The organism is Coprococcus sp. AM100_B19A (assembly GCF_027662015.1).
GTDB classification, from domain to species: Bacteria; Bacillota; Clostridia; order Lachnospirales; family Lachnospiraceae; genus Allocoprococcus; species Allocoprococcus comes.
Genome location: NZ_JAQDKN010000016.1, coordinates 1 through 57,671 on the forward strand (window position 1 = coordinate 1; position 57,671 = coordinate 57,671).

Genomic DNA, 57,671 nt, shown 5'->3' on the forward strand with positions numbered 1-57,671 from the left:
CCGAACGGTACGCACGGTGGTGTGAGAGGACGGCGGTTAGTCACCGCCTCCTACTTGATCTTGGAATCATGCTTTCCACGCACATACCCAAGACTGTAAAAAGTCGCACACAGTGAAATAGCACCTTGAACTTATGGTAACAAACATAAAGAAGAAAATCAATATAAAATAAAATGACAGAATTGTCTAATCCATCAACTGCAATTCATACAATTTTTTATACAACCCATCCTTCGCCAGCAGCTCCTGATGGGTTCCGGATTCTTTTATTTCTCCGTGATGCATCACAATAATTTTATCTGCATGCTGGATCGTAGAAAGCCGGTGTGCGACCATGATCGTAGTTCTTCCATCCATCAGCCGTGCAAGTGCCTGTGTGATCAGTGTTTCGGTTTCTGTATCGATGTTGGCAGTTGCTTCATCGAGAACAAGGATCTTCGGATCATAAGCAAGTGTCCGTGCGAAGGACAAAAGCTGGCGCTGCCCGGCAGATAGAGTACTTCCGCGTTCTGTAACCGGTTCATCATATCCGTGCGGCAGTTTCTGAATAAATGGATCTGCATTTACAATTTCGGCAGCCCGTCTGACATCGTCCGGTGAGATTGCTTCATTATTCAGCGAGATATTACTTTTGATGTCTCCGGTGAAGATGAAGACATCCTGCTGAACCTGACCAATCGCACCGCGGAGTACATCCAGATCAATTTCATGAATATCAATACCATCAATCAGGATCTGTCCCTTCTGAATATCAAAATATCTTCCGATCAGATTTAAAATTGTAGATTTTCCTGCTCCGGTAGCGCCGACAAAAGCAGCCTTTTCACCCGGATGGATTACAAAACTTACATCTTTTAAAATATAATTTTCCTCTTCGTAGGCAAACCAGACATGGCGGAATTCAATTTCACCAAGAATATTGACCGGAGCCGGATCGGCCGGAGATACGATCTCTGGTTTTACATCAAGAACACTGAAAATCTTTTCTGCGGAAGCAATGGAAGACTGCAGGGTTCCAAGCTGTTCGGAAAGCTCCTGGATTGGCTCAAAAAAGGAGCTGATGTAGGTGATAAATACGAACAGGGTTCCGAGAGAAAGACTTCCATTTAACACAGAAAGGCTTCCGGTACGAATAACAAGGATCATGGCAATGACCGAAACCAGATAGATTGAAGGCCGGAAGATCGCGAAAGTCATGATTTCGCGGAAATTGGCACGGTACAGTTCCATAGATTTGCCTTCAAATTCACTGTATTTCTCTTTTTCGCGTGCAAAGATCTGGATCAGCTTCATACCGGAAATATGTTCGGACAGGAAGGTGTTCAGCTCTGTGATTTTATTTCTTGTGATCTGGTAAGCTTTTCTGGAGAGATGCCGGAAAACAAAAGTCAGGATTGCAACCAGAGGTAAAAGCAGGAAGGATATACCTGCCATTTTCACATTAATTGAGAGCATGACAACAGCGTAACCAATAATCTTAACAACGTTTTTAAAAAGTTTCACAAGAATGGTGGAAAACAGTTCGTTGACTGCTTCAGTATCGTTAGATACACGTGTTACGAGCTTGCCAACCGGTGTTATATTGAAAAAAGAAAGTGACAGGCTGTGTATATGTGTAAATGTTTCTTCACGCAGTTTGTACACGATCTGCTGCCCCATCTTCTGTAAAAGCCAGGTGTCGGCAAGGTTCAGGAAAAATCCGCTAAAAAGCAACAGAAGAAACAGGATTCCGGCTTTTAAGATCCCCTTAAAATCATTTTGTCTTAAAACCTTCAGATCATTGGAAGTAAGCTTCTGTGCACCTTCTCTGACATAATTTTTTAAAACAGATGTATCGGCATTTTGTAGTGCAGTACATTCAGCGCGGGTGAGATTTTCTGCCATGTAATAGTGATCCTTCCAGAGAAAAATCTGATAAAAGGAAGCAGAATCCGCCTTAGATACTGCCTGGTCGCGCGATAGTACAAGACCGTTCCAGTTTACAGCGTCCGAAGCGGAAACGTCGGCTTCTACATACGGATGATAATAACCGTTGATATACTGGTCGATTGCATTTCCGATGATGATCGGGCGGTAAAGTTCCACAGCAATGATAAAGAGAACCAGGACAGTTGCCAGGGTCATTACCCATTTATGCGGTTTTAGATAACTTAAAAGTCGTTTCATCTTATGACTACCTCCTGTTCTCCAATGGAAGCTTCCAACTGTTGCTTTTCAAACATATCTTTATAAATACCATTTTTCTGAATCAGTTCGGTGTGTGTTCCAAGCTCTTTCATTTCCCCGTTTTCAAGTACCATGATCAGATCGGCATGCTGTACTGTGGAAATGCGGTGTGCGATCAGGATCGTTGTTTTCCCTTTACGATCGTCCCTGAGATTATGCAGGATATGTTCTTCCGTATCGGTGTCGACAGCGGAAAGGGAGTCATCAAGAATCAGGATCGGCGCATTTTTCATCAGGGCGCGGGCGATGGAGCTGCGCTGTTTCTGACCGCCGGAAAGCGTAACGCCACGTTCGCCGACGATCGTATCATAGTTGTCAGGAAAATTTGCAATATTATCGTGAATGCAGGCTGATTTTGCTGCGGCGATAATACGGCTCATATCCTGTGACTTTGTGCCGAATGCAATATTTGCTTTCAGAGTATCGGAAAAAAGAAAATTATCCTGTGGTACATAAGCAATATTTTCACGCAGAGTTTTCAGCGGAATTGTGTTGATATCATGGTTATCCAGATAAATCATGCCTGGCTCGGTGTTGTAAAGCCGGAGCAGAAGATTGACCAGAGTGGATTTTCCGTTGCCGGTGCGCCCGATGATGGCAAGGGTTGTCCCGGATGGGATGTCCAGATTGATATCATGCAGTACCGGAGAAGTATTTCCAAGGTGTGCAAATGTCAGGTGGTTAAAACGGATATCCCCGTGCAGGGTGTCTAAAGTCGTGACAGAAGCAGTATCTTTTACATTTGTCTGTGCTTCCAGGATTTCCTGTACACGGCGGATAGATGCAGTTCCCTGGGAAAACATGACGGCAGCTTCCGAACAGGCGAGCATCGGCCATACCAGCATATTGACATACTGATTGAAAGCTACGAAGCGTCCGAGTGTAATCTGTCCGATCAGGGCGAGGTATCCCCCATAAAGGAGTGAGGCAAGACTGGAAAATCCGATGATCACATCCAGAAGCGGGATCAGGATGGCTTCCAGCTTTGCGATGCGCATACTTTTATCCATGGTGTCCTGGTTCTTTTTGGAAAAAGAAAGGATTTCTGCCTGCTTGCGAACAAAGGCCTTGATCACACGGATCCCGGAGAAGCTTTCCTGTACAAAGTCGGCAAGATTGGAAACACTGTCCTGACGTTCGGTGTAGAGGTTATCCAGTACCTTTCCGTAATGCATATAGCCGAGGCAGATGATGACCATCGGGATCAGTGCCAGAAGGGTTAGTTTTATATTGACATAATACATCATCTGGCAGACGACCAGGAGCGTCATGACTACGGAATCAAAGATGCAGATGACAGCAGGGCCAAGTGCCATGCGGACCGCATTTAAGTCACTGGTAAACCGGGTCATCAGATCACCTGTTTTGTGGCTGTTGTAGTATTCCACATCCATAGTTTCTAGATGGGAAAACATTTCATTACGCAGTTCACGCTCGATAATACGTGCGGTTCCAAAAAGAAAATAACGCCACAAAAAACGGCCGACTGCAAGCAGAAGACCAATCAGAAAGATCCCAAGAAGACAGGTACGAATGGAACTCCAGGTAATGCTGCGCGCGGTAAGACCATCGGTAATGATACCGGTAAGTTTGGGAATAAATACACTTGCCGCATCTACAGCAAAAAGAGTAAGGATTCCGGCAATATAGCGATATTTGTATCGTCTGACATATTGCATGATAAAGGGCAGTGGTTTCATATCAATGCCTCCTGAAAATGATAATTTTTTTCTATATAAAATATTATAGAGGATAGAATCTGGGGTGTCAAAGATTCCGTCAAATAAACGGGAAATACTTTGTGAAACAGGGGGAATTTCGTGAAAACGACAATTGCAATTTAAGATACATTTTTCTATAATGACGAGAGGTAAAATGTTAATAAGATAAACAGAGGGAATATATGAAAACATTACAGAAAGATTTGACGACCGGGAATCCGGGAAAAATTATTTTTAATTTCACACTGCCGATCTTCATTGGAAATGTATTTCAGCAGTTCTACAGTATGGCAGATACGATTATCGTAGGAAAGTTCGTGGGAACCAAAGCACTTGCGGCTGTTGGAAGTACGGGAACGATCATGTTTCTGATCAATGGATTTATTCTGGGAATGACGGCAGGATTTACCGTACTTACGGCACAGAAATTTGGCGCGGGTGATATGAAAGCAATGCGCAAGACTGTAGGAAATGCCGCGATTCTGGCGATTATTATGTCTCTTATTATGACTGTGCTCGGAATGATGGCAATGAAACCGCTTCTTGGGATTATGAAGACACCGGATGATATTTTCAAGGATGCCTATGCGTATATTATGGTAATCTGTGGTGGAATTGCGGCGCAGATGTTATATAACTTTTTATCCAGTGTCTTGCGGGCACTTGGTAACAGCAAGGTTCCGCTATATTTCCTGATTCTTGCGGCGTTGCTCAACATTGTGCTGGATATGGTATTTATCATTGCATTTCACATGGGCGCAGCCGGTGCGGCATGGGCGACTGTGATTTCACAGGGGATTTCGGGAATCCTGTGTCTGGTATATATTGTGAAGGCGGTTCCAATCCTGCATTTACATAAAGAGGACTGGCGTCCGAGCGGACATCTGCTAAAGATCCAGCTTGCAGTCGGAATCCCGATGGCTCTTCAATATTCGATCACAGCGATCGGAACCATGATGGTACAGACTGCCCTGAATTTGCTTGGCTCCACACAGGTAGCGGCATTTACCGCAGCGAATAAGATCGAGCAGATCGTGACGCAGGCATATGTTGCGATGGGAACCACGATGGCAACCTATTGCGCACAGAATATTGGAGCGGGTAAGATCAAAAGGATCCGTCAGGGATTTAAGTCAATTACGATCATGGGAAGTATCTATTCAGTCGTAGTTGCGGCGATCATTATGACGGTTGGGAAATATATGACGTATCTGTTCCTGTCTGGGGATTTGACAGAAATTATGCATTCCGTGGATATTTACCTGAAATGCGTCGGTACTTTCTTTATTCCGCTTACCGTTGTAAATGTTTACCGGAATGGAATCCAGGGAATGGGATATGGACTGCTCCCGATGATGGCTGGTGTGGCTGAGTTGGTTGGCAGGGGCGTTGTTGCCATGATCGCGGCAGGGCAGAAGAGTTACTTTGGAGTATGCATGGCAAGTCCGGCGGCATGGATCCTGGCAAGTGCGTTGCTGATCGTGATGTATTATTATGTGATCCATCAGAATGAGAAGCGGTTTGCGAAGTATGCGGATGAGGAATAGAAAAGTTTTCTTTATAAAGCAAACGGAATGAATATCAGCTCCGGCGAATATACTTTTTAGTAAAGTGGTTCGCCAGGAGCTGTTTTTATGCGCCTTTTTTTATACATATCTGACTTTATAGTCCCTTTTATGATTTTGTCCATTCTTATATATGGAATTTTTGCAGGAGTGAATGTATATGATACTTTTATTCAGGGAGCAAAGCGGGGATTTTGGACGGTCGTGCGGCTGATGCCGACGTTGATCGGATTGATGGCGGCAGTGGGGATTTTGCGTGCATCGGGTTTTCTGGAATTTATATCGGAAATAATTGGAAATGTGACGGAGCAGATTGGATTTCCAGGGGCATTGGTTCCACTTACGATTGTGAAAATGTTTTCGTCCTCTGCCGCAACGGGATTATTGCTTGATATCTATAAGGAATTTGGAACGGATTCGAGAAACGGAATGATCGCTTCAATTTCGATGGCGTGTACGGAAACGATTTTCTATACGATGTCTGTGTATTTTATGTCAGCAAAGGTGAAAAAAACCAGGTATACTCTTGCCGGAGCACTTATTGCAACATTTGCAGGGCTTGCAGCGAGTGTGTGGCTGGCAGCACTTGTATAAATAAAGTGCTAAATAGTTAATGGAAAATATGCACATGTTGTACGCTTAAAAAAGTAAAGTTATGTGATAAAATCACAAGAAGTTGTACGGTTAACAAACGATAAGTTGTACATAACACACAATAAATTTAACCATATTTCACAATAGATGTGCAAATTTCTTGACAAAGCATGTCGAAATATGTAGAATATAGTCTATAGATGGTTCGTACATGTACCTGATATACAAATTACAGAGTTGTATACATTGTAATTTGGAAGTCACCTTATGGAACAGCTAGAGTAGAGGAATGAAAGCGGGAGGAAAAGATGGTCAGGACTGCACAGAACAAGATTTTCATTTTCCGAGAAGGAGAAAAGGTTCAGATTGAAGCATATGGAGAGCATATTATTCGGGTAAGAGCTTCAAAAGGAGAAATCGAAAATCTTAATTGGACTTTATTACCGCCAAAAGAAGATCGGGCAAGTGTAAGTGAAGAAGGGGACAATGTTGTACTGGAGAATGGGGGAATCCGTGCTGTTGTCAGTAGCGATGGAAAGATTTCTTTTAAGAATCAGGCGGGTGAAGTATTATTTGAAGAACTCTGGAGAAATGAGAGGGATATAGATGCCAGAGTTTTAAGAGGACATGTTGGAGGATCCAGTCATATCGAACTGCATTTACGACAGTATGCAGGGGAACATTTTTACGGACTGGGACAGGAAGCACATGATTTATTTGATCTGAAAGGTGCCACGTTGGATTTGTGTCAGCAGAATACGAAAAGCACAATTCCATTTGTGATGTCTTCGAGAGGATATGGATTTATTTGGAATAATCCGGCAATTGGACGAGTTGAGTTTGGAACATCGGGGACCAGATGGGTGGCCGAGTCAGCAAGACAGATGGATTATCTTGTAATTGCAGGAGATACACCGGGAGAGATTGAACATCGTTACTGTGAAGTGACGGGGTATGCACCAGAATTTCCGGAGTGGGCGACAGGACTTTGGCAGTCAAAGCTTCGCTATGAGACACAGAATGAGTTGATGGAAGTTGCCCGTGAATACAAGAAAAGAGGAATTACTCCTTCTATTATTGTATGTGACTATTTTCATTGGCCACAACAGGGAGAATGGAAATTTGATAAAAAATACTGGCCAGAACCAGAAAAGATGGTGAAAGAACTGAATGAGATGGGAATTCGTCTATTGGTTTCTATCTGGCCGACAGTTGATCCAAGAAGTGAGAATTTTATTGAGATGAGAGATCAGAACATGCTGATTCGCTCAGAAAGAGGACCTGGAACTTTAATGTATTGCAGGGGACCGGAGACCTACTACGATCCGACAAATCCAGAAGCAAGAAAGTTTGTTTGGAACAAGGCAAAAGAGAATTATTACAATCTTGGAATCCGAAATTTTTGGCTGGATGAGGCAGAACCGGAAATCACACCGTATGATTATGATAATCTCCGTTATTGGATTGGCAACGGAATGGAAGTCAGTAGTTTATATCCTTTTTATTATGCAAAGACGTTCTATGATGGACAGAAGGAAGAAGGACAGGATGAAATCGTGAATCTGATTCGGTGTGCATTCCTTGGAAGCCAGAGATTCGGAACGGTATTATGGTCTGGTGATATTTGTTCTGATTTTGACAGTTTGAGAAGACAGATCAAGACAGGACTTCATGTGGCGATTAGTGGAATCCCATGGTGGACAACCGATATCGGTGGATTTCATGGAGGAGATCCAAATTCAGAAGAGTATAGAGAGTGCCTGATCCGTTGGTTTCAGTTTGGGGCATTTTGCCCGGTATTCAGAATGCATGGATTCCGGTTTAAACCAGACAGACCAGTTGTATCCCCAATGAGTATGGACAGTTTCTGTTACTCAGGAGGACCAAATGAGATATGGAGCTATGGAGAAGAAGCATATGAGATACTTAAGAAGTATGTAGATATCCGTGAAAGCTTGAGACCATATATTTACCAGAATCTGAAGAAGGCATCAGAAGACGGAACACCGATCATGAGACCGTTGTTTTATGATTATCCAGATGAAGCGAATTATGAAATTTTCGATCAATATATGTTTGGACCGGATCTGATGGTCTGCCCGGTATATGAATTAAACCGGAGAGAGAGGAAAGTATATCTTCCAAAAGGAACTGAATGGATAGATTCACAAAATGGACAGATTTATGAAGGCGGACAATGGATCCAAGTTTTAGCACCACTTGAGTCTATTCCGATTTTCATACGAAAAGGAGCCAAAATCGACCAGACATTTTTTAGGAATGAGAAGGGTTATTAGTGTCGCGAAATCAGGCAGGTACCAGCCTGGATAATAGACACATAATAATGATAAAGCCGGTAAGTACCGGTGACAACAAGAAAGGAGACAGACTTATGAAAAAGAAATTAAGAGGTACTGTTGTGCTGCTTACTACAGCGGCATTGGCTGCATCAACACTTGCAGGATGTGGAGGATCTGGCAAGAGTGATGACACAAAGAGTGCAGACAAGAAACCTACAGCTTCTGCTGAGGATACCAACTGGGAGGGAGCTAAAAAAGCAGCTGACTTAAGTGGTAAAGTTACTTACATGCATTCAGGTGATGATTATGAGCGTGAAATGTATGCCAACGTATTCAAAAACTATCAGGCATATGCACCGAATGTAGAAGTTGAACAGATGTATGTTCCTTCTGACTATTCAACAAAACTTCAGACACTGGCAGCAGCAGGAAATCTTCCGGATCTGTTCTGGACAAGTGAAGCTGGAGTTAAAAGCTACTATGAAGCTGGAATGTTAGCAGATATGAATGACGTTCTTGATGAATATCCACAGCTGACAGAAGATATTATTGATGGAGTTTTGGAATTTGGTAATATCGATGGCAAACAGGTTGCATTCCCGAAAGACTGGACATCCTATGTTATGTATCTGAATCTGGATCTTTTCAAAGAAGCAGGTGTTGATGTTCCGACAAATGACTGGACAGTGGAAGATTATGAAGATATTGCGGCAAAACTGACACAGAAAAACGGAGATCGTGTTGATGTGTATGGTACAGCCATTAACAATTATCGTGCAGACTGGATCAACTGGATGGGTAACTACGATGCAGAGTGGTTTAAAGATGGAAAATCAAACCTTTCTGATGCAAAATCTCTTGAAGGTTTAAGTGTAATGTATGACCTTGTACAGGATGGATCAGCTCCTTCACCAGGAACTGTATCTTCAACAGGTGACAGCGAAGACCGTCTCTTCGTTATCGGAAAAGTTGCCATGTATCCGTCAGGACGCTGGGTAGTTCCGTCATTCCGTACAGAATGTGATTTTGAATGGACAGCAGTAGAGATGCCGAAGGGAACAACTCGTACATGCCCATTTATCTGTAGTATGGTTTGTATTGCTGATTCAAGCAAAAACAAAGATATTGCAGCGAACCTTCTGTCTTATCAGATGAGTGATGAAGGACTTGCTACTGTTATGGAACAGGGACTTTCACTGCCGGTTTATAAAGATCTTATGAGTGATGATACTTATGTAAGTACTCCACCGGATGCTGATGCTTTCATCAATTCAGCAGCATACCTTGGAAATAAATCTCAGATCGAAGCTTGTCTTACAGGACAGTGGTCTGAGTACAGCAGTATCATCAGTGCAGGTCTGTCAGATGCATTCGAAGGTAAAACAACAATCGAAGAAGCAGTTAAGACTATTGACGAGCAAGCTAATACAACTGTATTCAAGTAAGATAACTAAAAAGGCCGGAGTACAAAAGCAAGGGGGGCTGCTTCAGTAGAGAGCAGAATGCGGCTGTACTACCGGCTTTAAAAAAGTAATCAGGAATGGAGAAGATTATGAAGAATACGAAATCATCCCGCAAAGGGCTTACTTTGAAACAAAAAGAAGCGGTGACTGGTTTAATTTTTATTTCGCTTCCGCTTTTGAGTCTGATAATTATGATGTATTATCCGATCATTCGTTCATTTTTTATCAGTTTCTTTGAGTGGAACCTGCTTCAGAAACCGAAGTTTATCGGAATAGAAAACTATAAGACGCTGATTCATGATGAAGTATTTAAACAGGCGCTTACAAATACTTTCAAATGGGTTATTATTTATGTGCCGATGTCAACGATTACTTCTTTCCTTTTAGCACTTCTTCTTGACAGAAAGTTAAAGGGAGCAGGATTTTTCAGAACATTATATTACCTCCCGGTAGTATGCCCGATCGTAGTAGTATCGCTTTTGTTTGTATGGATTTACAATACAGACTACGGTATTTTAAACTTTATTTTAAAAAATTTGTTCCACATGGATCCAATCGGCTGGCTGACAGATTCAAAATATTCATTGTTTGCAATTGCAATTATGTCAGTATGGAAATGGGCCGGTTATAATATGTTAATTTTTCTTTCAGCATTGCAGGGAATTGATGAATCTTTATATGAAGCCGCAGCAATCGACGGAATCACACCTTGGAGAAAGTTAATTGATATTAAAATTCCACTTGTTATGCCGTCTATTTATTTCGTAATGCTTACAGCAGTTATTGATGCATTCCAGATCTTTACTGAAATTTTCATCATGACAAAAGGTGGGCCAGGATATTCAACCTACACAGTATCATATTATCTCTGGTCTAACGCATTTGAATATTCTAAGATGGGATATGCCTGTGCTATGGCTGCCGTAATGTTTGTAATTATTTTGGCTATTACTTTAATTCAGAATAAAGTTATGAGTAAAAAAGTAGATTATGAGGCTTAAAGGAGGGCAAAAGACATGGTAAAGAAAAAAGGACATAAATTTTTTGCCTATTTAGGCGTTATATTAGTTGCCATCCTGGTTATTCTTCCATTTTTATGGATGGTAGTATCTGCTTTCAAAAGTCAGAGAGAATTGTTTGCGTATCCGCCAACATTTTTCCCAAAAGTATGGAAAGTAGAAAACTTTATTGAAGCTGCATCCCGAGGAAGTATCAGTTTCTGGCAGATGTTCCTCAATACAATGAAGATTGCAGTTCCATCAACAATATTTAATATTATTTTTTCATCACTTGCAGGATATGCTTTTGCAAGATTGAAATTTCCATTCAGAGATACAATTTTTATGTGTTTTATCGCAGCAATGATGGTTCCGTTTGCAATTACATTGATTCCAAGATTCTTAATGTTTAAAGACTTTGGCTTCTATGATACATATGTACCATTGATTGTTCCGGTTATGTTCGGTACACCGTTCTCCATTTTCCTGACCAGGCAGTTCTTTATGACTTTGCCGAAAGAACTTGAAGAGGCGGCAATCATGGATGGATGCAGTCATTTCAGAATCTGGGCACAGATTTTCATGCCACTTTGCAAACCAATTATTGCGACATTGTCAGTATTCCAGTTCCAGAGCTCATACAATGACTTCATGGGACCAGTTATTTATATTGCTTCAGATGCGAAATTTACGGTACAGATGGGATTATCTTCATTCAGAAATTCATTTACATCAAGATATGACTTAATCATGGCGGGATCTATTCTTGCACTTATTCCGGTAATGATCCTTTTTGTTTGTTGCCAGAAGTACATTGTACGTGGTATTGCCATGAGTGGAATGAAGGGATAAACTAAGAATGATAGAAGTAAGAGAACTGGTAAAAAAATATGGAAATAAAACCGTCCTGGATCACGTCAGTTTTGATGTGAAGGACGGGGAAATTCTTGGACTTCTCGGACCGAATGGTGCCGGGAAGTCCACAACAATGAATATTATAACGGGAAATTTGGCGGCTACAGATGGGACAGCAGCAATCGATGGACATGAGATACTGGAAGAACCGCTCAGGGCAAAAAAAGAGCTCGGATACTTGCCGGAGATACCGCCGCTTTATGTGGACATGACGGTAAAGGCGTATCTGAGCTTTATTTATCGTTTGAAAAAATGTAAACTTCCGAAAAAAGAACATTTAGAAGAAGTATGCAGGGCAGTTCAGATTATAGATGTGTACGACAGAGTAATTAAAAATCTGTCAAAAGGATATCGTCAGAGAATTGGAATTGCGCAGGCTATGATTGGAAATCCTAAAGTTCTGATTCTGGATGAACCTACAGTAGGCCTGGATCCGAAACAGATGATTGAAATTCGTAATCTGATTCGTGGCCTCGGAAAAACACATACCGTTATTTTATCTTCACATATTCTGTCGGAAGTACAGGCTGTGTGTGACAGAGTTGTTGTGATCAATAAAGGAAAAGTAATTGCGGATGACACTGCAGAAAACTTATCCGGACATTTGAATGGAAGAAGGCTTCGAATAAAAGTCGAGGGACCACAGAAAATGGTAGAGGAAGGGCTTAAGGCTATTCTAGGTGTAAAGGCAGTATATCCAATTGTTTGTACGGAACCAGGATGCTGTGCTTTTGAATTACAGTCAGATGAGCATACGGATATTCGCAGACAGACTTCTGCATATTTCAAGGCAAGCCCATGGTTGCTTCTGGAATTTACAGAAGCAGAGATGTCGCTTGAAAATATATTCCTCAAATTAACAGATAGTAAAGGGGGAAAAAAATAATGACAGCGATTTTTTTAAGAGAGTTGAACTCATATTTTATTTCCCCAATAGGATATGTATATCTTGCCGCAGTCTACGTGCTTGCAGGGTATGAATATGCAATTCTGATTCTAGGAGGAAGTGCAGATTTGAGTAATGAGTTTGCGTTTTTATATACGGTTACCTTACTTCTGACGCCAATTCTTACAATGCGTCTGATGAGTGAGGATAAAAAGCAGAAGACAGAGCAGGCTCTTTTTTCAGCACCGGTAACATCAGGTGCTATTGTTGCAGGAAAATATTTTTCCGCTTTTGTAGTATATCTTGCAGGAGTGGCAGTTACCCTTTTACATACGGTATTTCTTGCACCATATGCAAAGATCAACTGGATGATCATTATTGGAAATTTTGTAGGGATTGCGCTTATGGGGCTGGCAGGAATTGCATTGTGTATGTACATTTCAGCACAGACAGAGAATCAGATTGTTGCAGCTGTCGGTGGACTGGCTGCAATGCTGTTGGTGATTTCTTTAAATTCTCTGGCAGGCGTGATTCCGTTTGGACCAGTACAGAAGGCACTATATGCGATTTCATTCTATTCAAGATACCATAATCTGACACTGGGAATCTTTAAGGTTTCGGATTTGTTCTTCTTTATCAGCTTTGCGGCTGTATTCTTTTTCCTGACAACACGTGTACTGGAAAAGAGAAGATGGAGCGGTAAATAGGATAAGGCAGAAAGGAAGAAGAACAATGAAACAGAGCAGAAGATGGAAATACGGTGCAATGGCGACGACGATTACCGTACTGGGAATTGTGCTGATCATTGTTGCCAATATTGTAGTTGGTCAGCTTACTGAAAAGTATGGCTGGAGTATTGATTTAACGGCAGATGACAGATATGCAATATCAGATGAGTCCATTCAGTATTTGAAAAGATTAAAAGATGAAGTGGACATCACAGTATTTGTGGATGAAAAATCCATGTCTACCGGAAGCTATTATCTGGTACAGGCATATCAGAACTTACTGCAGTATAAAGAACACTCAAAAAAAGTAAAATTAGAATTTGTGGATCTGACAGAAAATCCGACTTATATTTCCAAGTATCCAGATCTTGACTTAAGTTCCTGGGATATTCTGGTAGAATCTGGAAAAAAACAGAAAGTTATTTCTTTTCAGGATCTATATGAGTATGACAGCTCAGGATCACAAATCACAGCTTCGAAAGTAGAGCAGAAAGTTACCGGAGCGATTGCTTCTGTAACATCAGATGCAACTGAAAAGAAAGTCGTTGTATTAAATGGATTTGGAGAAAACGAACCTACGGATCTGACGAATCTTTTACAAGATAATCAGTATGAGATCACTTCCCAGTCATTACTGACCGATGATTTGGATGAAACTGCAACCGATGCAATTTTGTTTGCACCGCAAAAGGATCTGAATGAAGATTGCCTGAAAAAACTTAGCAGCTGGCTTGATAATAATGGAAACCAGGGAAGGAATCTTTATGTATTCCTTGATCCGAATGCAGGAAGTCTTCCGAATCTGGAAGCATTTCTGGGAGAATGGGGACTGAAAGCGGAAGAAGGGTATGCATTTGAATCGAACAGTAGCATGTACTACGGAAAATTCTATTATCCGGTTGCACAGTATGCAAATATGGATTATGCAGAAGGAATGACATCAAGCGATTTGACGATTATGGCACTCTGCCGTCCAGTTGATACATTATTTGAAAGTAAAGATGGCTATGAGACATCTGTACTTTTGAATTTTACTTCCGGCTCAGGAACAGTAAAACTTGGACAGACAGAGATCACGGCAGACCAGATCACGGGTGATGTAAAAGGTATGGTCTTATCGACCCATAGCTGGTATGGAGAAGAAGTAACCAAATCCAACATACTGGTATCAGGTTCTGCACTTGCATTTACAGGTGATGTAATGACCAGTGATACTTTTGCAAATGGAAGATATATTCTCGGAGTATTTAAGAAGCTGGATGATCAGAGCGAGACTGTAAATATTCCGGCAAAGAATTTAAGTGTAGAAAACCATACAATGAGTCAGATGAAGACGAATATATATACTTGGGGATTCATGGTAGTACTTCCTGTAATCGTTCTGGCAGTTGGAATTGTTGTTTGGGTAAGGAGAAGACATCGATGAAAAAACAATGGCTGACAATCGGCATTTTATGTATGGGAATATTAATTCTGGGAGGCGCATGTTTTTTCCTGCTGAAATCAGATGATTCAGAGAAGAGTGATGTTGAGAGCGGAAACTATCAGATCCTGGATGAAATTACAGAAGATGACGTAGCGTCAGTCGTAGTTTCCAATGCTTCCGGCGGTTATGAAGCTGACTGGAACGATGATTCAGTAATCATTAAGGACTGTGACAATATTGCAATCGACAATTCAGCTGTAAAGAAGATTCAAAATGCAGTAAAAGGGATCACGGCAGAGAAAAAGGTTACAGATGGAAAAGGGCGCCTGAATGAATTTGGATTGGAAGATGATCCGGTAGAAGTTACAGTAACAGGAAAAGGTGAAAAAGAATCTCTGATGATTGGAGATGAGGTTCCGGGTCAGGATAGCAGTCAGTGGTATGTACTGTGGAAAGAAGAGGTCTATATCGTATCTGACAGTAATGTAGAAGCATTTCAGTATGGTGTAAAAGATCTGGTTTCAAAACAGATCACACCAGACCGGGATGAGAGTGATGACAGTTTTCGAGTTACTTTGGCTGATATTCAGGGAGAAGGTATGGATGAGATTCAGATCAGGCACCAGGGAAGTGAAGAACTTGCAGGCTATCAGGTAGATTCATACCAGCTGACAGCTCCAATAAACTATCCGGCTTCTGCAGCTGTATCAGAAGATATTCTTCCAATGTTCTTTGGATTAAAAGCGCAGGAAGTGGCGGTACTTCATCCGACTGCAGAAGACCGGGCACAGGTCGGATTGGATCAGCCTTACAGGCAGGTAGAGATTGAATATCAGACTAAAAATAGCGAAAAGAACAAGATTAGTATTTTGGTATCGAATATTGATGGTGCGGGTAATCTTTATGTGGAAAATGGTTCTGATGTGATTTATAAATGCCGACCACAGGATATCAGCTGGCTGAATCTTACCGTTGATACAGTGATCAGCCATACGATCTTGATACCGGATGTGACGAGCCTAAAGACGTTGACGATCACACAGGGAGATGGAAGTAGTTATCAGATTCAGTTCCAGAATATGGGAACAGATAATGGAAAGGTTCTCTATGATGGGAAAGAACTGGACGTAGATAGTTTTCGTAATTTCTATTATGAGCTGATCAGTGTGGAAGCAGATGAAGTAATTCTTGAAAATCTTCCAGATACGTCGGGAATGAACAAGATTGCAGAAATTAAGTTTGCATATATGGATGAAAGCAAAAAGTCCGATACGGTAACATATTATTCAGAATCAGCAAGAAAAGCGTATGCGGTGGTTGATGGAAATGAAAGAGGTTTCCGGCTTTCCGAAACACAGATTGATACTGTGCTCGGAAATTTGCAGAAACTGATAAACGGCGAAGAAATTAAAGCAAGATATTAGACAACCTCGCTTTCGTTCGGCTGAGAAGCATCTGCCAGTTTTTTGAATCCTGGTTCAAGAATTCGTTCGGCTGCCATTGCAAAACAGGCAGGAAGAACGAATCCGGTGACTGGAGCAACGAGAAATGCACTGGCACACATGAGAAAGATCACAATAAGCATTAAGGTAAACCCAATTCTGGTGATACCAAGAGCAATCGCTGCTTTTAACAGATTTGGGATTGTCATATAAAAACGCGATAATAAAGGAAATACTGTAGTAAGCAGAATCAAGAATAAGAGTGCACAAAGGATGGATACGGCAAAGTAGATAATACCGAGTATATGTGTACGTCCTACACCATCAGAAAAGAACCAGCTGATTACTACAAAAATAGCAAGCGGAATCAGGATCAGAGTTAAAAGAACTCCTTGCTTTAAATTGGTACGGAATGAATTCCAGAAGGTTGACAATACATATCCTTCTCCATTCAGAAGTACTTTGTGTACACTGTGATACAGGGCGGCAGATGAAGCACCGAGAGTGACAGCTGGAAGACTGAAGAACATCCAGAGGATGCTGAGAATCAGAATGTCACAGAACTTATTGAGGATAGTAAAAACAGGACCATCCAGTTTGAAAATACTATTCATGGCAAATCTTCTTTCTGTAAAAAAATGTGAAAAACATATAAATTATATGGTGTTGATTTATTGTAACATGTACAGAAAGAACAGTCAAACAAGAAAATACGGAGGAGAAAAATGAACGCAGCAGAAATTATTAAAAAAGAGTTGGATGCAATTTATATTGGGAATCTGAGCACGGTAGATGACAATCTTACACTCCCGGAGAACGGAAAATATGGTGCTCAATTTACCTGGGAGACAGGGGAAGAAAGATTTATTGACAATACAGGAAAGGTACATCGTCCGCTGCATGGCATGGGAAACCGTAAGGTTACACTGACGGTTACTGCAACCTATGAAGGATGTAGTGAGTCAAGAGAATATGTGGCGACCGTATTGCAGGAAGCAAAAGAAAATATCGTAAAAGAAGTACGTAAAGTCGTCCTTAATGCACAGGTCGGTGAAGAAGCACATCTTCCGTCTGTTGTGATCGCATATACAGAAGATGGACGCCGCATGACAATGCCGGTGAAATGGAATACATATGAACCGGCAAAAGAAGAGACAGTGGTTGCAGTTGCAGGTGTGATTGATGGAACAGAAAAGGAAGCATCTGCAGAGATCCATTATAAAAAGGAAATAGTACCAGTAAAAGGACCGGAGAAAAAGGTGGATTATGTTCCACTTGGACAGGTTCGGTTGAAAGAAGGAACTCTTTATTATAAATACCAGAAGCTGATGGAAGAATATCTTCTTGGAATTGACGATGACCAGATGCTTTATAATTTCCGCAAAGCGACCGGACTGGATACCAAAGGAGCACCTCCGATGACCGGTTGGGATGAGGAAAGCTGTAAACTGAAAGGGCACACGACCGGACATTATCTGTCAGGTATTGCACTTGCATTTGCAGCAACCGGCAATCCAAAATTTTTAGATAAAGTCAATTACATGGTAGCAGAGCTGAAAAAGTGCCAGGATGCATTTGCGGCAACCGGCAAATATCACAGAGGATTTTTGAGCGCATACTCAGAGGAACAGTTCGATCTTCTGGAAGTATATACTAAATACCCGGAAATCTGGGCTCCGTATTATACTTTGGATAAGATTATGTCCGGATTATATGATTGTCATGTACTTGCCAGAAATGAGACGGCAAAAGAGATCCTGGACTTGATGGGAGACTGGGTATATGACAGACTTTCCCGTCTGCCAAAAGAAACACTGGATAAAATGTGGGCAATGTATATTGCGGGCGAGTTTGGTGGTATGCTTGGAACAATGGTAAAAGTCTATGAGCTGACCGGAAAAGAAAATCATCTGAAGGCTGCAAAACTTTTTGAAAATGAAAAGTTATTCTATCCGATGGAAGAAGAATGCGATACATTGGAGGATATGCATGCAAACCAGCATATTCCGCAGATTATCGGTGCAATGGATCTGTATCGGGCAACTGGTGATGAGATTTATTGGGAAATCGGAAAAAATTTCTGGAATATCGTGACTGGTGGACATACATATTGTATCGGTGGGGTTGGTGAGACTGAGATGTTCCATCGTGCAAATACAACGTGCTCTTATCTTACGGATAAGGCTGCTGAAAGCTGTGCAAGTTATAATATGCTGCGCCTGACCAGTCAGTTATTTGAATATACTCGAAGCGGCGATCTGATGGATTATTATGATAATACGCTGAGAAATCATATCTTGACATCAAGTAGTCATAAATGTGATGGTGGAACGACTTATTTTCTTCCACTTGGTCCGGGTGGCAGAAAAGAATTCTTCCTTTCAGAGAATTCCTGCTGTCATGGAACCGGTATGGAGAGCAGATTCCGTTATATGGAAAATATTTATGCGCAGGATGAAGATGCGCTTTACATTAACCTTCTTGTAGATTCCGTGCTGACGGACGAAAATGGAAAAACGATGATTGAACTTCAGAGTGTGGATGAAGAAGGTGTAATGGAAATCCGTTGCCAAAAGGATCAGAAAAAAGTTCTTAAAATCCATATTCCGGCATGGGGGCAGAAGGATTTTAACGTGTCTGTAAATGGAAAAGTTCTTGCAGATACAGCACTTCATGATGGATATCTGGTAATTGATGCAGATCCGAAAGCCGGAGATGTGATCCGACTGGAACTTCCGATGGAATTCCGTGTGTTGGATAACAAGTCTGATGCGGCATTTGTCAATCTTGCATATGGGCCATATATTCTTGCGGCACTTTCAGAGGAAAAAGAATTCCTTGCAGCACCGGCAGTAGAAGAAATTCATATGGTTGATGGAAAATTACAGTTTGAAGCGAATGGAATGAAGATGATCCCTCTTCCGGAAGTAGATATGGAAGCTTATCATGTATATTTTCATAAAGAACACCAGTTTACAACTTTATAAATGATAGACTTGTTGATGAATCAGCTGTTTTAAGGCCTTTGTCATAGCATTTGATTTTATATGTGTTTCGATATTTTTGACGAACGTGGCAAAAAATATCTGACTGCGAATGCCCTGACTTAATTCAAAACGAAACTCCTGCACATTTTTTGTGCGGTACTCAGAAAAATGTTCGTTCTGATAAGGCAGAATCTTCATGGCACAGTAACTGATATTGATCAAATTGACCAGCATTTCAATTCCTTTGCAGCTTCGTACCATATAGTTGCAAAAAGACCAGAACGTTTTCTGCTCATAGTAGCTTGTTTCAATATTCCAGCGAAACGAATATAGCAACAGTGGAATGTATTTCATCCGATCACTTCCAGTCTGGTTTAATGGAGCTTTTTCCTGTCATGCGCAGAAAATCTGCAGATCTTTAGGGAAAACAGTACTGAAAAACAGTCGTTTTGTACCATGTTCTTTTTCAGTGGCAGTGACATAGGCAAGGACTTCCCTGTCGCCGAAGATCTTAATCAGAACCCGGCGGACACCGGTATAATAATCACCGATCTTTTCATTGGAAAACGTAAACTCTGTTTCAACAGAAAGACGTTTTCCATGTTTGGCAGGACGTCCCTGACGACCGGTCCGTGCAGGTGCAAGATCATACATGACAGAATCAATCCTTGCACTGCCAATCAGATCCAGATTCGGATATTCATCAACGATGGATACCAGATTCTGTTTTGTATACCAGCTGTCACAAAGGATGATGACATGATCTTTGCTGTGAAATTCAGGTATAACCTGCCGGATCATGGAGGCTGCCAGTTTCAGTTTAGACTCTTTTTTCTGCCACATACGATAGCCAAGAGGAACGGAAAGATAATATACTTTATCCCCATTCCAGACAGGTACGCAGAGCATGACACTCACAAAGCAGTGTCCATTCAAATAGTTGGACCGTTGTGTGCGGCATGGTCAAACAGTTTTGAAACATTTTCAAATTTTGTGCCAAATTTAGATACCATCGTATCATCCACGCACAGAAATACAGGCTGCGTCTGCAATGAATCCGGTATCAGCTTCAAAGCAATCCTGACAGTAGTATTCATAAATCTGGAATAATCAACCTTTGCATAGGAACATGCATAATAAAATACATTCAGTGATTTCTCCGTTATTCTGGATAAAAAATGCTGATACAGAAACCGGATGGAATGTGCGGATTCTAAGGCCAGTATGGATAATATCAGCAAAAATAAGGTATCTGCTGTCGGAACAGAAAAAGTTTCAAAATAAATCAAAAAATATTGATGAAGTCTACCAATCAGTGTTTTTTCGTTGTATAATGCTTTTGTCGTACAGGGTCACTTTCCTTTGTAATGTTATCAGCAAATTCATTATACATCAGAAAGCCCTGTGCGATATTTTTTTATGAAAAAGTTGTAAAGTGGTGGAGAAATTATGAAAAAGATAATTATATTAAGAGGTAACTCTGGAAGTGGAAAAACAACAGTAGCTAGAGCGTTGCAAAAGAAATTTGGATACAATACAATGATGATTTCACAAGATGAGATTAGGAGAAATATCTTGTGGGTTAAAGATGGCGTTGATACTAAGGCATTACCACTTATGATAGAACTTATGAAATATGGGTATGAGCATTGTGATGTGGTTATTTTAGAGGGCATCATGTATGATGAGTGGTATAGTCCTTTGTTCAAAACGGCAAATGAATTGTATGGAATGGATATATATGCGTACTATTTTGATATACCATTTGAAGAGACGGTCAGGCGGCATAATACGAGAGATAAAAAACAGGAATTTGGTGAAGAAGATATGCGTAGATGGTGGAGAGAAAAGGATTTTTCATCAGTTTTTAATGAAAAAATTATTACATCTGATATTGATGCAGACAGTATTGTTGAAATGATATATATGGATTCAGCAAATGAAGGATAAGGGTATTACGAATGGCAAGAACAGAAAAAGTGATAATGACTAATATGTGTATGGTGTTTAGTGAAAATAGGGTACTTGTCCAAGATAAGACGGATGATGATTACTCTGGAATAACATTTCCGGGAGGACATGTGGAAAGAGGAGAATCATTTACAGATGCTGTGATACGCGAAGTGAGGGAAGAAACTGGATTGAAAATTACAGAACCAAAACTTTGTGGGATAAAAGACTGGATGAAGGATGAGGAAACAAGATATATAGTGTTATTATATAAGACAGCACCGGTTTACAACTTTATAAATGATAGACTTGTTGATGAATCAGCTGTTTTAAGGTCTTTGCCATAGCATTTGATTTTATATGTGTTTCGATATTTTTCACGAAAGTGGCAAAAAATATCTGACTGCGAATGCCCTGACTTAATTCAAAACGAAATTCCTGTACGCTTTTTGCACGGTACTCAGAAAAATGTTCGTTCTGATAGGGCAGAATCTTCATGGCGCAGTAACTGATGTTAATCAGATTGACCAGCATTTCAATCCCTTTGCAGCTTCGTACCATATAGTTACAAAAAGACCAGAACGTTTTCTGTTCATAGTAGCTTGTTTCAATATTCCAGCGAAACGAATATAGCAACAGTGGAATGTATTTCATACGGTCACTTTCGGTCTGATTCAATGGTGCTTTTTCCTGCCATGCACAGAAAATCTGCAGATCCTCCGGGAAAATGGTACTGAAAAACAGTCGTTTTGTACCATGTTCTTTTCAGTGGCAGTGACATAGGCAAGGACTTCCCTGTTGCCGAAGATCTTAGTGAGAACCCGGCGGACACCGGTATAATAATCACCGATCTTTTCATTGGAAAACGTAAATTCTGTTTCAACAGAAAGACGTTTTCCATGTTTTTTTATGAAAAAGTTGTAAAGTGGTGATAAAGAATAAAAATAAGAAATAAAAAGCAGGAGTGTGCAGTTATAAAATGTACACTCCTACTTTTTAGTCATATTAGTTATATCCAAGGATCTTTTTTTAATTTTCCAAGAGACCAGCCAATTTTTCCGCTTTTCAGAAGATATATTTTAATATTTCTCTGCAAAGAAGTATTTTTCAGAGGAATATGGATATAAATTCTTCTTTCATTATCTTCAAGGCACATTTCGAATTCCAATGTATTTATACGGAATTCATGAAGAGAAAGCTGGCGAGGGAACCATTTTGCACGGCGCTGTTCAAATACATAAGTTCCATAACCGGCATGATAGGCGTTAATATATTCTGCACAGTATTTCATAGTTTCTGCGAAAATAGTAAGATCATACTTTTGCGAAGATAAGAGATTTAAATAAAATCTTCTTGACGGATTCTGCAAAACAGTGGATAATATTGCACAGTAATCACATGTGACAAGACAGTAGATTATACACTAAAAGAATGACAGGAGCAGGAGAAAGTTATGAAAGAGTTTCTAAGAAAGAAAAATATTATCTTTTCAGCGAAGCGATACGGAATCGATGCGCTTGGTGCAATGGCGCAGGGACTGTTTGCATCGCTTCTGATCGGTACGATCATCAGCACACTCGGAGAACAGCTTGGTATAGGAATCCTTGTAACAGTAGGCGGTTATGCGAAAGGAGCAACCGGAGCTGCGATGGCAATCTCGATCGGAGTAGCACTTCAGTGTCCGCCGCTTGTATTGTTTTCACTGGCGGCAGTCGGAATGGCAGCGAATGAACTTGGAGGTGCCGGAGGACCTCTTGCGGTTTTGGTCGTTACGATTTTTGCAGCAGAATTTGGAAAACTAGTTTCAAAAGAAACAAAAATAGATATTATTGTGACACCATTTGTGACGATCTGTGTGGGGGTTCTGCTTTCACTGGGATGTGCACCGGCGATTGGAGCAGCGGCAAGTACCGTAGGAACTGCGATCATGTGGGCGACTGAATTACAGCCATTTTTCATGGGAATTATCGTATCTGTGATTGTTGGTATTGCGCTGACACTTCCAATCAGCAGTGCAGCGATCTGTGCGGCACTTTCACTTACCGGGCTTGCAGGAGGTGCTGCTGTAGCCGGCTGCTGTGCACAGATGGTTGGTTTTGCGGTTATGAGTTTTAAGGAAAATAAATGGGGTGGTCTTTTTGCACAGGGAATCGGAACCTCGATGCTCCAGATGGGAAACATTGTGAGAAATCCGAGAATCTGGCTTCCGCCGACACTGGCATCCGCAATTACCGGTCCGGTCGCAACCTGTATCTTTCATTTGAAGATGAACGGTGCGGCAGTGGCATCCGGAATGGGAACCTGCGGACTGGTCGGACAGATTGGTGTGTACACTGGCTGGGTAAATGATATTGCAGAAGGAACTAAAGCTGCGATCACCGGAATGGACTGGGCAGGTCTGGTGCTGATCTGTTTTATTCTTCCGGCAGTGCTTTCCTGGGCGATTGCGATTCCGATGAGAAAATGTGGTTGGATCAAGGAAAATGATCTGAAACTGGATCTGTAGATTCAAGTGTAAATTATATAAAATGTGTTTGATGGGCTATCCTGTGGGAATGTTTCGGATTCTCACAGGATAGTTTTATTTTGTGTGAAATAGGATCAATCTAATAAATTTTTTTCCACCTCATCATATACGATCTCAAATGGCGCCGGCCCCACATCCAATACCGCCCTGTGAAATTCTTTCTGGGAGAATTGATTTCCCAGGGCATCTGCCATTTCCTTTTTCAATTCATAAAATTTCAGGTATCCAATATAGTATTTCAGATAATTGGCAGGACTTCCAATGATCAGTTTGTAGACACTCTGTACTGCATTTGGATCATTGATCCCGTAATCGCTGAAAAAGCGGACTGTATCAGTTACAGACCAGCCGTCATAATGAATTCCCATGTCTGCAAGCGCATAAAGTCCAAGAATGACAGAACTGTTTTTCTGGAGAAGGGATGCTTCAGTCTTAGGGAGAGGTGCAAGGTAGTAGGACATCATTTCCGCATAGGTGGCCCAGCCCTCAACGTATCCGCCAAAATCAAGAATGCTCCGAATAGGATCCGGCTCAGAAGCAGAAAAATAGACGGTCTGGTACAGATGTCCAGGATAGCCTTCGTGAGCAAGGGTTGTGTAGAGATTCAGCCCTGAGGCGGTCTGCCCGTTGTTAATGTAGATGACATTTTCCGTTAGATTGTCAATGGCAGGGATCATATAGAAAGCGGGACTTAGATAATCCTGCATGGATTCCGGAACATATTTGACCTGGAAATCAACATCAGGAATTTCCGGGAATGTATCTGTGATTTTGGACCTGAGATCGTCCAGCATGGAATCAGGAGATGTCTGCTCCAAAACAGATGCCTGGGTAAGTGCTGCGTCAGCAGGGAAGAGAATCTTCTGCATGGCACTTAGATCTTCCAGTATCTGTGCCCTGGTCATCAGTCGCAGACGGGAAATGGACTCATTGCAGCCGGTAGTCTGACGCACCAGATATTCATAGTATTTTTTTCCATAAGGGAAATGGCTAAGTCCCTGTTCATTCATTCCTTTTCCTTTCAGCGATTTGATAGCGGTGATCAGATTTTGATAAGCTGGATAAATCTCTTCTGTTACAAGTTTCATATTTTCTTTGCGGAAAGAATCTTTTTTGTTTTCAGGTAAAAGATCCAGTGACGCGATCCGTTCATCAAATGTACTGACTAGATAATTCTCTTTACCCATATCGATAAAAGACTGGCAGGTGTCCAGAACAGAATCAGCCTGGTAATCCGGCATAAAAAGACCGGAAGCAGCTTTTTTTTGCTCAAACCGGATGACAGAATCAAAATAGGAAGGCGTTTCTTTTAAGAGAGCCAGATAGGTTTCTACATCCTGTGTGTCGTAAAAGCTGTATTCCGAGAGAAGAACAGGTAGCTGTGTATGGATACCGGATACGGGGCCCATAGGCTCCTGATAAAGCAGATAATCTGTCCCTGTAGATGCATTTTTAAGATAGGTATCCAGGATTTTAAAGGTTAGTGCATTTTCCGAAGAAAGAGTGTCGGGATCAAATTCCTGCAGAGAAGAGAGAACATTTCTGACAGAAGCCTTTGCAGCAACGGGATCAGAAGAAAGACTGCCGTATGTAGCCGGGATGTCCGCGATGCCATAGTCAGAAGGAGAACGCAAGGTATAGTGAAGGCTGATGGTATTTGCGGATACTTCTGTCTGGAAGAGACTACGTGTGAAAGTACGGAATTGCCGGTCAGAGGATTCTGCATGCAGGGAGCTCCAAAATGCATTGCCAGACAGAAAAGAAATCAGAATGACCAGCAGACAACAGGGAAGGATCAGAAAAATTTTTTTCCGGTGTTTAAGAATTAAATGAAACATAAAACTCCAGAAGAAATGATGTTGTTTCTATGTATATGATTTTGATTCTGGAAATATGTATCTCAAACGAAACTTTACAGAAATAAAACAAGTGTCTTGTCAGATGTAAAGAGCGGTGCTATAATGTGCACTATGCTGAAAAAAGATCAGAGATGAGAAAAGAGTCAGTAAGGGAGGATCACGTTATGACAACGGTGGAAGAGATACAGAAGCTTAAAAAAGAGAAGAATGCTGTCATTCTGGCACATTATTATGTGCTGCCGGAGGTGCAGGAAATAGCAGATTATATAGGGGATTCTTTTTACCTGAGCAAGGTAGCAACGAAGCTCCAAGAAAAGACAATCGTATTTTGTGGCGTTTCTTTTATGGGGGAGAGTGCGAAGATCCTGAATCCGGAGAAAACGGTTCTGATGCCGGATATGACAGCAGACTGTCCGATGGCACATATGGCAGATGTGGAGACGATCCGGAAGATGCGGAAAGAGTATGATGATCTTGCTGTTGTCTGTTATATCAATTCAACGGCAGCACTGAAAGAATACTCGGATGTCTGTGTGACATCTGCAAATGCAGTGAAGATCGTAAAAGAACTTCCGAACAAGAATATTTTCTTTATTCCGGATCGGAATCTGGCACATTTTGTAGCCGATCATGTACCGGAAAAAAATTTTGTTTACAACAATGGATTCTGTCCGACTCATGAACGGATGGAACCAGAGGATGTAGCCGAAGTGAAAAGGAGACATCCGGGGGCACAGATCGTCGCACACGGAGAATGCCGTGCAGAACTTCTTGCGATGGCAGATTACGTGGGAAGCACATCAGGAATCATCCAGTATGTAACGGCAAGTGATTGTCAGGAATTTATTGTCTGTACAGAAGAGGGTGTGGGTTACAAGCTGAAGGAACAGAACCTGGAGAAGACATTCTATTATCCGGACAAGCTACCGGTATGTCCGAATATGAAAAAGAATACGCTGGAGAAGGTATTGCATGTTTTGCAGACTGGTGAAAATGAGGTTCACGTAGATGCAAAACTTCGGGAAAATTCCAAAAAACCGTTAGAGAAAATGCTTGAGCTTGCTGCAAAATAAAAGAACCGGAAAATCAAAAATAAGAAACAACAGGTGACCGGCTAAGAGAACCGGAATTGGAGGGATAAAGTTGGAGATTAAGACAGATGTAGTGATCGTTGGAACGGGAGTTGGTGGAGCATTTTCAGCACTGAATCTTCCGGAGGATAAACAGATCCTTATGATTACCAAGTCAGATCTGGAAAGCAGTGATTCATTTCTGGCACAGGGTGGAATCTGTGTACTTCGGGATGATGAGGATTATGAGGGATATTTTGAAGATACAATGCGCGCAGGTCATTACGAGAACAGGAAAGAATCGGTGGATATTATGATCCGCAGCTCGCAGGAAATTATTCATGATCTGATTGAATATGGTGTGGATTTCGCTAAAAAAGACGGAAATCTTGCATTTACAAGAGAAGGTGCGCATTCCAGACCAAGGATTCTTTTCCATGAAGATATTACAGGGAAAGAGATTACGAGTAAACTGCTCATGCATGTAAAGAAACGAAAAAATGTACAAATACACGAATATACAACTATGACAGACATAATTGTTAAAAATGGAAAATGCGCAGGTATTTTAGCGAAGACGGCAGACGGTGAAGAGATGAAGATCTATGCACAGGATACGATTTTTGCAAGCGGTGGAATCGGAGGAAGATACCAGCATTCTACAAACTTTCCACATCTGACAGGAGATGCGCTTGATATTTCCAGGAAGCATGGAATCCGTCTGGAGCATCTGGATTATGTCCAGATCCACCCGACAACTTTGTATTCTTCAAAACCAGGGCGAAGATTTCTGATTTCAGAATCTGTCCGTGGAGAAGGCGCAGTTCTTTATAATAAAGACGGAGAACGTTTTGTAAATGAGCTTCTTCCGAGAGATGTGGTGACAAAAGCAATCCGGGAACAAATGGAAAAAGACGGAACGGATCATGTATGGCTTTCCATGGAAAATATTGATAAGAATACGATCCTGGAGCATTTCCCAAATATCTGTGAGCGGTGCCGGGAAGAAGGCTATGACGTGACAAAAGAGTGGATCCCGGTTGTTCCTGCACAACACTATTTCATGGGAGGCATCTGGGTAGACAGCGACAGCAGAACTTCGATGGAGCATCTGTATGCGGTTGGAGAGACCAGCTGCAATGGCGTCCATGGGGCGAACCGTCTGGCAAGTAATTCTCTGCTTGAGAGCCTGGTGTTTGCAAAACGTGCGGCACATAAGATTTCCGGAGTGGAAAATGCAGTAAATCCTGTACTGTTCTGTAAAGAGGCAATATAAAAGAAAAAGATCTGTTTAGAATGAGGAAAAAAGAAATGAATAAGATTACGATGACATTGAATGTAGACCATCTGATAAAAGAAGCACTGCAGGAGGACATTTCCAGTGAGGACGTGACCACCAATGCGGTGATGAAAGAAGCGGTGACCGGAGAGGTGCAGCTGATCTGCAAACAGGATGGAGTAGTTGCCGGGCTGGATGTATTTCACAGAGTATTTGAAATTCTGGATGAAAATGTGAAGACAGATTTCTATTGTAAAGACGGTGACGAAGTGAAAAAAGGAGAATTGATGGGGATTATTACAGGCGATATCCGTGCGCTGCTCTCAGGGGAACGGGTGGCACTGAATTATCTGCAGAGAATGAGTGGAATTGCGACTTATACACATTCGGTTGCAATGCTTCTGGAAGGAACGAAGACGAAGCTTCTGGACACCAGAAAGACAACGCCGAATATGCGTATTTTTGAAAAATATGCGGTCCGTGTCGGTGGAGGATATAATCATAGATATAATCTTTCCGACGGAGTGCTTTTAAAAGACAATCATATCGGAGCGGCAGGAAGTGTGGCAAAGGCGGTGGAAATGGCAAAGGAATACGCACCGTTTGTCCGCAAAATTGAGGTAGAAGTTGAGAATCTGGATATGGTGCGTGAGGCTGTTGATGCGGGAGCAGATATTATTATGCTGGATAATATGTCGCCGGAGGATATGAAGGAGGCAATCCGGATTATTGACGGACGTGCAGAGACAGAATGTTCCGGAAATGTAACAAAAGAAAATATTGACCGTCTGACGTCTCTTGGAGTAGACTATATATCAAGTGGGGCACTTACCCATTCAGCTCCTGTCCTTGACATTTCGCTGAAGAATCTGCATGCTATTTAAGCCGGTCTGGATTCAGTAAGAGTGAAGACAGGATTTGGCAGACAGAAGAGGAAAGTCTGTAATACGTCAGGCACAGAGCAGAATTGCAGAAAAAGGAGAGTTATATCGGGATGACAGGTTCCAGACGAAGAGAAGAGATTGTCAGCAAAATAAAGAGCAGTGAGGTTCCGGTACCCGGGAAAGAACTGGCGAAGGTATATGATGTAAGCCGTCAGGTCATTGTACAGGACATTGCGCTGATCCGTGCAGCCGGATATGATATCATTTCAACCAACCGGGGATATATTCTGAATGCACCGCATACGGTAACGAGAGTGTTCAAAGTCAGTCATACGGATGAACAGATGGAGGATGAGCTTTGTTCGATCGTAGATCTGGGTGGCAAGGTGGTAAATGTAATGATCAATCACCGGATTTATGGGCATATGGAAGCACCTCTTGATGTGGCATCGCGGAGAAATGTCAAAGAATTCATGGAAGGGATCCACAGTGGAAAGTCCAGTCCGCTTAAGAATATCACTTCCAACTATCATTATCACACAGTTGAAGCGGATTCGGAAGAGACACTGGATCTGATCGAGCAGGTATTGAAGGAAAAAGACTATCTGGTGTCAAATACGCCTTGACAAGTTTCTGATATCTGTGATACGATTTTTCTGATATAGGAAAAGCGATGATGAAGAGAGTAGGTCTTTTGAATGTTTACAGAGAAGTCCCGCAGAGGCTGAGAGGGATGGCTGGAGAAGGACTGAAGATGGCTTCTGAGCAGCGCAGGTGAACATAAGGAAGCAGCGAATCAGTTTCTTGTGCAAGCATGCGATGGGTTCCGCCCGTTACAGCGGCGAGTGCAGATATAGACTGCCAAAAGCAGCAGACTGTACCCGGTGAGATTCTTCCTGTGAGGGAAGGATGAAGAGAAGTGGTAACACGGTAATAATCCCGTCTTCTATATTTTATAGAAGGCGGTTTTTTATTTAACAGGAAGTTTCTGTTAAATAAAAGGCACTACGTGCCGGAGATGTGCACTATTTTTAATTTATAGAAAAAGGAGATAAAGAATCATGGCAGACAAACCAAAATATTATATTACAACTGCAATTGCCTATACATCAGGTAAGCCACATATCGGTAACACATACGAGATCGTGCTGGCAGACGCAATTGCACGTTATAAGAGAAGTCAGGGATATGATGTATTTTTCCAGACAGGAACTGACGAGCATGGACAGAAAATTGAATTAAAAGCAGAAGAAGCAGGTGTTACACCAAAGGAATTTGTAGATAACGTATCCGGGGAGATTAAGAGAATCTGGGATCTGATGAACACTTCTTATGATAAATTTATCCGTACAACGGATGATTATCATGAGAAAGAAGTACAGAAGATATTCAAGAAACTGTATGACCAGGGAGATATTTACAAAGGACACTACGAAGGAATGTACTGTACTCCATGTGAATCCTTCTTCACAGAATCCCAGCTTGTAGATGGAAAATGTCCGGACTGCGGACGCCCGGTACAGCCTGCAAAAGAAGAAGCATACTTCTTCAAGATGAGCAAATATGCAGACAGACTGATTGAATATATCAATACACATCCGGAATTTATCCAGCCGGTAGCACGTAAGAATGAGATGATGAACAACTTCCTTCTTCCGGGACTTCAGGATCTTTGTGTATCCAGAACTTCTTTTAAATGGGGAATTCCGGTAGACTTTGATCCGAAGCACGTAGTCTATGTATGGCTTGATGCACTTACAAACTATATCACTGGTATCGGATATCACTGTGATGGTGAAAGCGATGAAATGTTCAATAAGAACTGGCCGGCAGACCTTCATCTGATCGGAAAAGATATCATCCGTTTCCATACGATTTACTGGCCGATCTTCCTGATGGCACTTGGACTTCCGCTTCCGAAGCAGGTATTTGGACATCCGTGGCTTCTTCAGGGCGATGGAAAGATGAGTAAATCAAAAGGAAATGTACTCTATGCAGATGAACTCGTAGATTTCTTTGGCGTAGATGCGGTCCGTTACTTCGTGCTGCATGAAATGCCGTTTGAAAATGATGGCGTAATCTCCTGGGAGCTGATGGTAGAAAGACTGAATTCCGATCTTGCCAATACACTTGGAAACCTTGTAAATCGTACCATTTCTATGACAAACAAATATTTTGGCGGTACTGTTACTGATAAAGGTGTGGCAGAAGAAGTAGATGCAGATCTGAAAGCTGTGACAGAAAATACACCAAAGGCAGTAGAAGCAAAAATGAACGAGCTGCGTGTGGCAGATGCAATCACAGAAATCTTCAATCTGTTCAAACGCTGCAACAAATATATCGATGAGACCATGCCGTGGGCACTGGCAAAAGAAGAAGACAAGAAGGATCGTCTGGAAACAGTTCTGTGGAATCTGATCCAAAGCATTTCCGAAGGTGCAAAACTGCTTGAATCTTTCATGCCGGAAACAGCTGAAAAGATCCTGGCACAGCTTGGTGGCGGACATGTGGTAGAAAAACCGGAAATCCTGTTCCAGAGACTCGACCTGGAAGAAGTCATGAAAAAAGTAGAAGAGCTTCATCCAAAGGTTAAAGAAGAAAAGGAAGAGGAAGAAGAAGGAATCGACATCGAAGCAAAACCGGAGATCACTTTTGAAGATTTTGAAAAGATGCAGTTCCAGGTAGGCGAGATCATTTCCTGCGAAGCAGTCAAGAAATCCAAGAAGCTTCTCTGCTCACAGGTTAAGATCGGAAGTCAGGTAAAACAGATCGTTTCCGGAATCAAAGCACACTATACACCGGAAGAAATGGTAGGTAAGAAGGTTATGGTTCTTGTGAACCTGAAACCTGCAAAACTCGCCGGAGTGCTTTCAGAAGGTATGCTGCTCTGCGCAGAAGATGCAGATGGTAATCTTGCGCTGATGACACCGGAGAAGAAGATGCCGGCAGGAGCAGAGATCTGTTAATTAAATGATTGGATAAATAAAAACGAGGAGAAGAATCCAGGATCTGGAAACTTCTCCTCAATTTTTAATGTTGAGAATTGTCTGATTTTTTTTCATCTGTGATACTTTCTTCGCTGTTCAGCTTTGATTCTAAACCTGTATTCTTTTCTTTCAGTGTGGCAAGCTGGTGATTCAGCTCCAGATTTTGTGAGTACAGTTTTTTGTTCGACTGTTTGAGTGTATGTATTCTGCACATCGAAAAAATAAGGAGAATAGCAAGTACAATAAGAGTAACATCTTTCCACATTATTTTATTTTTCATAAACCTTTCCCTCCCGTTGTATCCTTTTTGCTGTGTAATCATTATACATCAAACCCGAAAATTTACCACTGGCAAAGTGCTATATTTTGTAGAACAAATAGAGCGAAAATTAGTGAAAAAGAAAAGAACCGGATAATTTCCGATTCTCTTTTTTTGCAAGCAATCTTTAAGTTTACAGAATATCAATATATTCTCCGGCAAGTGCTTTGTTCATACTTCTTACAGCACAGAATTTTCCGCACATACTGCAGGTATCGCTGTGGTCATCTTCTGGTTTACGACTGTCACGGATTGCCTTTGCTGTTTCAGGATCGAGAGCGCAGGCGTACTGTGCATCCCAGTCAAGAACACGGCGTGCATCTGCCATCTTGTCATCGATATCACGTGCATGCGGGATACCTTTTGCAATATCAGCGGCATGGGCTGCAATCTTAGAAGCAATGATTCCCTGTTTGGTATCTTCTACGTTTGGAAGAGCAAGGTGTTCTGCCGGTGTAACGTAGCAAAGGAAAGCAGCTCCGCTCATAGCGGCAACAGCTCCACCGATGGCAGCTGTGATATGGTCATATCCAGGAGCGATATCAGTAACAAGAGGTCCAAGTACATAGAACGGTGCGCCCATGCAGATACTCTGCTGTACTTTCATGTTGGCAGCAACCTGATCCAGCGGCACATGTCCAGGTCCTTCTACCATAACCTGTACATTATGATCCCATGCACGTTTGGTCAGTTCTCCGAGGCGGACAAGTTCTTCAATCTGGCATACATCTGTTGCATCAGCAAGACATCCCGGACGGCAGGCATCACCAAGAGAAATAGTTACATCATATTCTTCGCAGATGTCGAGAATTTCATCGTAATGCTCATAGAATGGGTTCTCTTCTCCGGTCATGCACATCCATGCAAAGACAAGACTTCCGCCACGGCTTACAATGTTCATTTTACGTTTATGTTTTTTGATCTGTTCGATGGTTTTTCTTGTGATTCCACAGTGAAGTGTGACGAAGTCCACGCCATCCTCAGCATGAAGACGGACAACATCAATAAAATCCTGTGCAGTAAGAGTTGCCAGGTCTCTCTGATAATGAATAACACTGTCATAGACCGGTACAGTTCCGATCATAGCCGGGCACTCGTGTGTCAGCTTCTGACGGAATGGCTGGGTATTACCGTGGCTGGAAAGATCCATAATTGCTTCTGCACCGAGATTAACGGCACTCATAACTTTCTGCATTTCAATATCATAATCTTTGCAGTCGCGGGAAACGCCTAAGTTGACATTGATCTTGGTACGGAGCATACTTCCGACACCTTCCGGGTCAAGGCAGGTATGGTTCTTGTTGGCACAGATAGCAACCTTGCCTTCTGCGACAAGCTGCATCATCTTTTCAACAGGCATATGTTCCTTTTTTGCTACGGTTTCGATTTCCGGAGTCAGAATTCCTTTTCTGGCAGCGTCCATCTGGGTTGTGTAATTTCTCATGTTGTTTTGCCTCCGTTTCTTATTTGTCTGATACCAGGGTCAAAAGCACGTAGCAATCTGGTATCAAAGGGGTCAAAATATCTTTTGCCCCAACATCATTTGTATGTGAGTATCACAAAAATCTGGCGTCAGCAAAACACGGACAGCGTACACGAAAAAAACCAGACACAGCCTGATGGGTACACTTCCAGTTCGGAATGATAGAATTGCTAACGCCTTTGTCGGAAAATTTCCGGCAATGAACAGGATTTTATTTGAAAATCTCTGCCTTTTATAACGCGATACAAGGTGGTGTCCCCGGTGTAACGCGGTTTCATTTACAGCAGAGTGCTGTAAGAATGAATGATGATTATGCTTCTTTGATCTGTGACATAACGCCGCCTTTTTCCAGAACTGTGATCAGGATGAACGCAAGGATGCTTCCTGCGACAGTGGAAATAAGGAATGGAACGACATAAACGAAAAGTCCTGCCGGCGCAATTCCCATCAGATACAAAGCAACCGGATAAGCGGCAAGTGCGCCAAGGAATCCGGTTCCGATCGCTTCGGCAAGGCAGGTAAGACTTAAGATGTGGCATTTTTTGTAAACAAGACCACAGCATAAAGCACCGACCATGCTTCCAGGGAAAGCCATAAGGCTTCCGAGACCGAGCAGATTGCGGAGTAAACTTGCACAGAATGCAATGCCGACGCCCCATGCAGGACCAAGTGTTACGGCGGCAAGAATGTTGACCATATGCTGTACCGGAGCGCATTTGCTTCCGGCAACCGGTACACTGATAAAGCTTCCGACGATTGCAAGTGCGGTGAGAACACCGGCAAGTGCGAGTTTCTTTGTTGTATTATTTTGTTTCATAGTAGAGTTCTCCTTCCTTTTAAATAAAAAAGGAACTCCACACCTGAGTGGAGTTCCTGCTGTCCGTAATCACGGAACACGTTGTCAGCGTGTTCTGATCTGTCATGTAAAAAAATAAGAGATGCGGAGGCATCTCTATCAAATACATGGTATACATTCCCTCCGTTGGCATTATCCAAATCAGGTTACAGGTCGGGACAGATAAAATCCCCTCTCAGCCAGTTATCTCCAGCTCCCTGGTACATATGAACTTGTACAAGTAGAATTATAGCGCGGCAAGCCGGATTTGACAAGAGGAAATGAAAAAGTATCTCAGAAAAGACATTGTGCAGTTACTGTTCACTCCCGTGTCAATCACTTCGCTGATTGACACGGAGGATGCATGTTTTGGCTTGAATGCATCTCGCCCCATCGCCAAAGGCGATTTAAAATGGCGAGATGCGTTGCTGGTCGCACATCGTGTGAACAGTAACATTGTGCAGAATCAGAGTACATTTTTGTACAATAAAAGACGGACAGAAAGTTCTGCCCGTCCAGAATTTCATTACCGTCTTATGTAGAATACAGCAGAGATTAGCTGAGCTCTACCTTTAAAGCATCTTCCGGTTTGAATTCATTGTAAAGGTCATAGATGTTGTGACCAGTAGACTCGCTGAGGACACGACCTTCCAGAGAGTAGCAGCGGATGAAACGCTTTTTATCGATTGCTGACCAATGCTCTACATCCCAGCTCATGTATCCGTCTTCATCAGACTTCTTTTCTTTCAGGTATACATCAACCTGGCGTCCGTCTACCATAATGTCTACAAGTTTCTTTGTGTCGGCTTCCAGCTCGACATTGTTTACAGTGTCAAATACTTTCATTTTAAAATCCTCCTATAATATCTGATCAGAATCTTCAGAAATATATTCCCCATACATTTGCAGATGTGATCTATTTGCACTATCTATAGTATACATAGAAGAAACCGGATAAGCAAGTAAAAAAAGTGACTATTCAGCGGCTAAGAATGTGTGGTATACTTAGAACATCTTAGAGCAGTCAGTAAAAAGAAAGCGAGACGAAGGAAATGATATTTGATACACATGCACATTATGATGATGAACAGTTTGACGGGAACCGGGATGAGCTTTTAAAATCGATGCCGGATCTTGGAGTTGGAACGATCGTGGATGTAAGTGCGACTTATGAATCCTGTGAGAAGGTTTTGGCACTTGCCGGAAAGTATCCACATGTTTATGCTGCAATCGGTGTGCATCCGGATGAGGTTGGAGAACTTAACGAAGATAAGATCCAGCACATGAAAGAACTCTGCTGTAACAAAAAAGTGGTTGCAGTCGGAGAGATCGGTCTGGATTATTATTGGGATAATGAACCGCATGAGGTACAGCAGAAGTGGTTTATCCGCCAGCTGGAGCTCGCGGGAGAAGTAAAGAAACCAGTAATTATCCACAGCAGGGAAGCTGCCGCAGATACCATGTATATCATGAAAAATTATGCACAGGGGCTTGGCGGAGTTATTCACTGCTATTCCTATTCACGTGAAATGGCTGAAGAATATGTGAAGATGGGATTCTATATTGGAATCGGTGGAGTCGTCACATTTAAGAATGCAAAGAAATTAAAAGATGTCGCAGCTGCGATCCCGATCGAGAAGATCGTGCTGGAGACAGACTGCCCGTATATGGCACCGGAGCCGTACCGTGGCAAACGGAATCAGTCTTCTTATATCCGGTATGTGGCTGAGAAAATTGCAGAGTTAAAAGCGATGAGTCAGGAAGAAGTGATCGCTGTGACAGAGAAAAATGCGAGAGATCTGTACGGCATCTAAGACGCAGGCAATGAATAATCAGGAGAATAACAGATGAAAACACCTACACTTGGAAATCCGCAGAATACCATTGAGATTCTGCAAAAATATAATTTTAATTTTCAGAAAAAATTTGGACAGAACTTTCTGATCGATGAGCATGTGCTGGATAAGATCATTCGTGCAGCCGAGATCACAAAGAATGATTACGTATTGGAGATCGGCCCTGGAATCGGGACGATGACACAGTACCTTGCCTGTGCGGCAAGAGAAGTAACTGCAGTTGAGATAGACCGTGCACTGATTCCAATTCTTGAAGACACGTTAAAAGAATATGACAACGTATCGATCATCAATGAAGATATCCTGAAGGTGGATATTGCAGCACTTGCAAAGGAGAAGAACGGAGGACGGCCGATCAAGGTGGTTGCGAATCTTCCATATTATATAACGACACCGATCATCATGGGCTTATTTGAAAGCCATGTGCCGCTTGAGAGTATTACGGTTATGGTACAGAAAGAAGTGGCTGACCGTATGCAGGTAGGACCGGGAACAAAGGATTATGGTGCACTTTCACTTGCTGTACAGTATTATGCAGAGCCGTATATTGTTGCAAATGTACCCCCGAACTGTTTCATGCCGCGTCCGGCAGTCGGCTCAGCAGTAATCCGCCTGACAAGACATCAGAAGCCTCCGGTAGAGGTTATGGATGAAAAGCTGATGTTCCGCCTTATACGGGCATCCTTTAATCAGAGGAGGAAGACTTTGGCAAATGGCCTTAAGAATTCAGGAGAGCTGAATCTTTCGAAGGAAGTCATTACTGCTGCGATAGAGAAACTCGGAAAAGGAAGCAGTGTCCGGGGAGAAGCACTGGATCTGGAAGAATTTGCCAGACTGACTAATATTATAAAGGAGGAAATGGAGCATGAAGTATGAAATCAAGGGTGATACCCTTCCGGTAGTGATCTGCCATCTGGAAGCTGGCGAGCGGATGATCACAGAGCGGGGATCCATGGCATGGATGTCTCCGAATATGAAGATGGAGACTTCGACAAATGGAGGACTTGGAAAAGCATTTGGAAGAATGTTCTCTGGAGAAGCGATGTTCCAGAATATCTATACCGCACAGGGCGGGAATGGACTGATCGCATTTGCATCCAGCTTTCCGGGTTCGATCAAGGCATTTGAAATCGGACCGGGGCAAGAATATATTTTTCAGAAAAAAGCATTCCTTGCTGGCGAACCTGGAGTAAATATATCTGTTCATTTTCACAAGAAAGTGGCTTCAGGACTATTTGGAGGAGAAGGATTTATCTTGCAGAAGGTATCCGGAAATGGAATTGTATTTGCAGAATTCGATGGACATGTGGTAGAATACGAATTACAACCTGGTCAGCAGATCGTGATTGATTCCGGTTATCTGGCAGCGATGAGTGTAACATGCCAGATGGATATCCAGACTGTGCCGGGACTTAAGAATATTGTCTTTGGCGGAGAAGGATTATTTAATACGGTTATTACAGGACCGGGACATGTATGGCTTCAGACAATGCCGATCAGCAGTGTGGCAGATTCATTGAGACCATATTTTCCAACAAGTAGTAAGTAGTTTACAAATAAGAAGAAGGGACGGGGGACGATGCTAAAAGTGCGTGTTTCCGTCCTTCATTCATACTTTCTGCAGTATTTGCAGAGCCTTTAACAGAAAGGAGTAGGTGTATGACAAATTCAGTGAACAGTGCGAAAGATCTGGATAGCATTCTGTTTGATATTTCGCCGAAAATCAAGGAACTTGCCGGATTATGTGAAGCGAATACCGGGATCGACAAAGAACTTTTTGTAAAGCATGATGTAAAAAGAGGTCTCCGTGACGTGAACGGAAAAGGAGTTCTTGCCGGACTTACCAATATTTCCGATGTATGTGCCAAAAAGATTGTAAACGGCGAAGAAGTTCCGTGTGCCGGTAATTTGTATTATCGAGGCTATAACATCAAGGATCTGGTTCGTGGATTCCTGGATGCGGATCATTTTGGATATGAAGAAATTGCATATCTGCTTCTTTTTGGTGAACTTCCGACGGTTGCACAGCTGGATGGGTTTCATGAGACACTGACGGAGAGAAGGACACTTCCGCCGAATTTTGTGCGCGATGTTATTATGAAGGCACCGAGCCATGATATGATGAACAATATTTCAAGGGCGATTCTGAATCTGTATTCTTACGATGAAAAAGCTGATGATACTTCAATCCCGAATGTTCTCAGACAGTGTCTGAACCTGATCAGTGAATTTCCGATGCTGATGGTCTACGGATATCATGCATACAATTATCGTCAGGGTCAGGATATGTACATCTATGCACCGGATCCGCAGAAGTCCACCGCGGAAAATATTCTGATGATGCTTCGTGAAGACCGACAGTATACGGAGCTGGAAGCAAGGATCCTGGATATGGCACTTGTGCTGCATATGGATCACGGTGGTGGAAACAACTCTACATTTACTACCCACGTTGTCACTTCGTCCGGAACAGACACCTATTCTACAATTTCTGCTGCAATGGCATCGTTAAAAGGTCCGAAGCACGGCGGTGCGAACATCAAAGTGACGCAGATGTTTGCTGATATGAAAGAAGAGGTCAAAGACTGGGAAGATGACGATGAGGTAAGAGCATATCTGGAAGGTCTGCTTGCAAGGGAGAGGTTTGATAAAAAAGGTCTGATCTATGGAATGGGTCATGCGATTTATTCAGTATCTGATCCACGTGCTGAGATTTTCAAGAAATTTGTGGCTCAGCTTGCACATGAAAAAGGATACGATAAAGAATACGCACTTTATGAGAAAGTGGAACATATGGCACCGGAAATCATTGCCGAAAAAAGAAAGATGTATAAAGGAGTAAATGCAAATGTCGATTTTTACAGCGGACTGGTTTACCATATGCTTGGAATTCCGGAGCAGCTTTATACGCCGATCTTTGCCGCAGCGCGAATTGTTGGATGGAGTGCACATCGTCTGGAAGAGCTGATCAATGTGGATAAGATTATTCGTCCGGCATATATGCCACTGGCAGAGTATCGAGAATATAGAAATTTAAATGACAGATAGTGTTGACAAACTGCTATGTAGTATGTAAAATAAAGAAACAACTGATATGTTCAAATGACATATCAGACATTTCAAAGAGACATTTCTCAAATTGTACGATATTGTGTAAACTAGACATCAGGAAAAAAAGACTTGCGGAGGGTTGACCTATTATGGTACAGAAGAATATACGTTTTATGACTACAGGACAATTGATGACTTTTTGTAATGTTTGCCAGAAGATGAATGCAGATATTACGGTAAAGGATGTGACAGGACGTTTCGAGATCGATGCCAAATCGATCGTGGGACTGATGACGATAAGAATGGGAGAGAAGATGCATCTTCTGATCGAAGGCGAAGAGGAACATCTGGCCGACAGTTATTTTGAAAAATTTGACTGTACACCGGTTACGATTCCGTTCAGTTAAAGGCGGCACTGGATATGCCGGAGATATACGGAACAAGGAGCAGGAAGATGGAAGTTACCTATGATTATTACCGTATTTTTTATTATGCGGCAAAGTATAAAAGTTTCTCACAGGCGGCGACAATCCTGATGAGTAATCAGCCGAATGTAACGAGGGCAATCCACAATCTGGAAAGTCAGCTTGGATGCAGATTATTTATCCGGTCTAACCGGGGAGCAGAGCTTACACCGGAGGGAGAACGGCTTTATTCACATGTTGCAATTGCATACGATCATCTGCATGCAGCAGAGCTAGAGCTTGAAAATGAAAAGAAGCTGGAACAGGGAACCGTAACGATCGGGGTAAGTGAGATTGCATTGCATTTGCTTCTGCTTCCGGTGCTGGGAGAGTTTAGAAGAAAGTATCCTAAAATCAGACTTCGCATTTCGAGTTATACAGCACCACAGGCGATACAGACGGTTCGAAACGGACTTTCAGATTTTGCGGTAGCATCTACACCGGCAGAGGTGAAAAAGCCTTTAAAGGCAATTCCGCTTCTTTCATTTAAAGAAATTCTGGTTGCGAATGCGGCGTACAAAGATATGTTTAAAGAACCGGTAAGTTTGAAAAAGCTGGTGGAGTATCCATTTATCTGCCTTGGGAAAAACACGTCAACTTATGATTTTTATACCAGATTTTTTCTGGAGCATGGAATTGCAATGACGGCAGATACCGAAGCAGCAACCATCGATCAGATTCTGCCGATGGTAAGACAGAATCTGGGAATCGGGTTTATTCCGGAACCGCTTGCACAGGAAGTGATCGAGCAAGGCATTGTCATTCAGGTTCCACTATTGGAAGAACCACCGGTAAGAGAAATCTGTTTTGTGGAAGATAAGAGCAGCCCTCACAGCATGGCGGCAAACGTATTGAAAGAAATGCTGTTTCAGGCTGGAGAGAAAGAGTAAACTTTATAAGAAAGAATTATTTTGACCGGAACCAGGTGATCATCAGATCAACCATCCGGTCATAACTTTTTATCCCGTCACTTTGGCCATTTGCTTTCAGATAGTGGTCATTGATCTGACCAGATACTTCGGCGACCTTGCTGTCATATCGCTTCCAGAAGCTGCTGTTAGCCGAAAGATCTGCCTTTACATTGTCAGAAAGCCTGTTGTAGATTTCCTTAAAGGTGTCGTAGTCGACTTCGTAAAGTTCATTGGTTGCGTAGATCCAGCCAAGAAGATAGCCGCTGTAGTTGAAGGCGGTATCGTCGGCATTTACACAGGCGAGAAAACCGATAAAATTTGCTTCTTCCTCCTGCATAAATCCACGCAGATGCGAAAGTTCGTGACAGATGGTAAATGGAAGATTGTAGGAAACCATTGCGGAGTTATAGTTTGCCTCAATGGTAAATGGTGAATAGATCCCGGAAAGATTCTGTACCGAGAGAAAAGCCGGAAATAAAAGACCTTTTGGCTGTGGATAGTATCCGGAAAGTTCAGGGTAGGTAGTACCGAGGGAGAACATAGCAGCCCGTGCACGATCCTGCAGATCCTTACCCATATCAGCAAGACCGTCAGAATCCCGGTCTAAAGAATCAGAAAGTGCATTTAACTGATCAGTCAGTTCGTTGCATAAAGAGGTCAGTTCAGCCAGAGTATACTGACCGGATTCCAGGTGATATTTTTCTGCAAATGAAGTATGTCCGTAGTTGATTCCGCAGAAAAAAGTATAAATGGTAAACAGACATCCGCAGAGAAGCAGGAGTGAGGAACCGTAGCCGAGCCAGGCCGGGGTCTTTTTTTTGGCATACATTTTGTAAATGGAGCTGACCAGCATCCGGATCAAGGAAAGAAACAGAAGAATGACAAAAATATACAATCCAATTTCAGAAACAGAAAATGGGAAGATTCCGAAAAAGCGTCCGATGGACGAAACGAAAAGCGGGTAAATGGTGGAAGAATACCAATCCGCGAATGCAGAGCTTTTGTGGCTGATGAAAAGAGCAAGGAAACTTATGGCAAATAAAAGAATTGAAAAAATCAGTTTATGTAAAGTAGGGCGTTTCATAATAAATCCTTTCCGGTAATTGAGGATAAAAAGTATGATGTACCAGAGAGACATTCGTGCAAGGTCGTAAAAGGTTTGAGTTCATTTGATGATGAATGGCCGTGACTAACGTTCTGTGCAGGTAGATATCCGGGCACACGGTACTGCATTTACAAATAAAATATGGGACGGAGGATAACCTTCGTCCCAGAATAATATTCTGTAAAAATCAAAGTGCGGCAATCGGGCATGCCCGATTGCGCTCACTTTATGAGGGGGGAGATAGTTGTTTCCCAACTATCCATTTATTACTATACGATGAAAATGTGTCAAAAGTGTTAAGAAATTATAAAATCTGATTAAAAATATAAAAATGATAGGTTTATAGAATATTAAAAAAATCCACAACGCAAGAACCTCTCCATAATGGAGAGGTTCTTGGTGTTTTTATTGTTATCTAAAAGGAATGAGAGTAAAGTGCAGCAATCAGAATTCTGACTGCTTCTACTTTATGAGGGGGAGATAGTTGCTTTATCAACTATCTGATTATTAGTATACAGATAATTTGTGACAGAAATATGTTCAAACTCTAAAAAAAATCAAAAAAATATGAAGAAGAAATAAACAAAACAGGAAAAAATAAAAAAGGTGGGTAGTTAAATTAATTGTCATTAGCGTCAGGTAGGTGTCTGCTGGTGTGGTGGAAGGTGAAGTAGAAAACAATTCCTTTGGTGATAGAGGTAATTGTAAGTGCCCACCATACACCATTCAGACCGAGGCTGGTTTGAGTGAGGATCATGGCAAGTGGGATTCTGGCACTGGTGAGGACAATGCTGATGATACTGCAAAGCTTTGTCATACCAAGACCGGAAAGTGCGCCGATGGTCATAAGCTCAATGGTCATAAAGGTTTCGCTGAATCCGATGATGATCAGATAGTTGATCGCAATCGCCAGAACATCTTTTTCGTGGAAGAAAAGGGAAGCAATCGGTCCTGGCAGGAATACGAAAGCACCGGTTACAATGAGTCCCCAGACAGCGAGGATTTTAAATGAAATATTATATCCTTTCCGAATACGGTCTGGTTTCTTTGCACCGTAGTTCTGACCAACGAAAGCATTTAACGCAGCAGCAAAGCCGTCAGCAGTGTTCCATGAAACAGATTCAATCTGTCCGCCGACTCGCTGTGTGGCAATGGCACCTGCCCCGAATGCAGAAACCATTCGTGTGAGAATCATGGAAATCATGCAGTAAATACTGCTTTGTACTGCTGTCGGAAATCCAATTTTAAAAATACTGATGTAGTATTTTGCAGGGAAACGCGATAGTACATGCATGTTTTGCAGAATATTTGGTTCCAGATCAGAGTGCATAATCCGAATCAGCATGACGATCAGAACCAGTATCTGCGAGGTCACGGTAGCAACTGCAGCACCAACAACCTCAAGCCTTGGAAATGGTCCAAATCCGAGAATCAGAATCGGATCCAGGATCATATTACCAACCAGTCCAAGAAGATTTGCCATAAGCGGTGTCTTGGAATCTCCCTGCGCAGTAGAAAGTCCGGTCAGAGTCAGATTCAAAAATGAAAACAGAATCAGTCCGCAGGTGATCAGTGTATATAATTTCGCAGCGGTATAAGTTTCTGCATCTCCGAGGTTAAAAAAGCCGAGCAGCGGATGAATAAACACGATACATACTGCAGCAAATAAAATTCCCAGTAAAAATGTAAGTCGCAGAGCGGAAGCGGCATATCCCCGTGCCTGTTCATAGTCTCCGCGTCCGCAGGCCTGTGCGACATTGACCTGTCCGCCCATTCGCGGAAGTGCCACGAGCCCTTGTGAGAGCCAGACGTACATTCCCCCAACGCCCACCCCGGCAACGGCTTTGGAACCCAGCATGCCGATCCATGCCATGTCCGTAATATTGTAGGCTGTCCCCAGCAGCGAGGAAGCCATGATCGGAAGCGCCAGCTCTGCCAGCGTCTTTAGAATCGGCCCGGAAGTCAGGTCGATTGTTTTTGTTTTACTCATTTTCTCAAATCCTTACCTGTAAAAATAATAAAATTCACCAGTGCTGTAAATATGTCAGCATGGCGTACTATGATAAGGATAACTTATGAGGAGGGGAAAGTCAATCTGGAGAATTCGCGAAAAAAACATGCCCTTTCAAGGAAGGATGGAGAAGATAACCAGAATTCCAAAATAAAAGCCTTTGACTGCACGCCGCGTGCAGCTATAGGCTAGAAAGGAAAAGCAGGGGAAGCTGATGGAAAAAATAATAATACAAAAACTTCATGAAATAGAAGAAAAAGAGCATGGTAAAATATTACTGGCAGGTCAGTGGATTCTGGAGAGTGAAATAGCAGGATTGAGAGAGAAAGCGGGAAAATTAGGGGAAGAAAAAAAGGTAAGTTGGGAGAAATTGAATGAGATATTTTTGAAGGAAGTTCAATCAGACATACATCCCTTCGCCTTTGCATAGATTGTAAAAAAACAAACTATGCAGGGGTTTTTATGAAAGATTATATTGAGGAGAGAGCGGTTGAGATTGCTTATTATATTATTGAAAATAAGGCGACGGTGAGGCAGACGGCGGTGGCGTTTGGGGTAAGTAAGAGTACGATACATAAAGATGTAACAGAACGTCTTCTCCAGATCAACCCATCTCTTGCAGGTGAGGCGCGAAAAGTTCTGGATCTGAACAAATCGGAACGGCACATCCGGGGCGGACTTGCTACCAGAGAAAAGTACCTGCATCAGCACGCATAAAAAATCCTTTTCTTTGCAAAAAGATGGTGTATTACATTTTTACAGTATATAATAGAGAAAACGGGGATATACAAAAGAGAAGGGACAGGAAAAGAGAAGAATGGGGAAAACGAAACAAAAACAGGATCGAAGTCATTATCTGTTTTCCAATCGGGAACTGGCAAATCTGATCGGACCTTTGGTAATCGAGCAGTTATTGGCAGTTTTTGTTGGGATGGCAGATTCTATTATGGTTGCAAATGTTGGAGAAGCAGCTGTGTCGGGCGTGTCGCTGGTTGACAATATTATGATTCTGATCATCAATATTTTTGCAGCACTGGCGACTGGTGGAGCAGTTGTTGCCGGACAGTATATTGGCAGGAAAGATGAAAAATCAGCATGTAAAGCGGCTACACAGCTGGTATGGTTTGTGAGTCTTAGTGCGGTTGCGATCATGATATTGGTTTACTTTGGAAAAGATATAATTCTGAATCAGGTATTTGGTCACATTACAGCGGAAGTAAAAGGACATGCAGATATTTATCTGCTAATTGTAACAGCTTCGATTCCATTTATCGCGTTATATAATGGTGGGGCAGCAATTTTCCGTGCGATGGGGAATTCGCAGGTATCCATGCGGGTATCGCTTTTGATGAATGCGATTAATGTAACCGGAAATGCAATTCTTGTGTTCGGATTACGGATCGGAACGGCGGGTGTTGCAATACCGACACTGATTTCCAGAATGGTTGCCGCGATAGTGATAACAGTGTTGCTCTGCAATCAGACACGTATCTTGCATATTGAGCGTACACTGAAAATCCGGTTTGATGGAAGAATGATACGGAAAATACTTGCAATTGGGGTTCCCAATGGTCTGGAAAACAGTATGTTTCAGCTGGGCAAAATTTTAGTGCTGAGTCTGGTTTCAACCTTCGGTACTTATGCAATTGCGGCAAATGCAGTTTCCAATGCGATTGCGCTGTTCCAGATTCTTCCTGGAATGGCGATCTCGCTGGCAATTACGACAGTTATTTCCCAGTGCGTCGGCGCAAATGACTATGAACAGGTACGTTACTATCTGAAAAAACTGCTTGCGATCATTTATGTGGCAATGGTGGGAACGGTAGCACTTATTTTCCTTGCACTTCCATTGATTTTGAAAGCATACAATTTGTCAGATCAGACAGCAGCGGCAGCAACAAATATTATTCATTTCCATGGAATCAGTGCAATGATTATCTGGCCACTTTCATTTGCTCTTCCAGCAGCGTATCGTGCGGCAGGAGATGCAAAAGCCTGTATGTATACATCGATTGTGTCGATGTGGATTTTCCGGATCGGATTCAGTTATCTGGTAGGAAAATATATGGGACTGGGAGTATTTGGCGTGTGGATTGCAATGGTGATCGACTGGATAGTACGTGCAATCTGTTTTGTTATCCGGTACTTTAATGGGAAGTGGAAACATGGGGCAATTGTGTAAATACAGAAGAAAGTTGTCATTTGTGTTAGAAAGATGATGCCTGAATATGAGTTTTAATTGCAGACCAGAGTTCAAACTTTGGTTCGGGCGATAGAAAATGCTTGTAAAACATCCAGAGCTCTACTATAATAAAATATAAAAGCAATAAATAGAAAAAGCGGTCTGAAAGGATCGTATTTTACAGGAGGAAAACCTTGAAGAACGAATTAGTGATTGTACTTGACTTTGGTGGACAGTATAACCAGCTTGTCGCAAGACGTGTCAGGGAATGTAATGTATATTGCGAAATTTATTCTTATAAGATTGATATCGAAAAGATTAAAGCAATGAACCCGAAGGGAATTATCCTGACAGGAGGACCGAATAGCTGTTATGAACCGGATTCACCGACTTATTCTGAAGAACTCTTTAAGCTTGGCATTCCGGTACTTGGTCTTTGTTATGGTGCACAGCTTATGTCTCACGTACTTGGCGGAAAAGTTGAAAAAGCTGACGTCAGAGAATATGGTAAGACAGAAGTCATCATCGACAAGAAAGATTCCAAAGTATTTGAAAATGTATCTGCAACAACAACCTGCTGGATGAGCCATTTTGATTATATTTCGCAGGTGGCACCGGGATTTGAGATTACTGCACACACAGCAGACTGTCCGGTAGCAGCAGCAGAAAATGCAGCAGAAAAGCTTTATGCAATCCAGTTCCATCCTGAAGTGCTTCATACACCGGAAGGAACCAAGATGATCAACAACTTTGTAAAGAATGTCTGTGGATGTGTCGGCGAATGGAAGATGGATGCATTTGTTGAAAATACCATCCAGGAAATCCGTGAAAAAGTTGGGGACGGAAGAGTACTTCTTGCGCTTTCAGGCGGAGTTGATTCCTCTGTGGCAGCAGGACTGCTTTCCAGAGCAATCGGCAAACAGCTTACCTGCGTATTTGTAGATCACGGTCTTCTTCGTAAGAATGAAGGCGATGAAGTTGAGGCAGTATTTGGACCGAATGGTCAGTTTGACCTGAACTTTATCCGTGTCAATGCACAGGAAAGATACTACAGCAAGCTTGCCGGAGTTACAGAACCGGAAGCAAAGCGTAAAATTATCGGAGAAGAATTTATCCGTATTTTTGAAGAAGAAGCAAAGAAGATCGGTGCAGTAGAATTCCTTGCACAGGGAACGATTTACCCGGACGTTGTAGAAAGCGGACTTGGCGGAGAATCAGCAGTGATCAAGTCTCATCACAACGTAGGAGGACTTCCGGAGTATGTTGATTTCAAAGAAATCATTGAACCACTTCGTGATCTCTTCAAAGATGAAGTCCGCAAGGCAGGTCTTGAACTTGGACTTCCGGAGAAGCTTGTATTCCGTCAGCCATTCCCGGGACCGGGACTTGGAATCCGTATCATCGGAGAAGTAACGGCTGAAAAAGTACGGATCGTACAGGATGCAGATGCAATTTATAGAGAAGAGATTGCAAACGCGGGACTTGACCGCAGCATCGGACAATATTTTGCAGCCCTGACCAACATGAGAAGCGTTGGTGTTATGGGTGACGAGAGAACTTACGATTATGCAGTTGCACTTCGTGCAGTGAATACGGTAGATTTTATGACTGCTGAGGCAGCGAAGATTCCGTATGAAGTACTTGATAAAGTAATGAGCAGAATTATCAATGAAGTTCGTGGGGTTAACAGAGTATTCTATGATCTGACGAGTAAACCGCCGGGAACGATAGAGTTTGAGTAGCTTGAAAAATCGCGGAAAAGCCCATAAATAAAGGCTTTGCGGGGTGTCGAAAAGACCAAATGGAGTGCAAATGGAGTTTAAAAATTATTTTTTTCTCTTGTTTATATTCCAGATTCACCTGCAAATTTCGTGAAATCGGTTATTCTCATAAAATAAAATTAGAGTAAATATGAAGAACAGTTTGTTTTGATTGAAGTGATTTTCGTCAAGGCAGACTGTTTTTTTGTTGCCTGCATTTAGAAAACAGATACCACAGAAAGGTTCTTTACTTTCGATGAGCTTAAACTCCATGACACAGTAATCACACTGATGGAGAATTAAAAAACAAGAAAATTTGATAAATTTCGGAAAATGATGTCCGATTTTGCATCTGCCAGTACAGAGTATATGAAGAGATAAATATTCAAAACACAGGAGGTACTGATTATGCAGAATAAATTATTTTTAAAGGCAGCCGATATATGTGAACTTCTGGAAGTAAAACAGACATCGGCTTATGAAATCATCGGAAATCTGAACAAGGAACTGGAAGAACAGGGCTACCTGACGCTTAGAGGAAAAGTTCCGACAAAGTATTTTGTGAAGCGTTTCTACGGAGTAGAAGATACTTGTGAGATTCCACAGGAAGAGGGAAAGGAATGGTTTCATGCGTAAGAGAAAAATGTATTTATCAGTGGAAGACATTGCAGAACTCTTTGGATTATCAGTTTCGTTTGCTTACCGGGTAGTGGAAAGAATGAATGCCGATCTGGCAAGCAAGAACTATTATGTGATTCTCGGTCGGGTGCCAACCCGCTATGTAGAGGACAAGATCTATGGTCTGGAACATGTTGAGCAGTATTTGAAGGAGGATAAAGCGGTATGAGTATGATGCAGGAAAAAATGTATATGGATGTGGATGATGTGTGTGCAATTCTTGGAGTTTCAAAAACTTATGCATATAGTCTGATGCGAGAATACAACAAAGAATTGAAGGCAAAAGGCTATATTGTAGTAGCTGGAAAAATCTCTACGAAATTCCTGGCAGAAAAGATTTATGGCATGAAAGTCGAGGATTAGCAATGGGGGTTTACAAAGAAGGAAAAAACTGGAAAGTACAGGTCTATTACAAAGACTGGCAGGGAAATCGGAAAAGAAAACAGAAAAGAGGATTCAGGACCAAGGGTGAAGCTAAGGAATGGGAAAGAGATTTCCTGCAACAGCAGAGCCAGGGTGTGGATATTGAATTTGGAAATTTTCTGGAGATTTATTACAAAGATATGGATGTCCGTCTCAGAGAAAACACTATGTACACGAAGCGATATATTATTGACCTGAAAATCAAGCCTTATTTTGAAAAGAAGATTCTCAGTGAAATTACGGTGGCAGACGTCCGTGCATGGCAGAATGAGTTGCTGACGTATAAGGATAAGAATGGAAAAGGATATTCTCCTACTTATCTGAAAACAGTGAACTGCCAGCTGACTGCAATCTTCAATTATGCAATGCGGTATTATAACCTGCAGGATAATCCCTGCAGGAAGGCAGGAGCGATTGGCAAGAGTAAAGGAGAACCGAAGGACTTCTGGATGCAGGAAGAGTTCAATGCTTTTCTGGAAACAGTAAGTGATAAGCCGGAGACAAGAATGGCGTTTCTTTTGTTGTACTGGACCGGAATGCGTATCGGTGAATTGCTTGCACTTACTTATAATGACATCAATCTTGAAGAGAAAACCATATCAATCAATAAATCTTATCAGAGACTGAAAGGAAAGGATATGATCACGCAGCCGAAAACTCCAAAGAGTATCCGTGTGATTACGATGCCGGATTTTCTTGCAGAGGAATTTAGGGAGTATTGCAGTCATTTGTATGGAATTATGAAAAAGGAAAGACTTTTTCGGTTTACCAAATCGCATATGGAACATTGTATGGCTACCGGAATCGAGCGGTCTGGTGTAAAGCGGATACGACTTCATGATCTCCGCCATTCCCATGCCAGTATGCTGGTTGATATGGGGGTGGCTCCATTGGAGATTGCAGAACGCCTTGGACATGAAAAGGTGGAAACCACGTTGAACACTTATTCACATCTGTATCCGTCTACACAGAGTAAATTAGCAGGTTTGCTAGATAAGAAACATGAGGAAGAGGAGGAATAAGCGATGGCTGGTGACAGACATGGAAAACACAACACAACGACCATTTCTTTTCGGGTGAATTCTTATGAAAAAGCAACAATTGAAGAACGAGTGAAAGTGAGCGGAATGAAAAAACAGGATTATATCGTCCGATCATGCATTTACAATCATGTATGTGTTGTTGGAAAGAAAGAAACAATTGAGATTATCCGGTCAGAAATGAAGGAAATGAGTTTGGTTTTGGAGGATGTGGCAAAAGATTTGAAGTCTGAAAAACCAGTTATTTCAGAACCGGTTCTTGATAGTATGACAGAACGGTATCTTGCATTTTTGGAAGCAGCATTATGGATGCTGAAAGGTTCAAGTTATTTATGGGAGGATAAAAAGGATGGAAGAGAAAGTAATGAAGGATTGTAAAGTGCTGGCATTGTGTTCACAAAAAGGCGGGGTTGGCAAGACAACAAGTTGCGTGAATCTGGCAGTCGGACTTGCAAAAGCAGGGAAGAAAGTGCTTGTGATTGACAATGATCCGCAGGGAAGTATGACAGCAAGTCTTGGGTATCATAACCCAGATGAATTACCAATCACACTGGCTACTATTCTGACAAAGATTGTAGAAGATGAACTATTTGAAAATACACTGGGAATTTTACATCACCAGGAAGGAATTGATTTGATTCCGGCAAACATCGAACTCTCTGGAATGGAAGTTTCACTTGTAAATATTATGAGCAGGGAACTTGTCTTAAAACAATATATAGAAAGAATGAGAGAAGAATACGACTATATATTGATTGACTGTATGCCATCACTTGGAATGCTGACGATCAATGCACTTGCCAGTGTCGATGCAGTTATTATACCTGTCCAGGCGGCTTATCTTCCTGTAAAGGGTCTAGAACAGCTGATACGGACGATAGGAAAGGTGCGAAGACAGCTTAACAAACAACTGAAAATTGGAGGTATATTGATCACAATGGTGGATAACCGAACGAACTATGCAAGAGATATATCTGATCTGATTTTTGATACATATGGAAACCAGATTAAGATTTTTCCACAGAGTATTCCATTTTCAGTACGAGCAGCTGAAATCAGTGCGGAAGGAATCAGCATATTTGAGCATGATCCAAAAGGAAAAGTAGCGGCTGCATATTGGCAGATGACACAGGAGGTGCTTTTGGATGAAAGGTAGAAGTGCATCGAAGATAAAACTGACATCTTATGATGAATTACTTGGAGGAGGAGAAGAAACGAACGATATCCAGCAGGTTTCACTTGAGCATTTACATTCTTTCGAGAACCATCCATTTCAAGTAAATGATGATGAGGCAATGGCGGAACTGGTGGAAAGTGTGAAAGAAGAGGGAATTCTTACAGCATTACTGGTACGACCGCTGGGTGATGGTGAATATGAAATCATCGCCGGTCACAGAAGGAGACATGCGGCACAACTTGCTGGTCTTAAAGAGGTTCCGGTTATTATCAGAAATATGGATCAAGATACAGCTGTCCGTGCGATGGTAGACAGCAATCTGCAGAGACCTAATATACTCCCAAGTGAAAAGGCATTTGCTTACCGTATGAAGATGGAAGCAATGAATCATCAGGGAACATCAGGCGGTATCAGTGCGAAAGACATTGGAAAGAACGCAAATGACAGTGCAAGGCAGGTGTATCGCTATATCCGGCTTACTTATCTGATGAATGACCTATTAAACGCAGTAGATCGTGATGTGATCGGATTGCAGGTAGGTGTAGAGCTTTCCTACCTTACGGTTCCAGAACAGGAGATGGTGGAGGAAGTGCATGAGAGTACCGGAAAATATCCAAGTCTGGAACAGGCAAAAAAAATAAGGCAACATCGAGAAGAAAAAACGCTGACAAAAGAGATTGTGCGGCTCCTGGTTATAGGAGAGCGTAAAAAGAAAACAACGGTAACATTAAAACAGGATGAAATTAAGAAGTATTTTCCTCCAGAGTATGATGAACAGAAGATACGGACTGTTATATGTCAGCTTTTGGAGGAATGGAGCAATCAGAATCATTGATAAGTACGAAGGGAGGGATGTGTCATGAGTATAAGAGCAACATTCCATTATTTTCAAGGAATGGAATGCGATATGTACAGTTTTTATCGTATTCCCAAACTGCTGTTTACAAGTGAATATTTTAAAAATCTCTCCTGCGAAGCAAAGGTGCTGTACGGACTGATGTTAGACCGGATGTCACTGTCCATCAAGAACCGGTGGTTTGATGAAGAGGACAGGGCATATATTTTCTTTTCGGTGGAAGAGATTATGGAAATGCTTAACTGTGGCAGGAATAAGGCTGTGAATTGTCTAAAAGAGCTGGATCAGGAAAAAGGGATTGGATTGATTGAGAAGAGGCGAATCGGACTTGGAAAAACAAATGTTATTTACGTGAAAAATTTCAGCCTGACAGAATATCCAGATGAGCCAGCAATCTTTGATTCGGAAGAAACACCGGAAAATGTAGCAGAGAGAAAAGAAAATACAGAGACAGAAATAGAAGAATATGCGAAAAAAGAGCCGGAAAAGCCCGTAAATACACAGAAGTTTGAAAAACAAACTTCAGGAAGTTTGAAAAATAAACTTCAAGAAGTTTCAAAAACAAACTTCAAGGAGTTTGAAAAACAAACTTCAAGAAGTTTAGAAAACAAACTTCAAGAAGTTTCAAAAACAAACTGTAATAATACTGAATATAATTATACTGAATTTAGTGAGAATGAATCTTATCAATATCTATCTGAACAAGAGAAAGGGAGAGATAGGATACAGGAGAGAAATGAGTATCGACAGTTAATTCATGATAATATCGAATATGAGATCCTTTGTCAGAGCTATGGAACTGGACGAGTAGAAGAGCTGGTAGAGCTGATGCTGGATGCAATATGTTCGACAAAGACATATCAACAGATCAATGGGGAAGCTGTGCCTACACAAGTGGTCAAGAGCCGTTTGCTCAAAGTCGGGTATGAACACATCCAGTATGTGTTTTTCAGTCTTGACAGGAGTACAAGCAAAGTGAAGAATATCCGGCAGTATATGCTGACGGTATTGTATAACGCTCCTGCAACAATCAATCAGTTTTATGATGCTGAAGTTCGACATGACATGTACTGGGGGAAGGATATTCCAGACAGGTAAGAACTTTGTGCCCACTGGGCACGAAGTTTAAAAAGAGATAGTCATATCTGGCAGATATGCTAAAATAACCTTGTGTCCACTGGGCACAAAGTAGGAGGAAGAATTATGTTGAGATTTATGATAAAACTGCCATTTCGAATTATTGCAGCTCCTGTTTGGCTGGTACTTGCAGCGGTGAATATTGTGCTGGTGTTCCTGGTTGGGTTATCTGCTGGATTCTGCTATCTGATAGCCGGAATCTCTGTTGTGACAGAAGTTTTGAGTATTGGGTTTGGAATCAGTACGGACTGGACAATGAAATCAGCGATTATTACGACAGTAGTGTTTGTTCTACTCCCACATATCGGTATGGGGATAGTTGCAGTAATTGAAGTTGTGAAATGTGGATTACAGGAATTTATTTTTGGATGATTGTGGAAAATATAGTGGCGCTATATGGAAAGGCAGAAATAAACAATGGAAGAATTATATAAAGTGATGGATGATTTGCTTGAGGTGGAATTTCAGATGAAAGCAGGGATGGATATTCTGAAAGAACTGGAAGAGTTTTATATGCTGGAAAAAGAAACCGAAAAATCGGATGCTAGAAAAGTAGCTGTGCTGATGAAAGGATATCTGCAGTCGATGAAGTCAAATATTCGAGAAATCATTCGTTATATTGATGACACGACACTTGAAAAATCAAATGATAAAAAGAAAGATAAACAGGAATCTGCGAGCACCATATCCGAGGAAGTGCAGGAATTTGTGAATCTGACAATTACAGAGCATATGGGGAAAGCATATTCAGAATGGAAGTTAAAGCAGGATAAAGAGCCAGTAAGTGAGATTGATAAGAAATACCAGAAATTACTGGAAACGTTATCCCAAGAACAGGAAGAAGTGATTACGGAATACTGTAATGCAATTTTTAGCAGTGGAGCAGAAACAGAAGAATTTTTCTATCGACTGGGATTAAAAGATGGACTGAATCTGAAAAATACGGTAAAATCTGTATTAGAAATGATATCATGAAATCGGAAGTTGGAGGATACACGCATGAAAATTGTAATCATTAATGGAAGTGCCAGAAAAGGAAACACGCTGACAGCAATCAATGCATTTATAAAAGGAGCATCAGAAAAGAATGAAATTGAAATCATTGAACCTGACAAACTCAACATTGCACCATGCAAGGGATGTGGTGTCTGTCAATGCTCTAAGGGATGCGTCGATAAGGATGATACAAATCCTACAATTGATAAAATTGCTGCCGCAGATATGATTCTTTTTGCTACACCAGTTTATTGGTGGGGAATGTCAGCACAATTGAAACTTATCATTGATAAGTGCTACTGCCGTGGATTGCAGTTAAAAAATAAAAAAGTTGGCACGATTGTTGTAGGCGGTTCTCCCGTAGACAGTATCCAGTATGAGCTGATTGATAAGCAGTTTGACTGTATGGCAAAATATCTTTCATGGGATATGCTCTTCAAAAAATCATATTCTGCAACAGCCAGAGATGAACCTGAAAAAAACAAGGATTCCATGAACGAACTTGAGGGGATCGGAAAAAATTTATAAAGCACGTTCCAAATTCCTGTTTGCATATTTCATCAAACGGTACATATTAAAATTAACACAAAGGGAGATGTTAGAATGAAAGCTCATGAATATTGGTCTGTCGGAGCATTGATAACGATGCTAGGAACTTTTTATAGCGGATATAAAGGTTCAAAATCAAGCCATAAATATTTTGCGGCAAGTTCTTTGCTTTGTATGATTATGGCTATTTACACAGGTCATAAGATGATATCTAAAAACAAGAAAACAAAGAAAGAACCAATATCATTAGGAAATGAAGAATAATACAATCAACCTTGTGCCCAGTGGGCACGAAGTTGGCATAGTCACTATGGTGTCAGGAGAAATCCTGGCATCTTTTTTTTATATCTTTTTACACTTCAAAAAATAATTTCAAAAAATTTCTAAAATCATGTCCGATTTTGTCGCTCCCAATACAGAGTATATGGAAGGCAAATTGAAAATCCTCTGATTTCCAAAAATCACAAACGTAAAAGAGGTTCAGACAGTTCTTCCGATTGCACCTTGACAATTGAAGGAGCTGATACATCTTGAGGAACATGCTTACCGGAGATAATCCGGCTCGTGCAGGCGAAGACTCCTACGGGAAGAGCGAAGCAATAATGATACCACCGAAGGGTACAGGACCTCTGCTGAAACAGAGACTGTGACTGTATTTTTACAGCCGGGTTATCTGGAATGATAACGATCAGATGTATATGTACAGACAAAGCCCAAATGTGAATACTTAGATTTTCTTATTTATATTACAGGAGAAATCCTGTAGCAAGTGGGGAATGGTTCGAATCCATTCCTCATTTTTTCGTGCAGAAAATGCACAGATTATTATCCTGTTTGAAATACCAGGGAAGGGTGTTGCAGGAAGAAAGGGAGGACAAAAAGAATGAATACGATTGTTTTAATGGGTAGACTTGCCAGAGATCCAGAAACTAAGCTGACATCTACGCAAAAGGGACAAACCAAAGTATCTAGGTTTCCACTGGTAGTAAAAAGAAATCGCACAAGCAAAGCATTTGTAGTGATGATCACAGCTTATGGAAATAATGCAGAATTTGTGGAGAAATATCTTGAAAAAGGAATTAAGATTGCTCTTTCCGGAGAGTTGGTAATCTCTCAGATCAAAGATGAACAGACTGGAACTGCATCCTATTATACCGAAGTCATTATGGATAATGTAGAGTTTGCAGAAGCCAAAACAAAAAAAGAAGAATCTGACGGATTTCAACCAGCAGAGAAGAGGAAGATTCCATTCGATATACCAGAAGAACTTGAACAAGAAATGCCATTTCGATAGGAGGACAAGATTTATGAGAAAATACTTTTTAGAATTATTTGCAATAGGATTGGTTGATTCAGAAGGAAGAATCAATACAGAACATATGACAAGTGATGCGCTTATGACTGCCATGAAAACAATGGAAGAGCTGACGCAAATGAAAATGGATCGTTTGGTTTTGGAAACAACAATGGAGATGATCTTATGTATGTTTGAGTCATGTGACACAGAGGAATTTACAGAAATATTAGGCAAGCTGCTTGGCGGAAAGCAGACTTCTAAAGTGACAGCTCATTTGGAAGCACTGGAGGAATTGTTGACAGAAGAGGAATATAGTAGTTTCCTTGCAGAATATCTTGGTTATTTAACCGTGAATGTAGCAGAGTTTATTAGGAGCACAATCATTGAAAATGGTTTGATGTTACTTGCCGGTTCAGGAGGAGAAGAGGATGGAGAAGAGGATGGAGAAGACGGATTATAAAATCACAGAGTTTCACAATTCGGAGTTTGGTTCCATCCGTATGATTGAAGATGGAGGCAGACTTTTATTTTCTGGAATTGATGTAGCATTTGCTTTGGGATATGCAAAACCAAGAAATGCGATAAATGTTCATTGCAAGGGGGCCCTGAAACGGGGCGTCCTTACATCAGGTGGGGTACAGCCAATGATTTTTATTCCAGAGGGAGATGTATATCGGCTGATTACAAAAAGTCGTTTAAAGTCAGCACAGAATTTTGAGAAGTGGGTATTTGATGAGGTACTTCCGGCTATTAGGAAAACAGGCGGATATTTAGAGACCGATCTTTTAGACAGGGTAAAAGATAACCCGGAACTTCTTTTGGAATTTGCCGAGAGACTTTTGGCAGAAAACAATCGAAATCGAGAATTGCAAAATCGTGTAAAGGATATGCAGCCAAAAGCAGATTATTATGATCATTTCATGATTACAGGAGAATGCACCAATATTCGAACGACGGCAAAAGAGATTGAATTTCCAGAAAGAAAATTTGTGAAACTTCTTTTAAATAGAGGATTTCTATATAGGAGTCCATCCGGCACGCTGTTACCCTATGCGGTGGAGAAGAACAATGATCTGTTTATTGTAAAAGACTATTTTAACAATGGACATCTTGGTTCACAGACATTGGTTACACCAAAAGGAAAAGAATTTTTTAAAGCGTTGTGTGCGGAGGAAGAGTAAAGAATGAAGGAGGTGGTTGCCATGATTACAGATCTGGACAGCAGTTAAATCGCTGAAAGGAGGGAAAATCATGCAGGAAGAGGTAACTCAGAAAACGGTCACGTTCTGCATTCGGACTACCAAAGTAACAGCAGATTTATTGAAAAAGGTTCTTGCTGCTTATCTGCGTCATCAGAAGCAGAAATCGGTAGAGAAGAAAGCGAAGAAGAATCAGCCGAAACAGGGAAAGGTCACGGTAAAAGAGCTGGCAAAACAAAATGCCGGGATGGTCAATATCGAGATCACAAATAAGAATATCAAGTCCTTTGAACGTTATGCCAGAAAATACGGGATCAATTATGCTTTGAAAAAAGATAAGAGTAAAGATCCACCGATGTATCTGGTGTTTTTTAAAGGACGTGATCAGGATGCCCTCAATGCTGCTTTCCGTGAGTTTTCCCAGAAACAGATTCAAAAAGCGAATAAGCCTTCTATTCACAAGCGTCTTGCAACTTACAGAGCAATGATGCCAAAGAAATCGAAGGACAAAGTAAAGAACCGGCATCAGGAGCAG

The 57,671-nt window shown here is 41.7% G+C and carries 59 protein-coding genes and 1 riboswitch (1 of these 60 running past the window's edge); of the genes, 45 read left to right on the forward strand and 14 right to left on the reverse strand.

The features are described from left to right. Positions 1 to 186 precede the first annotated feature (186 nt). Positions 187 to 2,166, reverse strand: a complete 1,980-nt coding sequence (locus tag PGQ33_RS13640) for an ABC transporter ATP-binding protein (protein WP_195255445.1) — start codon at positions 2,164 to 2,166, stop codon at positions 187 to 189. Next, entirely contained in the window at positions 2,163 to 3,926 is a 1,764-nt protein-coding gene (locus tag PGQ33_RS13645; protein ID WP_270205900.1) for an ABC transporter ATP-binding protein, read from the reverse strand. Before PGQ33_RS13645 ends, PGQ33_RS13640 begins: the two co-directional genes overlap by 4 nt. 203 nt (positions 3,927 to 4,129) lie before the next feature. Here PGQ33_RS13645 and PGQ33_RS13650 point away from each other — a divergent pair, with 203 nt between their 5' ends. The 10 genes from PGQ33_RS13650 (at position 4,130) to PGQ33_RS13695 (ending at position 16,246) form a co-directional block, all read left to right on the forward strand. Then, positions 4,130 to 5,494, forward strand: coding sequence for an MATE family efflux transporter (locus PGQ33_RS13650; protein WP_055248143.1), 1,365 nt, complete (start codon positions 4,130 to 4,132; stop codon positions 5,492 to 5,494). An 87-nt stretch (positions 5,495 to 5,581) separates the two neighbouring features. Beyond that, positions 5,582 to 6,106 carry a spore maturation protein gene (locus PGQ33_RS13655; RefSeq protein ID WP_008374123.1) on the forward strand — a complete coding sequence of 175 codons (525 nt, stop codon included), beginning with the start codon at positions 5,582 to 5,584 and terminating at the stop codon, positions 6,104 to 6,106. A gap of 308 nt (positions 6,107 to 6,414) precedes the next feature. Continuing rightward, the gene (locus tag PGQ33_RS13660) at positions 6,415 to 8,403 is read left to right on the forward strand and encodes a glycoside hydrolase family 31 protein (protein ID WP_270205901.1); all 1,989 of its coding nucleotides are present in this window, start codon (positions 6,415 to 6,417) and stop codon (positions 8,401 to 8,403) included. Between the two features lie 95 nt (positions 8,404 to 8,498). Beyond that, on the forward strand, positions 8,499 to 9,851 hold the full coding sequence (locus PGQ33_RS13665) for an ABC transporter substrate-binding protein (RefSeq protein ID WP_270205902.1): 1,353 nt from the start codon (positions 8,499 to 8,501) through the stop codon (positions 9,849 to 9,851). Positions 9,852 to 9,958: 107 nt separating this feature from the next. Further along, positions 9,959 to 10,870 (forward strand): carbohydrate ABC transporter permease, encoded by a 912-nt coding sequence (locus tag PGQ33_RS13670; protein WP_270205903.1) that lies wholly within the window; start codon positions 9,959 to 9,961, stop codon positions 10,868 to 10,870. A gap of 15 nt (positions 10,871 to 10,885) precedes the next feature. Then, positions 10,886 to 11,719, forward strand: coding sequence for a carbohydrate ABC transporter permease (locus PGQ33_RS13675; RefSeq protein WP_270205904.1), 834 nt, complete (start codon positions 10,886 to 10,888; stop codon positions 11,717 to 11,719). A gap of 7 nt (positions 11,720 to 11,726) precedes the next feature. Continuing rightward, positions 11,727 to 12,668: an ABC transporter ATP-binding protein gene (locus tag PGQ33_RS13680; protein ID WP_270205905.1), complete on the forward strand. Its 942-nt coding sequence runs from the start codon at positions 11,727 to 11,729 to the stop codon at positions 12,666 to 12,668. Then, on the forward strand, positions 12,668 to 13,375 hold the full coding sequence (locus PGQ33_RS13685; protein ID WP_270205906.1) for an ABC-2 transporter permease: 708 nt from the start codon (positions 12,668 to 12,670) through the stop codon (positions 13,373 to 13,375). Before PGQ33_RS13680 ends, PGQ33_RS13685 begins: the two co-directional genes overlap by 1 nt. Before the next feature lie 25 nt (positions 13,376 to 13,400). Continuing rightward, positions 13,401 to 14,822 (forward strand): GldG family protein, encoded by a 1,422-nt coding sequence (locus tag PGQ33_RS13690; protein WP_270205907.1) that lies wholly within the window; start codon positions 13,401 to 13,403, stop codon positions 14,820 to 14,822. Next, positions 14,819 to 16,246 carry a DUF4340 domain-containing protein gene (locus PGQ33_RS13695; RefSeq protein WP_270205908.1) on the forward strand — a complete coding sequence of 476 codons (1,428 nt, stop codon included), beginning with the start codon at positions 14,819 to 14,821 and terminating at the stop codon, positions 16,244 to 16,246. The genes PGQ33_RS13690 and PGQ33_RS13695 overlap by 4 nt, the downstream gene beginning before the upstream one ends. Here the strand turns inward: PGQ33_RS13695 and PGQ33_RS13700 are convergent. After that, positions 16,243 to 16,878: a YesL family protein gene (locus PGQ33_RS13700; protein ID WP_117824570.1), complete on the reverse strand. Its 636-nt coding sequence runs from the start codon at positions 16,876 to 16,878 to the stop codon at positions 16,243 to 16,245. The genes PGQ33_RS13695 and PGQ33_RS13700 overlap by 4 nt on opposite strands. A gap of 111 nt (positions 16,879 to 16,989) precedes the next feature. On the opposite strand from PGQ33_RS13700, the gene PGQ33_RS13705 reads away from it, so the two are divergent. Continuing rightward, positions 16,990 to 19,251: a beta-L-arabinofuranosidase domain-containing protein gene (locus PGQ33_RS13705; RefSeq protein WP_270205909.1), complete on the forward strand. Its 2,262-nt coding sequence runs from the start codon at positions 16,990 to 16,992 to the stop codon at positions 19,249 to 19,251. Here PGQ33_RS13705 and PGQ33_RS17170 read toward each other — a convergent pair. The 3 genes from PGQ33_RS17170 to PGQ33_RS17180 are packed head-to-tail and all read right to left on the reverse strand — an operon-like array spanning position 19,246 to position 20,492. Further along, entirely contained in the window at positions 19,246 to 19,605 is a 360-nt protein-coding gene (locus tag PGQ33_RS17170) for a hypothetical protein (RefSeq protein ID WP_330663282.1), read from the reverse strand. The two genes, PGQ33_RS13705 and PGQ33_RS17170, sit on opposite strands and share 6 nt — an antisense overlap. Positions 19,606 to 19,644: 39 nt before the next feature. Beyond that, positions 19,645 to 20,160, reverse strand: coding sequence for a transposase (locus tag PGQ33_RS17175; RefSeq protein ID WP_442872457.1), 516 nt, complete (start codon positions 20,158 to 20,160; stop codon positions 19,645 to 19,647). Between the two features lie 23 nt (positions 20,161 to 20,183). After that, entirely contained in the window at positions 20,184 to 20,492 is a 309-nt protein-coding gene (locus tag PGQ33_RS17180; RefSeq protein WP_330663284.1) for a hypothetical protein, read from the reverse strand. Positions 20,493 to 20,700: 208 nt separating this feature from the next. On the opposite strand from PGQ33_RS17180, the gene PGQ33_RS13715 reads away from it, so the two are divergent. Together PGQ33_RS13715 and PGQ33_RS13720 are read left to right on the forward strand one after the other, a co-directional pair. Then, positions 20,701 to 21,201, forward strand: coding sequence for a kinase (locus tag PGQ33_RS13715; RefSeq protein ID WP_186835932.1), 501 nt, complete (start codon positions 20,701 to 20,703; stop codon positions 21,199 to 21,201). An 11-nt stretch (positions 21,202 to 21,212) separates the two neighbouring features. Then, the gene (locus PGQ33_RS13720; RefSeq protein ID WP_270205910.1) at positions 21,213 to 21,548 is read left to right on the forward strand and encodes an 8-oxo-dGTP diphosphatase; all 336 of its coding nucleotides are present in this window, start codon (positions 21,213 to 21,215) and stop codon (positions 21,546 to 21,548) included. Here PGQ33_RS13720 and PGQ33_RS17185 read toward each other — a convergent pair. Then, positions 21,496 to 21,879: a hypothetical protein gene (locus PGQ33_RS17185; RefSeq protein WP_330663285.1), complete on the reverse strand. Its 384-nt coding sequence runs from the start codon at positions 21,877 to 21,879 to the stop codon at positions 21,496 to 21,498. The two genes, PGQ33_RS13720 and PGQ33_RS17185, sit on opposite strands and share 53 nt — an antisense overlap. Positions 21,880 to 22,654: 775 nt before the next feature. On the opposite strand from PGQ33_RS17185, the gene PGQ33_RS13730 reads away from it, so the two are divergent. Next, positions 22,655 to 23,707, forward strand: a complete 1,053-nt coding sequence (locus PGQ33_RS13730) for a PTS transporter subunit IIC (RefSeq protein ID WP_008374119.1) — start codon at positions 22,655 to 22,657, stop codon at positions 23,705 to 23,707. A 95-nt stretch (positions 23,708 to 23,802) separates the two neighbouring features. Here PGQ33_RS13730 and PGQ33_RS13735 read toward each other — a convergent pair whose 3' ends face one another. Further along, a complete protein-coding gene (locus PGQ33_RS13735) occupies positions 23,803 to 25,566 on the reverse strand; it encodes a DUF885 domain-containing protein (RefSeq protein ID WP_270205911.1) in 1,764 nt (587 codons plus the stop codon). A 185-nt stretch (positions 25,567 to 25,751) separates the two neighbouring features. Here PGQ33_RS13735 and nadA point away from each other — a divergent pair, with 185 nt between their 5' ends. The 5 genes from nadA to metG all read left to right on the forward strand — a co-directional run bounded on the left by nadA (position 25,752) and on the right by metG (position 31,786). Continuing rightward, positions 25,752 to 26,660 (forward strand): quinolinate synthase NadA, encoded by a 909-nt coding sequence (nadA, locus tag PGQ33_RS13740; protein ID WP_270205912.1) that lies wholly within the window; start codon positions 25,752 to 25,754, stop codon positions 26,658 to 26,660. 70 nt (positions 26,661 to 26,730) lie between these two features. After that, a complete protein-coding gene (locus tag PGQ33_RS13745; RefSeq protein WP_117824573.1) occupies positions 26,731 to 27,933 on the forward strand; it encodes an L-aspartate oxidase in 1,203 nt (400 codons plus the stop codon). A gap of 35 nt (positions 27,934 to 27,968) precedes the next feature. Beyond that, positions 27,969 to 28,820, forward strand: a complete 852-nt coding sequence (nadC, locus tag PGQ33_RS13750; RefSeq protein ID WP_022220419.1) for a carboxylating nicotinate-nucleotide diphosphorylase — start codon at positions 27,969 to 27,971, stop codon at positions 28,818 to 28,820. A gap of 110 nt (positions 28,821 to 28,930) precedes the next feature. Then, a complete protein-coding gene (locus PGQ33_RS13755) occupies positions 28,931 to 29,446 on the forward strand; it encodes a transcription repressor NadR (RefSeq protein ID WP_055248154.1) in 516 nt (171 codons plus the stop codon). A 435-nt stretch (positions 29,447 to 29,881) separates the two neighbouring features. Beyond that, positions 29,882 to 31,786, forward strand: a complete 1,905-nt coding sequence (metG, locus tag PGQ33_RS13760) for a methionine--tRNA ligase (RefSeq protein WP_117558753.1) — start codon at positions 29,882 to 29,884, stop codon at positions 31,784 to 31,786. 64 nt (positions 31,787 to 31,850) lie between these two features. Here the strand turns inward: metG and PGQ33_RS13765 are convergent, their stop codons facing one another. The 4 genes from PGQ33_RS13765 to PGQ33_RS13780 all read right to left on the reverse strand — a co-directional run bounded on the left by PGQ33_RS13765 (position 31,851) and on the right by PGQ33_RS13780 (position 35,290). Beyond that, positions 31,851 to 32,087 (reverse strand): hypothetical protein, encoded by a 237-nt coding sequence (locus PGQ33_RS13765; protein WP_117558755.1) that lies wholly within the window; start codon positions 32,085 to 32,087, stop codon positions 31,851 to 31,853. 172 nt (positions 32,088 to 32,259) lie between these two features. Then, positions 32,260 to 33,570 carry a phosphomethylpyrimidine synthase ThiC gene (thiC, locus tag PGQ33_RS13770; RefSeq protein WP_117824574.1) on the reverse strand — a complete coding sequence of 437 codons (1,311 nt, stop codon included), beginning with the start codon at positions 33,568 to 33,570 and terminating at the stop codon, positions 32,260 to 32,262. Positions 33,571 to 33,919: 349 nt separating this feature from the next. Next, positions 33,920 to 34,426 (reverse strand): energy coupling factor transporter S component ThiW, encoded by a 507-nt coding sequence (gene thiW, locus PGQ33_RS13775; protein WP_008374099.1) that lies wholly within the window; start codon positions 34,424 to 34,426, stop codon positions 33,920 to 33,922. A gap of 140 nt (positions 34,427 to 34,566) precedes the next feature. Then, positions 34,567 to 34,675, reverse strand: a riboswitch (TPP riboswitch). 324 nt (positions 34,676 to 34,999) lie between these two features. Beyond that, positions 35,000 to 35,290: a hypothetical protein gene (locus tag PGQ33_RS13780; RefSeq protein ID WP_022220418.1), complete on the reverse strand. Its 291-nt coding sequence runs from the start codon at positions 35,288 to 35,290 to the stop codon at positions 35,000 to 35,002. A gap of 206 nt (positions 35,291 to 35,496) precedes the next feature. Here PGQ33_RS13780 and PGQ33_RS13785 point away from each other — a divergent pair, with 206 nt between their 5' ends. The 6 genes from PGQ33_RS13785 (at position 35,497) to PGQ33_RS13810 (ending at position 40,705) form a co-directional block, all read left to right on the forward strand. Beyond that, positions 35,497 to 36,258, forward strand: coding sequence for a TatD family hydrolase (locus PGQ33_RS13785; protein ID WP_270205913.1), 762 nt, complete (start codon positions 35,497 to 35,499; stop codon positions 36,256 to 36,258). 33 nt (positions 36,259 to 36,291) lie between these two features. Then, positions 36,292 to 37,176, forward strand: a complete 885-nt coding sequence (rsmA, locus tag PGQ33_RS13790) for a 16S rRNA (adenine(1518)-N(6)/adenine(1519)-N(6))-dimethyltransferase RsmA (RefSeq protein ID WP_270205914.1) — start codon at positions 36,292 to 36,294, stop codon at positions 37,174 to 37,176. After that, positions 37,166 to 37,849, forward strand: coding sequence for a TIGR00266 family protein (locus PGQ33_RS13795; RefSeq protein WP_270205915.1), 684 nt, complete (start codon positions 37,166 to 37,168; stop codon positions 37,847 to 37,849). Before rsmA ends, PGQ33_RS13795 begins: the two co-directional genes overlap by 11 nt. 110 nt (positions 37,850 to 37,959) lie before the next feature. After that, positions 37,960 to 39,348: a citrate/2-methylcitrate synthase gene (locus PGQ33_RS13800; protein ID WP_270205916.1), complete on the forward strand. Its 1,389-nt coding sequence runs from the start codon at positions 37,960 to 37,962 to the stop codon at positions 39,346 to 39,348. A 152-nt stretch (positions 39,349 to 39,500) separates the two neighbouring features. Beyond that, complete coding sequence (locus PGQ33_RS13805; RefSeq protein ID WP_022220417.1) at positions 39,501 to 39,758, forward strand: HPr family phosphocarrier protein; 258 nt, start codon at positions 39,501 to 39,503, stop codon at positions 39,756 to 39,758. Positions 39,759 to 39,805: 47 nt separating this feature from the next. Beyond that, entirely contained in the window at positions 39,806 to 40,705 is a 900-nt protein-coding gene (locus PGQ33_RS13810) for a LysR family transcriptional regulator (protein WP_008374087.1), read from the forward strand. A 16-nt stretch (positions 40,706 to 40,721) separates the two neighbouring features. Here the strand turns inward: PGQ33_RS13810 and PGQ33_RS13815 are convergent, their stop codons facing one another. Both PGQ33_RS13815 and PGQ33_RS13820 read right to left on the reverse strand, forming a co-directional pair. Beyond that, positions 40,722 to 41,810 carry a DUF3810 domain-containing protein gene (locus tag PGQ33_RS13815; RefSeq protein WP_270205917.1) on the reverse strand — a complete coding sequence of 363 codons (1,089 nt, stop codon included), beginning with the start codon at positions 41,808 to 41,810 and terminating at the stop codon, positions 40,722 to 40,724. A gap of 640 nt (positions 41,811 to 42,450) precedes the next feature. Beyond that, entirely contained in the window at positions 42,451 to 43,821 is a 1,371-nt protein-coding gene (locus tag PGQ33_RS13820) for an MATE family efflux transporter (RefSeq protein WP_055155742.1), read from the reverse strand. 235 nt (positions 43,822 to 44,056) lie between these two features. Between PGQ33_RS13820 and PGQ33_RS13825 the strand changes: the two genes are divergently transcribed. From PGQ33_RS13825 to PGQ33_RS13920, 20 genes are all read left to right on the forward strand, one after another. Next, complete coding sequence (locus PGQ33_RS13825) at positions 44,057 to 44,272, forward strand: hypothetical protein (protein WP_117835390.1); 216 nt, start codon at positions 44,057 to 44,059, stop codon at positions 44,270 to 44,272. A gap of 32 nt (positions 44,273 to 44,304) precedes the next feature. Continuing rightward, positions 44,305 to 44,559 carry a sporulation transcriptional regulator SpoIIID gene (gene spoIIID / locus PGQ33_RS13830; RefSeq protein WP_055155744.1) on the forward strand — a complete coding sequence of 85 codons (255 nt, stop codon included), beginning with the start codon at positions 44,305 to 44,307 and terminating at the stop codon, positions 44,557 to 44,559. A gap of 100 nt (positions 44,560 to 44,659) precedes the next feature. Further along, complete coding sequence (locus PGQ33_RS13835; RefSeq protein WP_270205918.1) at positions 44,660 to 46,024, forward strand: MATE family efflux transporter; 1,365 nt, start codon at positions 44,660 to 44,662, stop codon at positions 46,022 to 46,024. 194 nt (positions 46,025 to 46,218) lie between these two features. Beyond that, entirely contained in the window at positions 46,219 to 47,766 is a 1,548-nt protein-coding gene (gene guaA, locus PGQ33_RS13840; RefSeq protein WP_117558786.1) for a glutamine-hydrolyzing GMP synthase, read from the forward strand. A gap of 426 nt (positions 47,767 to 48,192) precedes the next feature. Continuing rightward, positions 48,193 to 48,420, forward strand: a complete 228-nt coding sequence (locus PGQ33_RS13845; RefSeq protein ID WP_008705329.1) for a hypothetical protein — start codon at positions 48,193 to 48,195, stop codon at positions 48,418 to 48,420. Beyond that, the gene (locus PGQ33_RS13850) at positions 48,413 to 48,631 is read left to right on the forward strand and encodes a hypothetical protein (RefSeq protein ID WP_008393122.1); all 219 of its coding nucleotides are present in this window, start codon (positions 48,413 to 48,415) and stop codon (positions 48,629 to 48,631) included. The genes PGQ33_RS13845 and PGQ33_RS13850 overlap by 8 nt, the downstream gene beginning before the upstream one ends. Next, complete coding sequence (locus tag PGQ33_RS13855; protein WP_024853999.1) at positions 48,628 to 48,825, forward strand: hypothetical protein; 198 nt, start codon at positions 48,628 to 48,630, stop codon at positions 48,823 to 48,825. Before PGQ33_RS13850 ends, PGQ33_RS13855 begins: the two co-directional genes overlap by 4 nt. A gap of 2 nt (positions 48,826 to 48,827) precedes the next feature. Next, entirely contained in the window at positions 48,828 to 49,907 is a 1,080-nt protein-coding gene (locus PGQ33_RS13860) for a site-specific integrase (RefSeq protein WP_024854000.1), read from the forward strand. A 3-nt stretch (positions 49,908 to 49,910) separates the two neighbouring features. Then, positions 49,911 to 50,303, forward strand: a complete 393-nt coding sequence (locus PGQ33_RS13865) for a plasmid mobilization protein (RefSeq protein WP_044925303.1) — start codon at positions 49,911 to 49,913, stop codon at positions 50,301 to 50,303. After that, complete coding sequence (locus PGQ33_RS13870) at positions 50,275 to 51,081, forward strand: ParA family protein (RefSeq protein ID WP_026650281.1); 807 nt, start codon at positions 50,275 to 50,277, stop codon at positions 51,079 to 51,081. The genes PGQ33_RS13865 and PGQ33_RS13870 overlap by 29 nt, the downstream gene beginning before the upstream one ends. Next, on the forward strand, positions 51,071 to 51,937 hold the full coding sequence (locus PGQ33_RS13875; protein WP_026650282.1) for a ParB/RepB/Spo0J family partition protein: 867 nt from the start codon (positions 51,071 to 51,073) through the stop codon (positions 51,935 to 51,937). Before PGQ33_RS13870 ends, PGQ33_RS13875 begins: the two co-directional genes overlap by 11 nt. A 24-nt stretch (positions 51,938 to 51,961) precedes the next feature. Then, positions 51,962 to 53,056, forward strand: coding sequence for a DUF6017 domain-containing protein (locus tag PGQ33_RS13880; protein ID WP_028087787.1), 1,095 nt, complete (start codon positions 51,962 to 51,964; stop codon positions 53,054 to 53,056). Positions 53,057 to 53,161: 105 nt separating this feature from the next. After that, positions 53,162 to 53,467 (forward strand): hypothetical protein, encoded by a 306-nt coding sequence (locus PGQ33_RS13885; protein ID WP_028087788.1) that lies wholly within the window; start codon positions 53,162 to 53,164, stop codon positions 53,465 to 53,467. 45 nt (positions 53,468 to 53,512) lie between these two features. Next, positions 53,513 to 54,070, forward strand: a complete 558-nt coding sequence (locus PGQ33_RS13890; protein WP_044925306.1) for a hypothetical protein — start codon at positions 53,513 to 53,515, stop codon at positions 54,068 to 54,070. A 24-nt stretch (positions 54,071 to 54,094) separates the two neighbouring features. Next, complete coding sequence (locus PGQ33_RS13895) at positions 54,095 to 54,619, forward strand: flavodoxin family protein (protein WP_270205919.1); 525 nt, start codon at positions 54,095 to 54,097, stop codon at positions 54,617 to 54,619. Between the two features lie 75 nt (positions 54,620 to 54,694). After that, positions 54,695 to 54,904 (forward strand): DUF6219 family protein, encoded by a 210-nt coding sequence (locus tag PGQ33_RS13900; RefSeq protein WP_009300563.1) that lies wholly within the window; start codon positions 54,695 to 54,697, stop codon positions 54,902 to 54,904. Between the two features lie 619 nt (positions 54,905 to 55,523). After that, positions 55,524 to 55,934, forward strand: a complete 411-nt coding sequence (locus PGQ33_RS13905; RefSeq protein ID WP_049946959.1) for a single-stranded DNA-binding protein — start codon at positions 55,524 to 55,526, stop codon at positions 55,932 to 55,934. A 13-nt stretch (positions 55,935 to 55,947) separates the two neighbouring features. Then, positions 55,948 to 56,397, forward strand: coding sequence for a hypothetical protein (locus tag PGQ33_RS13910; protein WP_026650179.1), 450 nt, complete (start codon positions 55,948 to 55,950; stop codon positions 56,395 to 56,397). Next, positions 56,366 to 57,118: a phage antirepressor KilAC domain-containing protein gene (locus PGQ33_RS13915; protein WP_226852932.1), complete on the forward strand. Its 753-nt coding sequence runs from the start codon at positions 56,366 to 56,368 to the stop codon at positions 57,116 to 57,118. The genes PGQ33_RS13910 and PGQ33_RS13915 overlap by 32 nt, the downstream gene beginning before the upstream one ends. A 70-nt stretch (positions 57,119 to 57,188) precedes the next feature. Continuing rightward, positions 57,189 to 57,671, forward strand: partial view of a PcfB family protein gene (locus PGQ33_RS13920; RefSeq protein ID WP_026650181.1) — the 5' portion only. 9 nt of this gene lie beyond the right edge of the window; the window shows 483 of its 492 coding nt (coding positions 1-483); the start codon lies at positions 57,189 to 57,191; the stop codon falls past the right edge of the window.

Coding starts and splice junctions, on each gene's coding strand:
- PGQ33_RS13655 (WP_008374123.1), top strand. CDS start 5,582: ATGCGCCTTTTTTTATACATATCTGACTTTATAGTCCCTTTTATGATT.
- PGQ33_RS13865 (WP_044925303.1), top strand. CDS start 49,911: ATGGCTGGTGACAGACATGGAAAACACAACACAACGACCATTTCTTTT.
- PGQ33_RS13875 (WP_026650282.1), top strand. CDS start 51,071: ATGAAAGGTAGAAGTGCATCGAAGATAAAACTGACATCTTATGATGAA.
- PGQ33_RS13845 (WP_008705329.1), top strand. CDS start 48,193: ATGCAGAATAAATTATTTTTAAAGGCAGCCGATATATGTGAACTTCTG.
- PGQ33_RS13890 (WP_044925306.1), top strand. CDS start 53,513: ATGGAAGAATTATATAAAGTGATGGATGATTTGCTTGAGGTGGAATTT.
- PGQ33_RS13665 (WP_270205902.1), top strand. CDS start 8,499: ATGAAAAAGAAATTAAGAGGTACTGTTGTGCTGCTTACTACAGCGGCA.
- PGQ33_RS13815 (WP_270205917.1), bottom strand. CDS start 41,810: ATGAAACGCCCTACTTTACATAAACTGATTTTTTCAATTCTTTTATTT.
- PGQ33_RS13785 (WP_270205913.1), top strand. CDS start 35,497: ATGATATTTGATACACATGCACATTATGATGATGAACAGTTTGACGGG.
- PGQ33_RS13660 (WP_270205901.1), top strand. CDS start 6,415: ATGGTCAGGACTGCACAGAACAAGATTTTCATTTTCCGAGAAGGAGAA.
- PGQ33_RS13860 (WP_024854000.1), top strand. CDS start 48,828: ATGGGGGTTTACAAAGAAGGAAAAAACTGGAAAGTACAGGTCTATTAC.
- PGQ33_RS13670 (WP_270205903.1), top strand. CDS start 9,959: ATGAAGAATACGAAATCATCCCGCAAAGGGCTTACTTTGAAACAAAAA.
- thiW (WP_008374099.1), bottom strand. CDS start 34,426: ATGAAACAAAATAATACAACAAAGAAACTCGCACTTGCCGGTGTTCTC.
- nadA (WP_270205912.1), top strand. CDS start 25,752: ATGACAACGGTGGAAGAGATACAGAAGCTTAAAAAAGAGAAGAATGCT.
- PGQ33_RS13825 (WP_117835390.1), top strand. CDS start 44,057: ATGGAAAAAATAATAATACAAAAACTTCATGAAATAGAAGAAAAAGAG.
- PGQ33_RS13800 (WP_270205916.1), top strand. CDS start 37,960: ATGACAAATTCAGTGAACAGTGCGAAAGATCTGGATAGCATTCTGTTT.
- PGQ33_RS13850 (WP_008393122.1), top strand. CDS start 48,413: ATGCGTAAGAGAAAAATGTATTTATCAGTGGAAGACATTGCAGAACTC.
- PGQ33_RS13755 (WP_055248154.1), top strand. CDS start 28,931: ATGACAGGTTCCAGACGAAGAGAAGAGATTGTCAGCAAAATAAAGAGC.
- PGQ33_RS13765 (WP_117558755.1), bottom strand. CDS start 32,087: ATGAAAAATAAAATAATGTGGAAAGATGTTACTCTTATTGTACTTGCT.
- PGQ33_RS13645 (WP_270205900.1), bottom strand. CDS start 3,926: ATGAAACCACTGCCCTTTATCATGCAATATGTCAGACGATACAAATAT.
- spoIIID (WP_055155744.1), top strand. CDS start 44,305: ATGAAAGATTATATTGAGGAGAGAGCGGTTGAGATTGCTTATTATATT.
- PGQ33_RS17175 (WP_442872457.1), bottom strand. CDS start 20,160: ATGCTCTGCGTACCTGTCTGGAATGGGGATAAAGTATATTATCTTTCC.
- metG (WP_117558753.1), top strand. CDS start 29,882: ATGGCAGACAAACCAAAATATTATATTACAACTGCAATTGCCTATACA.
- PGQ33_RS13780 (WP_022220418.1), bottom strand. CDS start 35,290: ATGAAAGTATTTGACACTGTAAACAATGTCGAGCTGGAAGCCGACACA.
- thiC (WP_117824574.1), bottom strand. CDS start 33,570: ATGAGAAATTACACAACCCAGATGGACGCTGCCAGAAAAGGAATTCTG.
- PGQ33_RS13715 (WP_186835932.1), top strand. CDS start 20,701: ATGAAAAAGATAATTATATTAAGAGGTAACTCTGGAAGTGGAAAAACA.
- PGQ33_RS13885 (WP_028087788.1), top strand. CDS start 53,162: ATGTTGAGATTTATGATAAAACTGCCATTTCGAATTATTGCAGCTCCT.
- PGQ33_RS13795 (WP_270205915.1), top strand. CDS start 37,166: ATGAAGTATGAAATCAAGGGTGATACCCTTCCGGTAGTGATCTGCCAT.
- PGQ33_RS13640 (WP_195255445.1), bottom strand. CDS start 2,166: ATGAAACGACTTTTAAGTTATCTAAAACCGCATAAATGGGTAATGACC.
- PGQ33_RS13835 (WP_270205918.1), top strand. CDS start 44,660: ATGGGGAAAACGAAACAAAAACAGGATCGAAGTCATTATCTGTTTTCC.
- PGQ33_RS13810 (WP_008374087.1), top strand. CDS start 39,806: ATGGAAGTTACCTATGATTATTACCGTATTTTTTATTATGCGGCAAAG.
- PGQ33_RS13650 (WP_055248143.1), top strand. CDS start 4,130: ATGAAAACATTACAGAAAGATTTGACGACCGGGAATCCGGGAAAAATT.
- PGQ33_RS13880 (WP_028087787.1), top strand. CDS start 51,962: ATGAGTATAAGAGCAACATTCCATTATTTTCAAGGAATGGAATGCGAT.
- PGQ33_RS13705 (WP_270205909.1), top strand. CDS start 16,990: ATGAACGCAGCAGAAATTATTAAAAAAGAGTTGGATGCAATTTATATT.
- PGQ33_RS13895 (WP_270205919.1), top strand. CDS start 54,095: ATGAAAATTGTAATCATTAATGGAAGTGCCAGAAAAGGAAACACGCTG.
- PGQ33_RS13675 (WP_270205904.1), top strand. CDS start 10,886: ATGGTAAAGAAAAAAGGACATAAATTTTTTGCCTATTTAGGCGTTATA.
- PGQ33_RS13870 (WP_026650281.1), top strand. CDS start 50,275: ATGGAAGAGAAAGTAATGAAGGATTGTAAAGTGCTGGCATTGTGTTCA.
- PGQ33_RS13900 (WP_009300563.1), top strand. CDS start 54,695: ATGAAAGCTCATGAATATTGGTCTGTCGGAGCATTGATAACGATGCTA.
- PGQ33_RS13730 (WP_008374119.1), top strand. CDS start 22,655: ATGAAAGAGTTTCTAAGAAAGAAAAATATTATCTTTTCAGCGAAGCGA.
- PGQ33_RS13905 (WP_049946959.1), top strand. CDS start 55,524: ATGAATACGATTGTTTTAATGGGTAGACTTGCCAGAGATCCAGAAACT.
- PGQ33_RS13910 (WP_026650179.1), top strand. CDS start 55,948: ATGAGAAAATACTTTTTAGAATTATTTGCAATAGGATTGGTTGATTCA.
- PGQ33_RS13805 (WP_022220417.1), top strand. CDS start 39,501: ATGGTACAGAAGAATATACGTTTTATGACTACAGGACAATTGATGACT.
- PGQ33_RS13685 (WP_270205906.1), top strand. CDS start 12,668: ATGACAGCGATTTTTTTAAGAGAGTTGAACTCATATTTTATTTCCCCA.
- rsmA (WP_270205914.1), top strand. CDS start 36,292: ATGAAAACACCTACACTTGGAAATCCGCAGAATACCATTGAGATTCTG.
- PGQ33_RS13700 (WP_117824570.1), bottom strand. CDS start 16,878: ATGAATAGTATTTTCAAACTGGATGGTCCTGTTTTTACTATCCTCAAT.
- PGQ33_RS13855 (WP_024853999.1), top strand. CDS start 48,628: ATGAGTATGATGCAGGAAAAAATGTATATGGATGTGGATGATGTGTGT.
- PGQ33_RS13690 (WP_270205907.1), top strand. CDS start 13,401: ATGAAACAGAGCAGAAGATGGAAATACGGTGCAATGGCGACGACGATT.
- PGQ33_RS13720 (WP_270205910.1), top strand. CDS start 21,213: ATGGCAAGAACAGAAAAAGTGATAATGACTAATATGTGTATGGTGTTT.
- PGQ33_RS17170 (WP_330663282.1), bottom strand. CDS start 19,605: ATGAAATACATTCCACTGTTGCTATATTCGTTTCGCTGGAATATTGAA.
- PGQ33_RS13680 (WP_270205905.1), top strand. CDS start 11,727: ATGATAGAAGTAAGAGAACTGGTAAAAAAATATGGAAATAAAACCGTC.
- PGQ33_RS13820 (WP_055155742.1), bottom strand. CDS start 43,821: ATGAGTAAAACAAAAACAATCGACCTGACTTCCGGGCCGATTCTAAAG.
- PGQ33_RS13695 (WP_270205908.1), top strand. CDS start 14,819: ATGAAAAAACAATGGCTGACAATCGGCATTTTATGTATGGGAATATTA.
- PGQ33_RS13735 (WP_270205911.1), bottom strand. CDS start 25,566: ATGTTTCATTTAATTCTTAAACACCGGAAAAAAATTTTTCTGATCCTT.
- nadC (WP_022220419.1), top strand. CDS start 27,969: ATGAATAAGATTACGATGACATTGAATGTAGACCATCTGATAAAAGAA.
- PGQ33_RS13915 (WP_226852932.1), top strand. CDS start 56,366: ATGGAGAAGAGGATGGAGAAGACGGATTATAAAATCACAGAGTTTCAC.